Annotated in this window: 51 protein-coding genes (1 of these 51 running past the window's edge); 49 read left to right on the plus strand and 2 right to left on the minus strand. The window is 29.7% G+C overall.

All coding sequences use genetic code 11. The features are described from left to right. The 36 genes from VIM70_RS19070 to spoVAE form a co-directional block, all read left to right on the plus strand. Positions 1 to 371, plus strand: the 3' portion of a protein-coding gene (locus VIM70_RS19070) for a Gfo/Idh/MocA family oxidoreductase (RefSeq protein WP_331947368.1). 718 nt of this gene lie to the left of the window's left edge; 371 of the gene's 1,089 nt are visible here — the last part of the coding sequence; its start codon lies beyond the left edge, outside the window; it ends in the stop codon at positions 369 to 371. Positions 372 to 403: 32 nt separating this feature from the next. Further along, entirely contained in the window at positions 404 to 1,144 is a 741-nt protein-coding gene (locus VIM70_RS19075) for a DapH/DapD/GlmU-related protein (RefSeq protein ID WP_331947369.1), read from the plus strand. 12 nt (positions 1,145 to 1,156) lie between these two features. Further along, a complete protein-coding gene (locus VIM70_RS19080; RefSeq protein WP_331947370.1) occupies positions 1,157 to 2,149 on the plus strand; it encodes a GNAT family N-acetyltransferase in 993 nt (330 codons plus the stop codon). Positions 2,150 to 2,177: 28 nt separating this feature from the next. Continuing rightward, entirely contained in the window at positions 2,178 to 3,221 is a 1,044-nt protein-coding gene (neuB, locus tag VIM70_RS19085) for an N-acetylneuraminate synthase (protein ID WP_331947371.1), read from the plus strand. 90 nt (positions 3,222 to 3,311) lie between these two features. After that, positions 3,312 to 4,460 (plus strand): UDP-N-acetylglucosamine 2-epimerase, encoded by a 1,149-nt coding sequence (gene neuC, locus VIM70_RS19090; RefSeq protein WP_331947372.1) that lies wholly within the window; start codon positions 3,312 to 3,314, stop codon positions 4,458 to 4,460. A gap of 27 nt (positions 4,461 to 4,487) precedes the next feature. Beyond that, on the plus strand, positions 4,488 to 5,129 hold the full coding sequence (locus tag VIM70_RS19095; protein ID WP_331947373.1) for an acetyltransferase: 642 nt from the start codon (positions 4,488 to 4,490) through the stop codon (positions 5,127 to 5,129). Between the two features lie 4 nt (positions 5,130 to 5,133). Beyond that, entirely contained in the window at positions 5,134 to 6,189 is a 1,056-nt protein-coding gene (locus VIM70_RS19100) for a nucleotidyltransferase family protein (RefSeq protein ID WP_331947374.1), read from the plus strand. A 172-nt stretch (positions 6,190 to 6,361) separates the two neighbouring features. After that, the gene (locus VIM70_RS19105; protein WP_331947375.1) at positions 6,362 to 7,354 is read left to right on the plus strand and encodes a Gfo/Idh/MocA family protein; all 993 of its coding nucleotides are present in this window, start codon (positions 6,362 to 6,364) and stop codon (positions 7,352 to 7,354) included. Next, positions 7,351 to 8,289, plus strand: coding sequence for a Gfo/Idh/MocA family protein (locus VIM70_RS19110; RefSeq protein WP_331947376.1), 939 nt, complete (start codon positions 7,351 to 7,353; stop codon positions 8,287 to 8,289). Before VIM70_RS19105 ends, VIM70_RS19110 begins: the two co-directional genes overlap by 4 nt. Beyond that, positions 8,286 to 9,059, plus strand: coding sequence for an acylneuraminate cytidylyltransferase family protein (locus tag VIM70_RS19115; RefSeq protein ID WP_331947377.1), 774 nt, complete (start codon positions 8,286 to 8,288; stop codon positions 9,057 to 9,059). Before VIM70_RS19110 ends, VIM70_RS19115 begins: the two co-directional genes overlap by 4 nt. Positions 9,060 to 9,149: 90 nt before the next feature. Next, positions 9,150 to 10,142 carry an NAD-dependent 4,6-dehydratase LegB gene (locus VIM70_RS19120; protein WP_331947378.1) on the plus strand — a complete coding sequence of 331 codons (993 nt, stop codon included), beginning with the start codon at positions 9,150 to 9,152 and terminating at the stop codon, positions 10,140 to 10,142. A gap of 110 nt (positions 10,143 to 10,252) precedes the next feature. Beyond that, complete coding sequence (locus tag VIM70_RS19125) at positions 10,253 to 11,356, plus strand: LegC family aminotransferase (RefSeq protein ID WP_331947379.1); 1,104 nt, start codon at positions 10,253 to 10,255, stop codon at positions 11,354 to 11,356. A 103-nt stretch (positions 11,357 to 11,459) separates the two neighbouring features. After that, entirely contained in the window at positions 11,460 to 12,875 is a 1,416-nt protein-coding gene (locus VIM70_RS19130) for a lipopolysaccharide biosynthesis protein (RefSeq protein ID WP_331947380.1), read from the plus strand. 24 nt (positions 12,876 to 12,899) lie between these two features. Then, positions 12,900 to 14,627 carry a CDP-glycerol glycerophosphotransferase family protein gene (locus tag VIM70_RS19135; RefSeq protein WP_331947381.1) on the plus strand — a complete coding sequence of 576 codons (1,728 nt, stop codon included), beginning with the start codon at positions 12,900 to 12,902 and terminating at the stop codon, positions 14,625 to 14,627. A gap of 92 nt (positions 14,628 to 14,719) precedes the next feature. Then, positions 14,720 to 15,802, plus strand: coding sequence for a glycosyltransferase (locus VIM70_RS19140; RefSeq protein ID WP_331947382.1), 1,083 nt, complete (start codon positions 14,720 to 14,722; stop codon positions 15,800 to 15,802). Between the two features lie 82 nt (positions 15,803 to 15,884). Then, complete coding sequence (locus VIM70_RS19145; protein ID WP_331947383.1) at positions 15,885 to 17,360, plus strand: O-antigen ligase family protein; 1,476 nt, start codon at positions 15,885 to 15,887, stop codon at positions 17,358 to 17,360. Between the two features lie 27 nt (positions 17,361 to 17,387). Then, a complete protein-coding gene (locus VIM70_RS19150; RefSeq protein ID WP_331947384.1) occupies positions 17,388 to 18,722 on the plus strand; it encodes a glycosyltransferase in 1,335 nt (444 codons plus the stop codon). A 60-nt stretch (positions 18,723 to 18,782) separates the two neighbouring features. After that, positions 18,783 to 19,835 (plus strand): non-hydrolyzing UDP-N-acetylglucosamine 2-epimerase, encoded by a 1,053-nt coding sequence (wecB, locus tag VIM70_RS19155; protein WP_331947385.1) that lies wholly within the window; start codon positions 18,783 to 18,785, stop codon positions 19,833 to 19,835. Between the two features lie 13 nt (positions 19,836 to 19,848). After that, positions 19,849 to 21,066, plus strand: coding sequence for a glycosyltransferase family 4 protein (locus VIM70_RS19160; protein WP_331947386.1), 1,218 nt, complete (start codon positions 19,849 to 19,851; stop codon positions 21,064 to 21,066). 107 nt (positions 21,067 to 21,173) lie between these two features. Further along, positions 21,174 to 22,433: an O-antigen ligase family protein gene (locus VIM70_RS19165; protein ID WP_331947387.1), complete on the plus strand. Its 1,260-nt coding sequence runs from the start codon at positions 21,174 to 21,176 to the stop codon at positions 22,431 to 22,433. Positions 22,434 to 22,509: 76 nt separating this feature from the next. Further along, positions 22,510 to 23,166 carry a sugar transferase gene (locus VIM70_RS19170; RefSeq protein ID WP_331947388.1) on the plus strand — a complete coding sequence of 219 codons (657 nt, stop codon included), beginning with the start codon at positions 22,510 to 22,512 and terminating at the stop codon, positions 23,164 to 23,166. A 91-nt stretch (positions 23,167 to 23,257) separates the two neighbouring features. Beyond that, complete coding sequence (locus VIM70_RS19175) at positions 23,258 to 23,977, plus strand: WecB/TagA/CpsF family glycosyltransferase (RefSeq protein ID WP_331947389.1); 720 nt, start codon at positions 23,258 to 23,260, stop codon at positions 23,975 to 23,977. Between the two features lie 149 nt (positions 23,978 to 24,126). Beyond that, a complete protein-coding gene (locus tag VIM70_RS19180; protein WP_331947390.1) occupies positions 24,127 to 25,125 on the plus strand; it encodes a glycosyltransferase in 999 nt (332 codons plus the stop codon). A 24-nt stretch (positions 25,126 to 25,149) separates the two neighbouring features. Next, positions 25,150 to 26,703: a murein biosynthesis integral membrane protein MurJ gene (gene murJ / locus VIM70_RS19185; protein WP_331947391.1), complete on the plus strand. Its 1,554-nt coding sequence runs from the start codon at positions 25,150 to 25,152 to the stop codon at positions 26,701 to 26,703. Positions 26,704 to 26,755: 52 nt separating this feature from the next. After that, positions 26,756 to 27,307, plus strand: coding sequence for a nitroreductase family protein (locus tag VIM70_RS19190; RefSeq protein ID WP_331947392.1), 552 nt, complete (start codon positions 26,756 to 26,758; stop codon positions 27,305 to 27,307). A gap of 177 nt (positions 27,308 to 27,484) precedes the next feature. Beyond that, positions 27,485 to 28,345 carry a DMT family transporter gene (locus tag VIM70_RS19195; protein ID WP_331947393.1) on the plus strand — a complete coding sequence of 287 codons (861 nt, stop codon included), beginning with the start codon at positions 27,485 to 27,487 and terminating at the stop codon, positions 28,343 to 28,345. Between the two features lie 217 nt (positions 28,346 to 28,562). Then, on the plus strand, positions 28,563 to 29,198 hold the full coding sequence (locus VIM70_RS19200) for a cyclodeaminase/cyclohydrolase family protein (RefSeq protein ID WP_331947394.1): 636 nt from the start codon (positions 28,563 to 28,565) through the stop codon (positions 29,196 to 29,198). Between the two features lie 183 nt (positions 29,199 to 29,381). Continuing rightward, positions 29,382 to 31,139 (plus strand): Eco57I restriction-modification methylase domain-containing protein, encoded by a 1,758-nt coding sequence (locus VIM70_RS19205; protein ID WP_331947395.1) that lies wholly within the window; start codon positions 29,382 to 29,384, stop codon positions 31,137 to 31,139. Between the two features lie 188 nt (positions 31,140 to 31,327). Further along, positions 31,328 to 32,638, plus strand: coding sequence for an acetyl-CoA hydrolase/transferase family protein (locus VIM70_RS19210; protein ID WP_331947396.1), 1,311 nt, complete (start codon positions 31,328 to 31,330; stop codon positions 32,636 to 32,638). Between the two features lie 25 nt (positions 32,639 to 32,663). Next, complete coding sequence (locus tag VIM70_RS19215; protein WP_331947397.1) at positions 32,664 to 33,782, plus strand: 4-hydroxybutyrate dehydrogenase; 1,119 nt, start codon at positions 32,664 to 32,666, stop codon at positions 33,780 to 33,782. A 270-nt stretch (positions 33,783 to 34,052) separates the two neighbouring features. Continuing rightward, positions 34,053 to 34,388, plus strand: a complete 336-nt coding sequence (gene spoIIAA / locus VIM70_RS19220) for an anti-sigma F factor antagonist (protein WP_331947398.1) — start codon at positions 34,053 to 34,055, stop codon at positions 34,386 to 34,388. 13 nt (positions 34,389 to 34,401) lie between these two features. After that, complete coding sequence (spoIIAB, locus tag VIM70_RS19225; protein WP_331947399.1) at positions 34,402 to 34,830, plus strand: anti-sigma F factor; 429 nt, start codon at positions 34,402 to 34,404, stop codon at positions 34,828 to 34,830. Between the two features lie 10 nt (positions 34,831 to 34,840). Next, complete coding sequence (sigF, locus tag VIM70_RS19230) at positions 34,841 to 35,593, plus strand: RNA polymerase sporulation sigma factor SigF (protein ID WP_331947400.1); 753 nt, start codon at positions 34,841 to 34,843, stop codon at positions 35,591 to 35,593. A 199-nt stretch (positions 35,594 to 35,792) separates the two neighbouring features. Beyond that, positions 35,793 to 36,245 carry a stage V sporulation protein AC gene (gene spoVAC / locus VIM70_RS19235; RefSeq protein WP_331947401.1) on the plus strand — a complete coding sequence of 151 codons (453 nt, stop codon included), beginning with the start codon at positions 35,793 to 35,795 and terminating at the stop codon, positions 36,243 to 36,245. A 6-nt stretch (positions 36,246 to 36,251) separates the two neighbouring features. Next, entirely contained in the window at positions 36,252 to 37,268 is a 1,017-nt protein-coding gene (gene spoVAD / locus VIM70_RS19240; protein WP_331947402.1) for a stage V sporulation protein AD, read from the plus strand. After that, on the plus strand, positions 37,269 to 37,628 hold the full coding sequence (spoVAE, locus tag VIM70_RS19245) for a stage V sporulation protein AE (RefSeq protein ID WP_331947403.1): 360 nt from the start codon (positions 37,269 to 37,271) through the stop codon (positions 37,626 to 37,628). It abuts the gene before it with no gap. 57 nt (positions 37,629 to 37,685) lie between these two features. Here the strand turns inward: spoVAE and VIM70_RS19250 are convergent, their stop codons facing one another. Continuing rightward, on the minus strand, positions 37,686 to 40,091 hold the full coding sequence (locus tag VIM70_RS19250; RefSeq protein ID WP_331947404.1) for a transglycosylase domain-containing protein: 2,406 nt from the start codon (positions 40,089 to 40,091) through the stop codon (positions 37,686 to 37,688). A gap of 224 nt (positions 40,092 to 40,315) precedes the next feature. Between VIM70_RS19250 and yunB the strand changes: the two genes are divergently transcribed. Further along, positions 40,316 to 40,984 (plus strand): sporulation protein YunB, encoded by a 669-nt coding sequence (gene yunB, locus VIM70_RS19255; protein ID WP_331947405.1) that lies wholly within the window; start codon positions 40,316 to 40,318, stop codon positions 40,982 to 40,984. A gap of 47 nt (positions 40,985 to 41,031) precedes the next feature. On the opposite strand, the gene hpt is transcribed toward yunB, so the two are convergent. Continuing rightward, a complete protein-coding gene (gene hpt, locus VIM70_RS19260) occupies positions 41,032 to 41,556 on the minus strand; it encodes a hypoxanthine phosphoribosyltransferase (protein WP_331947406.1) in 525 nt (174 codons plus the stop codon). A 122-nt stretch (positions 41,557 to 41,678) separates the two neighbouring features. Here hpt and hflX point away from each other — a divergent pair, with 122 nt between their 5' ends. The 12 genes from hflX (at position 41,679) to VIM70_RS19320 (ending at position 52,864) form a co-directional block, all read left to right on the plus strand. Continuing rightward, the gene (gene hflX / locus VIM70_RS19265; protein WP_331947407.1) at positions 41,679 to 43,469 is read left to right on the plus strand and encodes a GTPase HflX; all 1,791 of its coding nucleotides are present in this window, start codon (positions 41,679 to 41,681) and stop codon (positions 43,467 to 43,469) included. Positions 43,470 to 43,618: 149 nt separating this feature from the next. Continuing rightward, positions 43,619 to 44,158 carry a hypothetical protein gene (locus VIM70_RS19270; RefSeq protein ID WP_331947408.1) on the plus strand — a complete coding sequence of 180 codons (540 nt, stop codon included), beginning with the start codon at positions 43,619 to 43,621 and terminating at the stop codon, positions 44,156 to 44,158. A gap of 246 nt (positions 44,159 to 44,404) precedes the next feature. After that, positions 44,405 to 45,301, plus strand: coding sequence for a nucleotidyltransferase domain-containing protein (locus VIM70_RS19275; RefSeq protein ID WP_331947409.1), 897 nt, complete (start codon positions 44,405 to 44,407; stop codon positions 45,299 to 45,301). 26 nt (positions 45,302 to 45,327) lie between these two features. Beyond that, positions 45,328 to 46,734 carry a PLP-dependent aminotransferase family protein gene (locus VIM70_RS19280; protein ID WP_331947410.1) on the plus strand — a complete coding sequence of 469 codons (1,407 nt, stop codon included), beginning with the start codon at positions 45,328 to 45,330 and terminating at the stop codon, positions 46,732 to 46,734. 31 nt (positions 46,735 to 46,765) lie between these two features. After that, positions 46,766 to 47,419 (plus strand): HEAT repeat domain-containing protein, encoded by a 654-nt coding sequence (locus VIM70_RS19285; protein WP_331947411.1) that lies wholly within the window; start codon positions 46,766 to 46,768, stop codon positions 47,417 to 47,419. 69 nt (positions 47,420 to 47,488) lie between these two features. Further along, a complete protein-coding gene (locus tag VIM70_RS19290) occupies positions 47,489 to 48,154 on the plus strand; it encodes a YigZ family protein (protein ID WP_331947412.1) in 666 nt (221 codons plus the stop codon). Positions 48,155 to 48,318: 164 nt separating this feature from the next. Continuing rightward, on the plus strand, positions 48,319 to 49,059 hold the full coding sequence (locus VIM70_RS19295) for a YebC/PmpR family DNA-binding transcriptional regulator (protein ID WP_331947413.1): 741 nt from the start codon (positions 48,319 to 48,321) through the stop codon (positions 49,057 to 49,059). A gap of 174 nt (positions 49,060 to 49,233) precedes the next feature. Further along, the gene (locus tag VIM70_RS19300; RefSeq protein WP_331947414.1) at positions 49,234 to 50,151 is read left to right on the plus strand and encodes a tyrosine-type recombinase/integrase; all 918 of its coding nucleotides are present in this window, start codon (positions 49,234 to 49,236) and stop codon (positions 50,149 to 50,151) included. Positions 50,152 to 50,447: 296 nt separating this feature from the next. Next, positions 50,448 to 50,600 (plus strand): aspartyl-phosphate phosphatase Spo0E family protein, encoded by a 153-nt coding sequence (locus VIM70_RS19305; RefSeq protein ID WP_331947415.1) that lies wholly within the window; start codon positions 50,448 to 50,450, stop codon positions 50,598 to 50,600. Positions 50,601 to 50,760: 160 nt separating this feature from the next. Then, complete coding sequence (locus tag VIM70_RS19310; protein WP_331947416.1) at positions 50,761 to 50,892, plus strand: cyclic lactone autoinducer peptide; 132 nt, start codon at positions 50,761 to 50,763, stop codon at positions 50,890 to 50,892. Positions 50,893 to 50,977: 85 nt separating this feature from the next. Next, complete coding sequence (locus VIM70_RS19315; protein WP_331947417.1) at positions 50,978 to 52,282, plus strand: sensor histidine kinase; 1,305 nt, start codon at positions 50,978 to 50,980, stop codon at positions 52,280 to 52,282. A 12-nt stretch (positions 52,283 to 52,294) separates the two neighbouring features. Beyond that, positions 52,295 to 52,864: an accessory gene regulator B family protein gene (locus VIM70_RS19320; RefSeq protein WP_331947418.1), complete on the plus strand. Its 570-nt coding sequence runs from the start codon at positions 52,295 to 52,297 to the stop codon at positions 52,862 to 52,864. Positions 52,865 to 53,149: the final 285 nt, after the last annotated feature.

The following is a 53,149-nucleotide window of genomic DNA, read 5'->3' on the forward strand; positions in this document are numbered from 1 at the left end:
AAGGTTCAGCTTGTGTATATCCTAAAAATTTAGAAGAAACATTAAGCATCTTTGGTGAAACGGGTACAGTTTCTATAGGAGGAATTGCAGTAAATTCAATAGAAACTTGGAGATTTGCAGATAATATGGATACTGAGGAAGAAATATTAAAAGAGCAAAAGGGAGACCCAGATTCAGTTTATGGCTTCGGACACACACCATTATTTAAAGATATGATAGATTCTATAAATATGGATAGGCAGCCGCTCATTAATGGAGAAGAAGGCAAAAAAGGCATGTCTATTATACTTGCAGCTTATAAATCAAGACTTACAGGGCTTCCAGTAAAATTCCCAATGGGAGATTTCTCAACTATGGAAATGAAGAAATAGATTTATATATTAGATGAAAAGGGGTTATTTTCATGAATTATGTTTCAGATAAAAGTAAATTGGGCAATAATGTAATGATAGGACATTTTGTAGTAATAGATGATGAGGTAGTGATAGGTGATAATTGTATTTTAGGGAATAATGTAGTTTTGCATACGGGAACTGTTATAGAGGATAATGTTCGCATAGATGACAATACTGTAATAGGAAAAGAGCCTATGAGATCAGTAAATAGTATATTTAAGAATGAAGAAAAACTGCTTCCAGCAAAAATAAGTGAAGGTTGTCTTATAGGGGCAGGTGTGATTATTTATTGTGGTTGCGTAATTGGAGAGAAAACACTTATTGCTGATACTGCTGTAGTAAGAGAAAATGTAACAATAGGTTCAAGAACAATTATTGGACGTGGAACAACTATTGAAAATTTCTGCACTGTCGGTTCTAATTGCAAAATACAAACCAATGTGTATATTACAGCTTATTCACAAGTTGAAAATTATGTATTTATTGCGCCTTGTGTTACAACATCTAATGATAATTATGCGGCCCGTTCTAAGGAAAGATTTGGTAAATTCAAAGGAGTAACTATAAAAAAAGGTGGTAGAATTGGAGCAGGAGCAGTTATCCTGCCTGGTAGAACTATATATGAGGATGCCTTTGTAGCTGCAGGCAGTGTAGTTACAAAAGACGTGGAACAAGGCATTATTGTAGTTGGTAATCCGGCTAAAGTAATGAGAAGTGTACCAGAGGACCAATTGCTTAAAAACCAATAAAAGGAAGTATAAATGGGAAAATTTAATTTTAGAAATTTAGAAAAAATTGAATATACAATATGGAATGAATTTGTAGACAAATCTCCACAAGGGAGCATATTCGCTAAAACATTTTGGCTTGATGCAGTAGGTTCAAAGTATAATATATTGGGGTGCTTTGATAAAGGTGATAGACTAATAGCTGGTATGCCTATAACAAAAAGTAAAAATGGATATATAACGATGCCAAAGCTCACCCAAACCTTGGGTATAATTTTTAGCGATTTCTCTCAGATGAAATATGTGAAAAAAATTTCTAAAGAAAAAGATATAATCATGGAATTTGTAGATAATATATCTGGATTGAAATTTTTTGATTGTGGATTTCACTATAATTTCACTAACTGGATGCCCTTCATGTGGAAGGGCTATAAGCAGCAAACCAGATACACTTATGTAATAGAAGGTATCCAAGATATTGAAAAGGTACGAGGTGAGTTTGCAGATAGTACTAAGTCAGTTATTACTAAGTCTATAGGTCTTAACTTAAAGGTTATTGATAGTTTGACTCTTACAGATATGTATAGTATGCTGAGTAAAACTTTTAAAAGACAAAATATGGCGGTTCCATTTGATTTTGATTGGTTTAGTAAATTTGACGAAATAATTAATAAAAACAATGCAAGAAAGATGTTTTTCACAGTGGATTCGCAAAACAATCTGCATGCTGCATTATATCTTGTGTATGATAAAAATGCAGCATATTATCTATTAGGTGGTGCAGATCCGGAATTTAGAAGTAGTGGAGCAATGTATTTAAATGTGTTTGAGGCAATAAAATATTCCGCCAGCTTCACAAATAAATTTGATTTTGAAGGTTCAGTAGTTCCGCAAATAGAGAGTATGTTTCGCTCCTTTGGGGCGCTTCAAAAACAATATTTTAGAATTAGTAAAAATAATTCAATTATATTAAACTTAAAAGAGGACATTAGAAAATATGGAAAGATAATACTTAAAAGGGGATAATTAAGACTTACAATAAAGGAGAATAAACATGTTTAAGATAGGCAGTAAGGTTATAGGTGATGGAAATTTAACCTTTATTATAGCGGAGGCTGGGGTTAATCATAATGGAGACATAGGTATAGCAAAACAGTTAATAGATAAAGCTTTATTTGCAGGGGTTGATGCCATAAAATTTCAAACCTTTAAGACTGAAAAATTAGTAACTGGATATGCAGATATGGCTGATTACCAAAAGACTAATATAGGCAAAGTGGGCTCTCAGTTTAATATGTTAAAGAAACTAGAACTAACGCAGGAAAACTTTATCGAACTGCAAAGATACTGCATAGAAAAGGACATTATGTTTTTATCTACACCTTTTGATTTTGAAAGCGCAGATTTTTTAGCGTCAATTGGTATGGTGGCTTTTAAAATTAGTTCAGGGGATTTAACCAATATTCCATTTCTAGAGCATATAGCAAGATTTAATAAACCTATAATCTTATCTTCTGGCATGGCAACCCTATCGGACATAGAACAAGCTTTAAATGCTATTAACCTTTTAGGCAATAATGAAGTGGCAGTTCTTCAATGTACTTCAAATTATCCAGCTAAATTACAAAATGTTAATTTAAAGGCCATGAACACTATTAAAAATGCTTTTCAGATTGTGTCTGGATATTCTGATCACACTGAGGGAATATCCGTGACTATAGCATCAGCTGCTATGGGAGCCAATATAATAGAAAAACATTTCACTTTAGACAAAAGTATGGAAGGACCAGATCATAAAGCTTCTCTAAATCCTGTAGAGTTAAAAGAAATGGTTAAAGCAATTAGAGACGTGGAAATGGCACTTGGAACTGGAATCAAAAGGTATAATCCTAGCGAAGTAAATACTATGAAGGCAGCGAGGAAAAGTATTGTAGCCTCAAGAGATATAAAAACAGGAGAGACTATAAACTTAGCGGACTTAGATTACAAAAGGCCAGGAACCGGACTCTCACCTAAACTATATAGAGATATTGTCGGTAAAAAAATTAATAGAGATATAAAGATGGATGAGCAAATAGCATTAAATATGATGGAATAAAAATTAGCTGAATTCTTTTACATTTACATAGAATATGAGAATAACAATTAATAATTGTTATTCTCACAGATTGCTACAAGGAGGATGGATATGAAAAGAAAAATAGCAGTAATAACAGGTACAAGAGCGGATTATGGCATATTTTATCATGTTCTTAAAGAAATTGAAAAACATGATGTTTTGGACCTTAAACTTATTGTTTGTGGAATGCATTTATGCCCTGAATTTGGAATGACTATAAATGAAATAGAAAAAGATGGATTTAGCATAGCAGATAATTTTGAAACCATATTAGCATCTGATACAGGAACAGCTATGGCAAAATCTATCGGACTTTCAATTATAAGTATGGCTCAAAGCTTTGAAAGAATAAAACCAGATATAGTATTAATACTAGGGGATAGAGGAGAGATGCTAGCAGCAGCAACAGCAGCTATACACATGAACATTCCTGTAGCTCATATTCATGGTGGAGAAGTTACTGGAACAGTAGATGAATCTGTAAGACACGCTATAACTAAACTTTCTCACATCCATTTTCCTGCAAATGAGGACAGCAAACAGAGAATTATTAAATTAGGTGAGGAAGAAAAAAATATTTTTGTAGTAGGCGCACCAGGCCTTGATTACATCAAAAAAACAAAGTATTTATCAAGAAGTGAAATGTTAAAGAGATTTGAATTAAAAGATGATAAGATATTTTTACTAACGCAGCATCCAGTAACTACAGAAAGGGACATGGTTGAATGGCAAATAAGAGAAACACTAGATGCGGTTGTGGAACTTGGATATCAGACTATAGTTTCATATCCAAATAGTGATAATGGTGGTCGTGAAATTATTAAGGTTATTGAGGAATATAGAGCTAAATATCCAATATTAAAGGTATTTAAAAATCTAACTCAAGTAGAGTACTTAAGTTTTCTAGAAGTAGCAGAAGTAATGATAGGAAATTCATCATCAGGTATAATTGAAGCACCAAGCTTTAAACTACCTGTAGTTAATATAGGATCAAGACAGGGCACCAGATTAAGAGCTTGTAATATAATAGACGTGCCTTATGGAAAAGAATCTGTAAAAGCTGGAATTCAAAAAGCAATAGGTGATGAAAACTTTAAGAATGGATTAGAGACTTGTACAAATCCTTATGGTGATGGTAATGCTAGTGGCAAAATAGCACAAATTTTAAGTGAGGTAAAGCTTGACCTTAAACTTATTCAAAAGAGAATTACTTATTAACTTAGAAGTCAAAGTTGAGGTGATATTATGGAGAAAATTGTACTTGTAGGTGCAGGTGGGCACTGCAAGGTCATTATAGATATTATAAAAAGTACTTATAAATATGATATTGTAGGTGTAACAGATAAAGCTTATGGTAATGAGAAGTTTGTATTAGATATTCCTATAATAGGCGATGACAGCATTTTAAAAGAATTATATAACAGTGGTGTTAAAAACGCATTTGTATGTGTTGGTGCACTACAAAATATTTCAATTAGGGATAAGATATATTACAATTTGGTAGCTATAGGATTTAATATACCAGTTCTTATACATAAATATGCAATAGTTTCACCTTATGCAAATATCGGCTTTGGAACTTGCGTGATGCCTGGTGCAATAGTTAATCCGGGTGTTATTATAGAAGAAAATTGTATAGTAAATACTGGTGCAGTGATAGAACATGATTGTAATGTGAAAAGAAACACTCATATTTCACCTAGAGCTTGCCTTGCAGGAGGGGTGAGTATCGGGTGCAACACCCATGTTGGTATGGGAAGTTCTATAATTCAAACAATACATATAGGAAACAATGTAATTATAGGGGCTGGAGCTGTTGTTATTGAAAATATATTAGATAATGTAGTTGCCGTGGGAGTTCCATCAAAAATTATAAAGCGCAGGTGATATTATGAAATTTTCAATTGATAATTATTGTATAGGAGTTAGTTCTACAATAAAAGAAGCAATGAAAGTTATAGATAAAAACTTAACTGGAGGAGCTCTAGTTGTAAATGAAAAAAATGAACTCGTGGGAACTATTACAGATGGTGATATAAGACGTGCTATGCTTAAGGACTTCAGCATTAATGATAGTATAGAGAATACATATGCTAAAAATTATAAATTTGTTACAGAGCAGCATAGTAAAAAGAAAGCAAAAGAATATATGCTTAAGAACAAGATAAGACAGGTACCTGTTATTGATAAAGATAAAAAGCTTATAGATTTATATTTTTTAGATGATATATTATCTTATGATGTAAAAGATAATTATGTTTTTATTTTAGCAGGAGGCCTAGGAACTAGATTGAGACCACTGACCGAAACAGTACCTAAACCTATGCTAACTGTTGGTGATAAACCAATATTGGAGCTTTTAATAGAACAATTTAAAGAATATGGTTTTAGAAACTTTATTATTTCAATTAATTATAAAGGAGAAATAATTGAGGAATACTTTGAAAACGGCGAAAAATTTGATGTTAACATTGAATACATTAGAGAAACTAAAAAACTAGGTACAGCAGGCTCAATTGCCTTAGCAAAAGAGAAATTAATAAAACCTTTCATTGTTATAAATGGAGATATATTAACAGGAATTGATTTTGAAAAATTTTTGAATCATCATATAGAAAATAACTTCAATATAACCGTAGGTGTTAGAAATTATGAAATGAATGTCCCGTATGGAGTAGTAGTTACTGATAATATGCTTATAGAGTCTTTGGAAGAAAAACCTACATATAACTTTCACATTAGTGGTGGAGTATATGTAGTAAATCCTGAAGTTATAAAATACATACAACAAGATGAAGTTTATAATATGACAGATTTAATAGAAGATGCAATTAGAAATAAATATAAGTCAGGTGTATACGAGATAACTGAGTATTGGAAGGATATAGGACAAATAGAGGACTATAGAAAGGCCAACACAGATATTCATGAATTTTTTAAATTATAAAAATAGATTATTTTATGGGTCTAACTCCCTACTTTTGAGCCTAATACTAACATAGGCTCAAAAAGTGTAGGGAGTTGGCGCTACGGCTTGACGAAAAAAAAAATATCGGATAAAATTATAAAGGCGAGATTAAAAGACAAAGAAATACATGAATTTCGAAAGGGATGTTAAATTGAAACTTTTAGTAATTGGATTAGGATCAATGGGCAAAAGACGAATTAGTTTACTTAAAAAGTATTTTGGACAAGAAGTAGACGTTATAGGTTTAGATATGCGTTTAGAAAGAAGAAAAGAAACAGAAAAATTATATGGTATAATAACTTATTCAAATTTAGAACAAGCAATAAATATTGAAAAACCAAATGGGGTTTTAATATGTACGTCACCTATATCTCATGCTGATTTAATATTAGATTGTTTAAATAAAAAGCTTAATGTATTTACAGAGATAAATTTACTTAAAGATAAGTATCACGAAATAATAGATGTAGCAGAAAAAAATAATTTGGAATTATTTCTTTCTTCAACTTTTATGTATAGAAAAGATATTGAATATATTCAAAAGGAAGTACAATCAAATTTTAAGAAGGTTCATTACAGATATCACGTGGGGCAATATTTACCAGATTGGCACCCTTGGGAAAACTATAAGGATTTTTTTGTTAGCAATAAGAAAACAAATGGATGTAGAGAGTTATTTGCAATAGAATTGCCGTGGATACTAAAAACTTTTGGAAATGTTAAAGAATTAAAAATTATAAAAGATAATTTGAGTACACTAGATCTAGATTATGCTGACAGTTACTTTGTTTTGTTAGAACATGAAAATGGTACTAAGGGTATACTAAATGTAGATATAGTTTGTAGAAAGCCTGTTAGAAGTCTTGAAATTTATTCTGAAGAAATGCATTTATTTTGGGAAGGTACACCTAATAGTTTAAATAAATATGATATTGAAAAAAAAGAAACCATACAAATAGAAACTTATAAAAGTATAGATAAAGATAATAGATATTCTGCAAGCATAATCGAAAATGCTTATATGGAAGAACTAGATGTATTTATTAAAAAACTTTTAGGAGAAAAAAACAATGAAAGATACACCTTTAAGGATGATCTATACACCTTAGGGTTAATTGATAAGATTGAAGGTTTAAGTGAATGAAAGTATGTTTTATAGGTTTAGGATCTATAGGAAAAAGACATCTTAAAAATATTGTAAAGATATTTGAAAAATATAATTTACCTTTGGAAATTCACGCTTTTAGAAAAACTAAAAAGCCACTAAGTGAAGATATTAAAAATCTTATTAATTATGAGCTTTTTAATGAGGCGGACCTTAGTAATGATTATGATATCACTTTTATAACTAATCCTAATAACCTCCATTATGATTCTATCAAACTTATGGAGAATAAAACAAAATCTATGTTTATTGAAAAACCTGTATTTGATAATAAAGAATATGACTTAAATAAATTGAATTTAAGTAAAGATGGTATATATTATGTAGCTGGACCATTAAAATTTTCTCGAGTGGTACAAAATCTTAAACAAATTCTTATGAATGAAAGAGTTTACAGCATAAAAGCAATTTGTTCAAGTTATCTTCCAGAATGGAGGAAGGGTGTAGACTATAGAAAGGTATATAGTGCCAAGAAAAGCGAAGGTGGAGGAGTTTGTATAGATTTAATACATGAATGGGACTATATAACTTATTTATTCGGTTTTCCAATAGAAGTATTTAATATAAATGGTAAGTATTCACATCTTGAAATTGATAGTGAAGATATTTCAGTATATATTGGAAAATATGAAGACAAATTAGTAGAAATCCATTTGGATTATTTTGGGAGAAAATCACGAAGAGAAATTGAGATATTTACAGAAACAGGCACTATAATTGGAGATTTTATAAAGAATTGTATTAGTTTTTCTGATGGCAGAGAGACAATTGATTTTACAAAAGAAAATAAAGATATGTATGTAGAAGAAATGAAATACTTTATTGAAAGTGTTATGACATCAGAAAAGGGACATAATGATATTAAGCATGCTTATAAAGTATTAAAATTAGCTACGGGGGAGATTATAATATGAATATTTTGATAACGGTTTGTGGTAGAGCAGGCTCCAAAGGGGTTAAAAATAAAAACATTAGAAAATTTTTAGGGTTTCCACTTATCAACTATACTATTGCTGCTGCAAATCTATTCAAAGAAGAAAATCCTAATTATAATATAGATATAAGTATTAATAGTGATAGCGAAGAACTCCTAAATATGTTTAATAAAAATAAAGATATCGTATGCGTTGAAAGACCAAAAGAAATGGCTCAGAGTAATTCACCTAAGGTACCGGTAATAAAATATTCTTTGAATTATGTGGAAGAAAAGTTAAACAAAATATATGATTATGTTATTGATTTGGACATTACATCGCCACTTAGAAAATCAGAGGATATTGAAAATGCATTAAATAAAGCCATTAACAATTTGCAAATGGATGTAGTATTTTCAGTAGTACCCTCAAGAAGAAATCCATATTTTAATATGGTAGAAGAACGTAATGGAAAAATAAAAAAAATATTGTCTAGTGATTTTGTTACAAGGCAGCAAGCACCACAAGTATATGATATGAATGCTTCAATTTACTGTTATAAGAGAAACAGTCTACTAAATATACTAAAAAATTCTCCTCTTGAAGGTAACTTTGATATTGTATTAATGAAAGATACAGCAGTTATAGATATAGACTCTGAAGAGGATTTTGAATTAATGGAAGTATTAGGAGAATATTTTTTTAAAGGTGAATTTAATGAATTATATAAGTATATTAACAATATTAAGGCACTCCCAGATAAAATGTAATTAAAAGTAGAAATTTTGGTTATACCACATGCCGTAGATTAATGGGGTATGACGTTTATACATAGAATAATAACAAAAGGAGTAGATGAGATGAATTGGCAAGGGAAAAAAGTTTTAATTACTGGTGCAGAAGGCTTTATAGGAAGTCATTTAACAGAAAGATTAGTGGAACTTGGAGCAGATGTTACTGCACTCGCTCAATATAATTCTTTTAATAACTGGGGATGGATTGATACTTTCGATAAGAAGGTTAAAGATAGTATTAAAGTTGTTACTGGAGATATAAGAGAATATGATGGAATGAAAAGAATTATAAAAGGTCAAGAAGTAGTGCTTCATCTTGCTGCACTTATTGCAATTCCTTATTCTTATTTATCACCTATGGCATATGTAAGAACAAATGTGGAAGGTACTACTAATGTTTTAGAAGCTTGTAGAGAATATGGCGTAGAAAAAATTGTACATACTTCGACGTCTGAAACCTATGGCACAGCACTTTATGTACCAATTGATGAAAAACACCCAATGCAAGGCCAATCTCCATATTCAGCATCAAAAATAGGCGCGGATAAGATGGCAGAAAGTTACTTTAAAAGCTTTAATATGCCTATAGCTACAATAAGACCATTTAACACTTATGGACCAAGACAATCTGCAAGGGCTGTAATTCCAACAATAATATCACAGATACTTGCAGGAAAAAAAGAAATCAAACTTGGAAGTTTAACTCCAACTAGAGACTTTAACTTTGTTAAAGACACTGCTGAAGCATTTATAAAAATAGCTGAAAGTGAAAAAACTATTGGTGAAGTTATAAATGCTGGCTCAAATTATGAGATAACTATAGGTGAAACAGTTAAAAAAATAATAAATATAATAGGTAAGGATGTAAAAATTATTTGTGATGATGAGAGATTAAGACCTACAAATAGTGAAGTTAATAGATTATGGGCGGATAATACTAAAATAAAAGCACTAACAGATTGGAAGCCTAATTACACCATAGATGACGGGCTAGAAGCAACAGTAGAATGGATAAGAAATAACATGCAGTATTTTAAAACAGACATATATAACGTTTAACAAACGAATAACGTTTAATAAACGAATAACGTTTAACAAACAAATAGTATTAAGAGAAAAATGATGTTTAGCAAAAGAATTGTGTATAAAAAAACTAGGAGGTTTTTATTATGATACCTTTATGTATACCAGAAATTAGAGGGAACGAGTTAAAATATGTAAAAGACTGTATAGATACTAATTGGGTATCTTCAGTAGGAAGTTATGTTAATTTATTTGAAGAAAGATTTAGTGAATATGTAGGTAGCAAAAGTGCTGTAGTAACAATGAATGGTACAGCAGCTCTTCAGTTAGCATTAATGACACTTGGGATAGGAGAAGGAGCTGAAGTTATAGTTCCATCATTAACATTTATATCTCCTGTTAACACTATAAAATACGTTGGGGCAGAACCCGTATTTGTAGATGTATGTAGAGATACATTTGTTATGGATGCAGAAAAAATAGAAGAATTAATAACACCTAAAACAAAGGCTATAATGCCAGTACATATTTATGGTCATCCTGTAGACATGGACAGAGTAATGGAAATAGCTAAAAAGCATAATTTATTTGTTATAGAAGATGCTACTGAATCACTAGGATCTACTTGCAATGGGAAAATGGCAGGAACTATAGGTGATATAGGTTGCTTTAGTTTTAATGGAAATAAGCTTATAACTACTGGAGCAGGTGGAATGCTTGTAACTAATAATTTAGAACATGGCGCAAGGGCAAAATTTTTATCTACTCAAACAAAAGTAGTTACTGAAAATAAAGCATTTTACCATTCAGAAATAGGATATAATTTCAGAATGCCAAATCTTTTGGCTGCATTTGGAGTAGCTCAACTTGAAAATATTAAAGATTATTTAAAAATTAAAAGAGAAAATGCAATGTATTACAATGAACTGTTAGGTAAGATTAAAGGAATTACATTACCAGCAGAAAGAGAGAATGTAGAAAATTGTTACTGGCTATACTCTATTCTAGTTGAAGATGAGTATGGTATAACAAGGGATAAACTTATAGAAAAATTAAATGAACAAAAAATAGAGGCAAGACCTTTCTTTATGCCTATACATGATATGCCTCCATACAAGAGTAGCAGACACGGGGATTTGAGTGTTACGAAGGAGCTTTACGAGAGGGGAATAAATCTTCCTAGTTCGGTTGGACTTAAAAAAGAGGATATTAAAATGGTATGTGAAATAATAAAAAATTCTAAGAAATAACGTTGTTATTTCTTGGTTTTTAATAATATTTAAGTGTCGACATCATTAGTAAGCTACTTTAGTGTGGTTTATGCTATATTCTAAAGTTGAATAGGAGATGGATATGAATATAGATTTTTTAAAAAAACTATACAAAAGTAAATTGGTGAAAAGTGGAATTTGGTTTACTATAGGAACTTTTTTTGTTCAAGGTATCTCGTTTATAACAATGCCTATTTTTACGCGTATGCTTGGGACTACCGGTTTTGGAATAGTTAATGTATATACTACATGGCTTTCCGTTTTTACGACTTTAATTACATTAGGGTTAGTGGCTACAGTTAATAATGCCAAAGTAGATTTTAATGAAAATTATAATGAGTTTGCATCCTCTATACTTTTTTTAGCCACCATATTTGCTTTTTTATGGCTTATATTTGGATTTGTTTTTAAAAAGCAAATAGGGGGTATTATCGGTTTAAATTCTATATTAGTTGTGTTCCTTATTATTCAAAGTTTTTTTGGCTTTATTGTGGATTTTTCTAATGCTAAATTAAATGCTGAATATAAATATAAGAAATATTTAATTATATCAATAAGTAATGCTATTTTAAACACAATTCTAGCTATAATCCTTATTTATAATTTTAAAACTAATAAGTATTATGGTAGGATTGATTCGTTACTTATTGTAGCTTTAATTTATGGTACGGTTCTGTACGTAATTGCTATGAAAAAAGGCAGAAAACTGATTAATTTTGAATATTGGAAATATGCGATAATTTTATCTATACCAGCAATTGTACATCTTTTATCAGGAGTGATTCTGCAGTCTGTGGATACAGTTATGATAAATAGTATGTTAGGGGCAAGTGCTTCAGGTATATATAGCTTTGCATATAAAATTGGGATGATAATGTACATTGTATGGCTTGCTTGCAATAAAGCTTGGGTCCCTTGGTTTTATGAGAATATGAAAGAAAAAAACTATGATGATATAAGATTAAAAATTAAATATTATATTATGATATTTTCTGTAATGGGATTTGTATTAATATTTATATCTCCTGAGATAGGCAAGCTAATGGGAACAAAAGATTTTTACCCAGGTCTTGATTATGTTCCATTAATTATGGTAGGATACTATTTTCAATTTTTATACAGTATCCCAGCTAATCTTGAGTTCTATACAAAAAATACAAAGCTACTTTCCTTGGGAACTCTTATTGCAGCTTCAACAAATGTTGTATTAAATTACTTCTTAATTCCAAGGTACGGTGCAGTTGCGGCTACATGGACTACAATAATAGCATATGTTTTATTGTTTTTATATCATTATTTTATATCCTTACGCATATTCGATGTAAGAATATATACTTTTAAACCTTTTGCATATGGTATAACATCCATTGTATTTAGCAGTGTAATATTTTTTCTAGTGAAAAACAATTTAATTTTAAGATATGGAATATTAGTAGCAATATTAATAATACTTGGTTATCAGATTAAAAAAGTTAGTAAAAGATTAATGCAAAAATAAGTCTAAAGGTTAGGATGGAATATAATGGTTAAACTAATATACACAGCGCAAAAAAAAGAATTAATAATGGATGGACGAGTTGTAGGTTTATTCGAATATATAGGGAAAATTGACGTAGAAAAGGGAGCTTTTGAATATTTAACCTATTTAGAAGGTCAAGTGGTAAACGGGTTAAAGTTAGAAGAATTGTATTTATATGATAATGTACCATTATATATTTTTAATAGACCTTCAATATACAGAAAATTAAATGGTTTCATGTTCTGTATAATGGTTATAAGAAACACATTAAATAAAATAAATGAAGAATTAACAATACAAACCGATGATGATTTTATGGAAAAGGTCTGCGATGAGGTGTTCAACCTTCAATGTGAGAAAATTTATATTGAAAAAAATATTAGAGCTATAAGTAAAGGAAAATTACTTAGAAGGTTTATAAGGGGCATAGGTAGCTATTGTAAATTTATTTTTAGAAATTCATTCTTAAATAATAAAAACCATAAAGAACCATTTTTGGTTATTTCGCATGCTTCAGATTTAAATCCAGTTAAAGGCAATCCCAAGGGCTATTACGATACTCAATTAGGAAAAGTTATTGATAAATTAAAAGAAACTTATAACATCTTAAACTTTCAACAGTTAAACAATAAATATATTATAGATAAGACCCTAAATTTTCATGAAAATTTTATACCATTTGAATTGGTTATTTTCTACAAAAGGTTTAAAGCTAAGAAAAATGTAAATAATAGTTTAGTAGTGGATAATTTAATTTATATTGATAAATTTGATTTTCATTTCAATGAACTAAATCTTAAAGATATTATGTTGAATTACGTAATGAAGGATTTAAGAGAAAGCTATTCTTCATATTTATATGAACTCATAGTGGCAGAGAAAATTATTAAAAAATTCAAAATCAAAAAATGTTTAGTAGTAGGAGAAGGAGATAGAGGACGTTGTTTTATAACTGCAGGTAATAGGCTTGAAATAAGTACTTATGCTGTGCAACATGGAATAATAAATGAAACCTCATCTACATATATAATTAATTCAAAGTATAAAGATATTATAATACCTAAACACACATTTGTATGGGGAGAAAAATATAAAGAATTATTGATATCTCATACAAATATATACAATAAAGAAAATATTAATGTAGTTGGGCAAGTAAGAACAGACCGATTAATTCAAGATGGGTTTTTGAAAAAGTCAAAAAGAATTGGGTCATTAAAAATATTTTATGCAACTCAACCTTTTAGGGATTTACTTGAGCCGGCCACGTTAATGCTATTTAAAGCATTGGATTTAATGAAGGATGATTTTGAATTAATTATAAAACTCCATCCTGCTGATTTAAGTTTTGATTTTTATGAAGAAATGGTGGAAAAATTTCAAATAAAGAATTGCAAAATTATAACAGATGGAGATTTGTACGAATTAATTAAATGGAGCGATCTGGTAATAAGTGTTCATTCAACAGTAGTTGTAGAAGCAGCACTTATGAATAAACCTTCCATATGTATATTGCTCTCTAAATACAATGATAATGGTGGATTTGTTAAAGATGGGGTATCATTTGGAGTTAAGGATGAAAATGAACTTTTAGATTATATGGTTAAAATAAATGCAGACGAAATGCCGCTTAATAACGATATTCAAAGCTATATCCATGAAAATTTCTATAAATTGGATGGGAAAGTAACAGAGCGCATAATAAATGTTATAGAAAAGTGTCCTGAGTAAATGTTAACAAACAATAATGAAAAAGAATTTATAGTTAATTAATTTTAAATAATTAAAATTAACATAAAGAGTAAAAGCACTGGGGGAAATTTATGGACAAAATTTGTTTTTTAGCAGATGCACATAGTATACATACTAGGAAATGGGTTCAATATTTTTCCAAGATCTACAATGAAATACATGTAATTTCAATGAGAGAAACGGACTATGTGTATGATAGAAATGTACATGTGCATGTGCTAAAAAGTAGCATCACAAATAAGTTAGGTTACTTTTTATTAATTAAAGAGGTCAAAAAATTAGTGAAACACATTAATCCAGATATATTGCATAGTCATTATGCTACTAGCTATGGAATGTATGGGAGAATGTGCAATTTTCATCCCTTTGTAATATCTGTCTGGGGTAGTGATGTGTACGAGTTTCCTAAAGGAAATAAAGTTAAAGAATTGCTACTTAAGTATATATTGAAAGGTGCGGACAAAGTTTGTTCTACAAGTTATAATATGGCTGAGGAAACAAAAAAATATTGCAACAAGGATATTATAATAACCCCATTTGGTGTAGATATTAATAAATTCAAATGTGATATACCTATATTAAGTAGCAACTTTATTACAATAGGCGTTATTAAGGGATTGGAAAAAGTATACGGTATAGATTATCTTATAGAGGGTTTTTCAAAGCTTATACACGAATATTGTGGAACAAAAGAATTAAGACTTTTAATTGTTGGAGATGGTACTCAAAGAGTGGAACTTCAATCATTAGTAAAAAAATTAGATATAAGTTCAAAAGTTACTTTTACAGGTAAAATAGATAATGAAAAAGTACCAGAATACATAAATAAGATGGATATAGTATGTCTACCTTCATTAAGTGAAAGTTTTGGGGTCTCGGCTGTTGAAGCCTGTGCTTGTGGGCGTCCAATAATTGCTACAGAGGTAGGCGGATTAAAAGAGATAATTTTTGATGATTATAATGGACTTATTATTAAGCAAAAAAGTAGTGAAGATATAAAGCTAAAACTTATTGAAATTATTGAAAATGAAGCACGGATGATAGAATTTTCAAAAAATGCAAGAAAATTAGTTCAGGAGAAATACAATTGGTTTGATAACGCAAAAATCATGAATAATATTTATATATCGTTAGTAAATGGTAAAAGAAAGTAATATTAGATTGAAAACTACAAGTGATGTTTCAAGTGGAGTAAATATAATTTAAAGCACGAGAAAACTATAATGGAGGATTAAAATGAAATTTGCACAAGAGATTAAAGATTACTATTATTATTTAAAAAAATATATTCACATAATTATAGGGTTATATGCGGTTATAGAAATAGGACTGTTTATAAAGATTGGTTTATCAAATGGGCTAATGTTTGTTTGTAGTATATTTGTAACATTATTTTTAATTTGTGGTTTAATTTTAATGTTTAAAGATTTCGTTACATCAAGTAAAATTTATGCTATTTCAATTCCCATAATACCTATGGTATTGTATATTATGAATAGGTTACATATAGCGGGTATAGGTGAAGTAGTATATATAGCTTATATTTCAATATATTTAATCACTATGATTCGTGAATATAAAAAAGGAAAATTGGATTTTTCAAGACTTAAGGTTAAATACACCAAACTGAGTATTCTCTATATTATTTTGTTAATATTAGCTGTGATATCATCTTTCAGAAGCATTTTTTTATTAGAAGCATTTAAACTAGTGTTAATTAGTATAGTTTCTATGATGATCTATAGCATAGGAATGCTTTGCTATAAGAAAAACAATAAAGAGTTTTATAAAGATATTTTGCTTTATTTATGTTTAGGTGTTACCTTATCATCAATACCAGATATAATAGTAACATTATATAACTTGATAGCACGTGGTAATAATCAGCATCTTTATGGGGTATTAGGTAGTAATTTTATGCTTGGATATACTATAATGACAATTCCTTTTATATTACTGTATGCAATGAATAAAGAGCTGTCAGGAAAATATAATAAAATGTATAAATTATTATTATTGATACAAATAATTAATTTTAGCTCTCAAAAATCAAGAGGTATTCTTTTAACACTAGCTATGTGCTTTATTATTCTTTTTATAATTGATATAAAGAATTGGAAAAAATATATATTGGTATCTATTGTTGTTTTTTCTTGTATGACCTTCAATGTTATGCATAGATGGGATGTGGAACAAACAACAGAAGATATAAAAATAACAGGTTTAAGTAGCCTAGTTAGTAGCAATTCTCAAATATTTGCAAGATTAATAGCGCAAACTAAAAATCGAAGACCTATATGGGCTTTAGCTTTAGGAATGATTAGGGACCATACGTATTTTGGTGTGGGGCCAGGACAATTTAAATATTACTATGTACAATATGGCGGAAATGTTAAAAAAATGTATATAGATGCCCACAATATAATACTTGATTTAATGACAGAATTCGGGGTAATATTTACTTTTACTTTTATGTTAGCTTGGATAGGCGGATTATTAAAGTCAATATTGGATCTTATTAAAAATAAAAAGAAAGATTTCAGGGAATTTAAGTGGCCAGGAATTATTGGGCTTTTATGTCTCTTTGTTTATGGAAATATTACGGGGCAATCTTTTGTTACCTCAAGAGATCCAATAAGTGCAGTGCCTGCTTTTGTTTTTACTGTAGTGATGATATTAATGATATATCCAGAAGGAAAATCTGCTAGATAAGAGTTGAAACAATGTGAGGGGTTAATAATGAAAAACATATTAATTATAGCTTATTTTTACCCACCGCTGGGTGGTGCAGGAGTTCAGAGGACCTTGAAATTTGCTAAGTTTTTAGAAAAATTTGGATACAACGTAAACGTGCTTACTGTAGATAATGAAAAAGGTACCATAAAGGATGAGTCTTTGAAACTTGAATCAACTGATGGTATAAAGGTATTTAGGGCAAAGCAAATAGAAAATTTTATTGTAAGTGCTATAGTTAATAGGAAAGTAACTGATGTTAAAATTGATAACAAAGAGAAAAACGTAAAAGAATCCTTTAAAATTACGCTGAAATCTAAAGTTAAGAAAAAAATAAAAAAATACTTATTAAATGTTTATAGAAATATGTACATACCTGATGATAAAATTTCATGGAAAAAGGATGCAGTGAAATTAGGACTTAAAATCATTAAAGAGGAAAAAATAGATATAATATATTCTACGTCGTCGCCATATACTGGCCATTTAATTGCTTTAGAATTAAAGCAAAAATCAAATGTACCTTGGATAGCTGATTTTCGTGACCAATGGGTTGCTAATCCCTTCGTAGATTACTCAACCTATGCTATGAGTAAAAATGAGAAGATGGAGAAGGCAGTTATTGAAAAGGCGGATGCAGTAATATCTGTGAGCAAACCTATAATAGAAGATTTTATTGATAGATATAAGAATCAAGAAACTGATAAGTTTAAAGTTATTACTAATGGATATGATGAAGAAGATTTTGATAATTTTAATATGGATTTGGAAACGTCAAAATATATAATAACTCATAACGGAACTTTATATGGAAAGCGATCACCAAAAAATTTCTTAATAGCCATAGATAGGCTAATAGAAGATAAAAAAATAAGACAGATGGAACTAACTATTAGATTTGTTGGGCAAATAGGCAAGGATGCCCAAGAAGATATAAGATTTTTCATAGCTAAATATGATAATATAATTGAATTTATTTCATATTTACCACATAAAGAAAGTTTGAAAAAATTAGAATATTCTTCAGCAACACTTCTAATTATAGAAGCTGGTGTGGGTAGTGAAGGAATATATACAGGGAAATTATTTGAATATATAAGAAGTGGAAGAAACGTAATAGGAATTGTACCTCCTGGTGTTGCCAATGATTTAATTCTTGATACCAACATTGGATTTTGTTGTCATCCTGAAAAGGTAGATGAGATTTACGATGCTATATATAAATCTTATAGTATTTGGAAAGGTACACAGAAAAAATTAGATATTAATTGGGAAAAAGTTAAAAAATATAACAGAGAAAACTTAACTAGAGAACTAATGGGTATTATAGAAAGCTTATAGGAAGGAAGTGAACATTCTGATTTTTATTAAGAGAAACTTTAATAAAAGCCAGAAGTATATATGAAAATATTAACAGTAGTAGGAGCAAGACCACAGTTTATAAAAGCAGCAGCAGTATCAAATATCATTAGGAAAGAGCATGAAGAGATTTTAGTTCATACAGGTCAACATTATGATGAAAATATGTCAAAGGTTTTTTTTGAAGAACTTAAAATACCTAAACCTGATTATAATTTAGGAATTGGTTCAGGTGGACACGGCAAGCAAACGGGTGCTATGTTAATACAGTTAGAGGAACTTTATTTAAAGGAAAAACCAGATATGGTTTTGGTTTATGGGGATACGAACTCAACTTTCGCTGGAGCAGTTTGTGCAAGTAAATTGCTTATTCCAGTAGCACATATAGAAGCGGGACTTAGAAGCTTTAACATGAATATGCCTGAGGAGCAAAACAGAATATTAACAGATCATATTTCAAAATATCTTTTTGTACCTACAACTTCAGCTGTTAAAAATTTAAGTGCTGAGGGTATCACGAGTGGTGTTTATAATGTAGGAGATGTAATGTATGATGCAACTCTTAATTTCACTCATATTTCAAAAGAAAAATCTAAAATTATGGAAGAACTTAAATTATCAGAGGGAGAATTTATCCTAGCAACTATACATAGAGCAGAAAATACTAATGATATAAATAGATTAAGAAACATTATTGAAGCATTAAATGAAAGTGGACAAAAAATAGTATTGCCACTACATCCAAGAACTAAGAAGTATATGGATGATTATGGTTTAGTCTTTAAAAATAATATAAAGATAATAGAGCCAGTTGGGTATTTAGATATGATAAGTTTAGAAATGCACTGTAAAAAAATTGTTACTGATAGTGGTGGTGTTCAGAAGGAAGCTTTCTTTATGAATAAACCTTGTATTACTATGAGAGATGAAACAGAATGGGTAGAAACAGTGGAAAATGGCTGGAACATTATTGTTGGAACAGATAAAGCTAAGATATTAGATGGTATAGTTAACTTTAAACCAAATAAGGCTCAGCAAGATATTTTTGGAGACGGTCATGCAGCAGAGAAAATTTTAAAAATTATAAACAAATAATAGAGGTGAAAACATGCGTATTTTATTTTTAACTCAATATTGCCCCCCAGAGGTTGGGGCTCCTCAAAATAGAATTTTTGAGTTTGCTAAAAAATTAAAGGAATTTGGTCATGAAGTTACAATATTAACAGCATTACCAAATTACCCAATAGGGGAAATTTTTGATGAATATAAAGGCAAAGGGGTAGTAATAGAGGAGATTGAGGGCATAAAGATAGTTAGAACTAGTATTTATGCTACAAAGTCTAAGAGTTTTACTAAAAGATTAAGAAATTATTTATCCTTTACTTTTTCCTCCGTATTTCAAGGAGCTAAACATATAGAGAAACAAGATGTAATAATAACAGAATCTCCACCAATATTTCTTGGTTTTTCTGGGTATGTATTATCTAAGCTTAAAAAAGCTAAATATATTTTTAATATATCTGATTTATGGCCAGAATCAGCTATAAAATTGGGGGTACTTCATAATAAATTATTCATAAAGATGGCTGTATGGTTAGAAGAATTTTGTTATAGACGTGCAGCAGCTGTTACTTGCCAAACCCAAGGAATAGTTGATGATATAGTAGGAAGAGGTTTTGATAAAAATAAAGTACATCTTTTAACAAATGGAGTAGATACAGATTTATTTAAAAAAGAAAATAGAGATGAAGACTTTAGGAATGAGATTGGAATAGAAAATAAATTTGCATTATGTTATGCTGGTATTCATGGCCTTGCACAAGGACTACAGGTTATAATAAATGCAGCTGAGATAGTAAAGGATGAAGAAAATATTCAATTTGTTTTCGTGGGTGATGGTCCTGAAAAACAAGACCTAATAAATATGGTAAAAGAAAAAGATTTAAAAAATGTTACATTTTTACCACTTCAGCCAAAGACAAATATGCCTAAAATAGTGGCGTCTATGGATGCTGCAATAATTCCCCTAAAGAAGTTAGAACTATTTAAAGGTGCTCTACCTTCAAAAATGTTTGAAACATTAGCTTCAGAAATCCCTATAATTTTACCAGTACAGGGCGAAGCTGCAAAACTAATAAATAATGCAAATGCAGGAATTGTAGTAGAACCAGAAAATCCAAAAGAAATTGCAGAAGCGGTGTTAAAGTTATATAATGATATAGAACTTAGAAATAAGTTAGGTGAAAATGGAAGAGCCTATGTCATGGAAAATTATGCTAGAGAAAATATAACAAGAAAATTGGAGAAAATATTGACGAATTTATAAAAATCATAATGAATAATAAGTCCCTCACTTACAAATAGAAGTATTTTTGCAAGTGAGGGACAGATTTTGTATAAATAATATTATTAGAATATAAAGAGGTGTAAAAGATGAAAGCAAAGTATAGTATTTTATATTATTTGATGTGTGCTTATATAGTAATAATGCCTCTGATTCAGGAAGGAACAAATATAAAAGGAATACCTGTTTCAGATATTTTACTAGGGATAATTATCATCTGGTATTTTACAAATTTAGTTCTTAAGAAAGCTACTAGAGAAAGGTTTATATACGGGATTAAAGATCTCTTTAGTAATGTATTAAGTATTTATATAATGATATTATTAGGTATAATGTTATTATCTACATTTTATGCATTAGAAAAGAATTTAGCGTTAAGTGAAAGTGCCAGGTTCTTAACTTATGTATTTATATTTTTTATAATTAAATATGAATTTAATACAAAAAAATTAGTAAAGAATCTATTGGGATGTTATATATTCACTGCAGGAGTACTAAGCGTTTTTGGCATAATTCAATATTTTACAAAAATCGGATTAGATAAAAAATTTGTAGAACACTATGCTTCAGGATATAGTGTGGTTAAGATTGCTACGACTATGTTTAATCCCAATGCCTATTCCGCTTTTCTTATTCTAATTATATTTCCAGTAGTAATGCTTACAATATATGAGAAAAATAAAAAAATTAAGAGCATCTATGGGATAATATCAATTTTATTATTTGTAAATATAATTATGACTTATTCTAGGAGTGCACAATTAGGAGTCTGTATAGGCGCAGTGATTTTATGTGTAATTTACAGCTATAAGTTAATTATAGCTTTTGGTGGGATAGGGGTATTAACTTTATTTATGCCATCAGTTTTTGATAGGGTTCGGGATTTAACAAATGCTTCACAAAATGCCTCTAGATTTAAATTGTGGAAAACGGCAATAATGATGATTAAAGACCATCCGATTTTAGGTGTTGGTAATGGTAACTATATTAGTCGATATGATGAATATGTTAACAAGTACAAAGGTTTAAGCTATAATGCTTACACAAGATATCCTGCACATAACTCTTATTTAAAAGTTGAAAGCGAATTGGGCATAATAGGAATTGTATCTTTTTTAGCAATTTTAGTAACATCACTTTTTAGAGTGAAAAAACTGTTTACTACAACAGATGATAAATTTATAAAAGCTTTTTATATGGGAGCATTTGCATCAATGATTGCGTTTTATTTTATGAATATATTTGATAATTTATTTTTTGTACCTATGGCTACAACATATTTTTGGTTTTTAATAGCAACAGCTGAAAGTTTGTTAAACTCATCATTAAGGGATTCAAACATAAAATAATAAAACATATAAGTTTTTAAGGAATTTAGAAATGATAAAAATATCTAAATATTCATTGGAAAGTAGGAGTTGAAAGATGAAGAATAGCAAGATGATTACTATTGATAAGAAAACACACATTGATGATAAAAAGCTGCAATTTGCACTTAAGAGATTAATGGATATTATATTATCTTTAATTGGTATAATTATATTATTGCCTGTATATTTAATTATAATTATAGCTATTAAATTAGAGTCAAAAGGAGCAACAGTATTTAAGCAAATAAGGGTAGGTAAAGATGGAGAAAATTTTACTATTTATAAGTTTAGAACTATGATAATTCAAGCAGAAAGTAAAAGAACACTTAATATAGATCCAAACGATTTGGAAAACTTCGTATTTCAAAGTAAGTCAGATAGTAGAATAACAAAGGTAGGTAGTTTTTTAAGAAAGAGTAGTTTAGATGAAATCCCACAATTTTTTAATGTTCTTTTTGGACAAATGAGCCTTGTAGGTCCTAGACCTGAAATACCTGATGTAGTGAAGTATTATCCTAAAAGCTATCATCAAAGACTTTTAGTTTTACCAGGAATTACTGGACTTGCACAAATTAGTGGAAGAGGAGAAATTGAATTAGGAAAAACAGTTGCTTATGATCTGAATTACATTAAGGATTTTTCAGTTATTTTAGACATTAAAATTATGTTTTTAACTGTGGTATCTGTATTTAAAAAAGAAGGGGCTTATTAAGAAATCTCTACAATTGCTAATATAACCACTTATTATATTTAGTATAATTTCATTAGGGATCTATAAAATGTAGGTTATTTGGAGGGGTTTTATGAAAACAAAAATTTTAGATTATGAAATTTTTAATGATAATATAGAAGAATTATTTAAAAATATAAATGAATTGGAAAAGGTGCATATTATTTCAGGAAATCCAGAGGTTCTTCTTAATGGACTACAAAATAATGTATTGTTAGAGAATTTCACTAGTGAAAATTCAATTATTATTCCTGATGGAGTTGGTACCGTGATATGCTCTAAAATTATAGGGCAACCTGTGAGACAAAAAATTGCAGGTATAGAAGTCATGGATAATATAGTGAAAAAATGTGAAAAAGAAAATTCGGGAATATATTTGCTGGGTTCCACAAAGCAAACAGTGGATATGTGCAATATTAATTTACGAACTAAATATCGTAAACTAAATATCTTTGGGAGTCATGATGGATATTTCGATCTGGATAATTGCGAAGAAATACTAAGGCAAATAGAAAAAGTTAATCCAAAAGTATTATTTGTTGCAATGGGATGCCCAAGGCAAGAAATATTTATAGCAAAATATATGGACAGACTCCCTTGTAGCATATTTATGGGTGTTGGCGGAAGTTTCGATATTATAGCAGGTAATGTAAAACGTGCACCTAAATGGATGATAAATATAGGAATGGAATGGCTTTACAGAGTTGTAAAAGAACCATTTAGAATTAAAAGATTATCATCGATACCAAGATTTATTTTAATTGTATTAAAAGATAAGTATAAGAACAAATAATTAGGTATTAGGCGCAAAGAAAAGTATAGGAGGGGATCCATATTAAAGTTCTGCATATCATATCCGGCAACGATAATGGTGGGGGTGGAAACCACGTATTAAACATATGTGATAAAAGCAATAAATACTTTGAAAATATAATTGGTTGTTTGGGAGAAGGTCCACTATACTTAAAAGCTAGAGATATGGATGTTAGTTATAAACTATTTAACACGAAGCTTAATAATATGGAACTCGTGAATTATATAAATGACAATTCAATAAATATAGTAAGCTTCCATGGAGCAAAACCATTCTTAATGCATTTAATTTTAAAAAACAAATTCAAAGTACCTACAGTCGCTGTAGTTCACAGTGATTTTAGATATGATTTTATTAATAATAAATTAAAATATTTAATTTTTACTCCGCTTAGTATAAAAGGTCTAAAGAGCTTTAGCAGTTATATTTGTGTATCAAATAACTTAAAGAAGTTATTAGAAGAAAAAAAAATTAATGGAAGTAAAAATGTTGTAAATAACGGTATAGATATAAAAAAAGTTAGAAGTGGGATCTCAGCAGAAAATATAAGAAATAGTTTCAAATTTGGCCAGAAGGACTTTATATTTGTTATGGTTGCAAGATTACATCCTATAAAAAATCACAGACAAGTTATACTGGCCTTCAGCAAACTAACGCTTGAATTTCAGGATGTAAAATTAATTTTAGTTGGTGATGGGCAGTTGCGACCAAATTTGGAAAAACTAATATTGGAATTAAAACTACAAAACAATATAATAATGGTTGGGAATGTGTCTAATCCTATAGACTATATAAGCAGTTCTAATGTTAGCGTTTTAGCTTCATTAAGCGAGGGCGGAGCACCACCTTTAACGGTCTTAGAGTCAGGAATAGTCAAGAAATCTTTGATTTATACCGAAGTTGGAGATTTAGAATGTATACTGGATAAAAATAGTGGATATAAAATAAAGAATAAAGAAAGTGAAAATATTTATAAAACTATGAAAGAAGTTTATTTAGATAGGATAAATTTAAATATAAAAGGTGAAAATTTATATAACATTGTAGTGAATAGATTTACCATAGAAAAGTTTTGGGAAAATTATTTTCAAATATATAAAAATATATTAAAAAAAACTAATTTTTAAATTCACAAGAAGATGGAGTGTACCATGAAAGAAAACAAAGTTTTAAAAAGTTCAATGATTGTAATGTTATTTGTAATACTTGGAAAGGTGTTAGCTATAATAAGAGATAGTTTAATGTTTTCTAAATTTGGGGCTACTCATTCAGCAGATATATATGTATGGTGTTTTGGCGTGGTTTTTCTTTTTACAAGTCTAGGCTATGGTCTTAGCACAACAATAATACCTATTCTTACAGATTATATTGAGACAAAAGAATTAGATGAGAGAAATAGTTTTGTAAATAACGTAACTAATACTTCTATGATTATAACCGTAATTATCACGGGTATTGGAATATTATTTTCTTATTATATAGTGTTTTATTTTGCGAATAACTTGGCTAAGGACCCAATTATATTTAATCAAACTGTGAAGATACTCAGAATAATGTTCTTATCAGTTCTATTTTTGACACTTCAGGGCGTTGTGGCAGGAGCGTTACAAGCTCACAAAGAATTTTCTATTCCGGCTGCCATGGCAGCGGCAGCAAACTTAATATACGTAATTTATCTAAGTTTATTTGTAGATAAATTTGGGCTTACAGGGTTTGCAATTACAACGGTTCTAGCATTTTTTGTACAGTTCATAATTAATGTCCCAAAGTTTAAGAAACTAGGATATAGGTATAAATTTGAAGTTGATTTTAAGAATAAAGACATGATAAAAATGTTTTTGCTCATGATACCAATAATAATAAGTACTGCAACCATGCAATTTAATTTGTTTATTAATAGATCATTTGCTATGAGCTTATATGAAGGAGCGACTTCAATTCTTGAATGTGCAAATAAAGTAACGCTACTTACATATGAAGTTTTTGCAGTTGCTGTTTCAATGATAATATACCCAATATTGTCTACATTCATTGCTCAAAATAATCATGAGGAATATAAAAAATCCTTAGTTAAATCAATTAATATTATAAATTTAGTTATGATACCAGCAGCACTAGCAATAGTGATATTGAGAGAGCCTTTAATCAGCGTATTATATTTTAGAGGTAAATTTACCTTAAGTGATGTGAAGTTAGTTTCTGAGGCCTTATTGCTCTATTCTCCAACAATGCTCGCTTATGGAGTTAGAGACGTATTAAACAGAGCTTTTTACTCTGCAAAAGATACTAAAACACCAATGGTATATAGTATCGTTGGGGTTGCAATAAATATTATTTTTAGTGCTATTTTATTTAGGTATATGTCAGTGCCAGGTTTAACATTATCTTCATCAATTTCATCTGTAGTTATCACCTTATTATTACTAAGACGGATGAATAAAAAATTTAAGGGAATCAATTTTAACTCTATGCTTAAAACCTTGGTGAAAATATCTATAGCTGCAATTATTATGGGAGTAGTAATATATTTTATCAAAAAAATATTTATAATTAACTTAACATTGGCGTTTACTGTTAATTTAATGATTTTGTTTGTATGTTCAATTGTAGGAATAATATTATATTTTGCTGCCACATACATTTTGAAAATCGAAGAATGCGTTTATATATGGAATATATTTAAAAATAAATTTATAAAAAAATAACTACATTATTTATATAACAATTACACATACTAAAATTAAAGGAGTGTGTTATATGGAATTTTATGATGTTGTTGAAAATAGAAAAGGTATAAAAAAATTTAAAGATACCCCAATAAACCCTGAAAAATTAGCTAGAATGATTAATGCAGCTATGATGTCACCTTCATGGAAAAATAATAGTGGTTATAAGTTTATTTTAGTTGATGAAAAAAAGGAGCTCGAACAAATTTCTAAAGCTATAATGAATAATGATAATTTAGCATCGCAGTCAATATTAGATGCGCCTATGACTGCAGTTGTTGTGGCTGACCCTAATGCTTCTGGAGAAGTAGAAAACAGAGAATACTATTTAGTAGATAGTGCAATAGCCATGGAGCATTTTGTTCTATCAGCTACAAATGAGGGTTATGGAACTTGTTGGATTGGAGCAATTAATGAAGATGTTATTAAAAAAACTTTATCCATACCACAAAATTACAAAGTAGTTGCTATGACTCCTATTGGAGAAATTACAGAAAGTAAACAACATAACGAAAAGAAAAATGTAAAAGATTTTGTATTTTCAAATACTTGGGATAATGCCTATGTTGAAAATAGTAAATAAATTCTGTTTTGAATTATTTTAATATAAAACTCTATGATCTGTATATACAGACATAGAGTTTTTGTTTTATTTAGGTCCATTTAAATAAATAAGATGAAAAATTAACATAAAGATGGTACAATTTTAGTGTTATTCAATTATTTTTTACCTTAGGCACATTAAATAAGGGGGGTTACTATGGAAAAAACAAAGGGTTTTTTATATATTGTTTTATCTGCTTGTTCTTTTGGCATTATGCCAATACTCGCAAAATTGTCATATAGAGGAGGCTCAAACACATATACCACACTATTTTTCAGGTTTTTCTTTGCAGCAATTATGCTTTTGTATTATTTAAAATCTAAGGGGATATCACTAAAATTGAGTAAAAAGCAATTATATTTAGTATTAATTATAGGTGTATTTGGATTCACACTTACATCAATTAGTTTATTTACGTCATATAACTACATAAGCATTGGAATGGCTAGTATGATTTTCTATACATATCCTGCTATTGTTACTTTATTGTCATATGTGTTATATAAAGAAAAAGTTCACGGGAGACAAATTATATCTTTGATTATTTCATTAATAGGTATTTATATACTAATTGACAGAGGAAGTGTTAATTTTAATTTAAAAGGTATAGTACTTGCAGGAATAGCTGCATTAATGTATTCATTATATGTGCTGGGTGCATCTAATAAAGAATTTAAAACTATTAACAGCTATGTTTTAACTTTTTATATATCATGTGCATCTGCTATTGTAATGTTTATTGCAGCAAACACATCAAACAATTTTAAAATTCATATTTCTTTTTATGCTCTTGTGGCGATTTTATTATTAGCATTCATATCAACTGTAGTGGCTTTAATGGCTTTTCTAGAAGGCGTTAGAATAATAGGACCCTCTAAAGCTTCAATTTTTAGTACTATTGAACCTATAGTTGCATTAACTCTTGGAACATTAATTTTAGGGGAGCCTATTTCATCTAGAATTGTAATTGGAAGTATAATGATTATAATGTCAGTTGTGATATTAACAAAAGAATAATTAGGCTTTTAAATTTTTGTATATCTACGTGTTTTTAAGATGCATAACAGAATTGTAATAGTATAAAAATACATTAACGAGTTAAATAGCGATGCTTGATTGACAATGAAGATCTAATGATTAATAATAAAATAAGTAGTAATATTTTATTATTAATCATATATAATTTTTATGGTATGTACATAACATATTAAATTCTGAGGAAGGAGAATACAACATGTTAGATCAAAAAACTGTTGAAAAATTTATTGATGAGTTAGGTTCTAGCTCACCTACGCCTGGAGGTGGAAGTGTTGCTGCACTTGTAGCATCACTTGCTAGTGCATTAGGTTCTATGGTGTTTAATTTAACTGTAAATAAGAAGGTTTACAATGAGTGCAGTGATGAAGATAAAATGCTTGTTGATAAAAGCTTAGTTCTATGTGTTAAACATCAAGGAAAATTTTTAGATCTAATGAATAAAGATACAGAGTCATTTTTAACTTTGATGGCAGCTTTTAAACTTCCAAAGGAAAGTAGTGACGAAAAGGTTGTAAGAAGCGAAAAAATTAAGCAAGGGTATAAGGGGGCATTAGAAGTTCCTTTGAGTGTTGCAGAAGAAGCATATAAAGTTTATGAATATGTTGAAACAGCAGCTAAGTTAGGTAACAAAAATATAATTTCTGATGCTGGTGTATCAGCTTTAATGCTTCAAGCATCTATTGAAAGTGCAATTTTAAATGTAAAAATAAATCTTTCTGGTATCAAAGATGAAACGTATATAGAGAAAATAAATTTGCGATGTACGCAATTAGTGAAACAGGGAAGAGCAAGGCGAGATGAAATATTATCTGTTGTTATTGAAAGTTTGTAAGGATTATTTGTGAGAGTGTATAGAAAATAAATCAAGAGGTTCATAGTTCATCATAATATGCATTTATAATATAATCTAAGGGGTCTATAATCTAAATAAAAACTATGTGTAGCTATAACTTATAAATTTGTATGGGAGAAATTAATTAAGGTTAGTTGTAGTTACATAGCTGGGAGAAAATAAATGCTTGATTTGTTGAAACAAAAAATATGTGAACTACATAATATTATTTTAAGTCCAATAGATGATATGTTCAAAATAATTGCTCTAAAAAATTATAAAAAGGAAATGGAATCATCGCAAAAAAAAAGCTTTGGTGAAGTTTATTATGAGTTTATAAAAAACAATAAAGAAAAAGGAACAGTGTATACTCCAGAGCCTATAACCTCTTATATGATTAGTAACACTATAAAGGTGGAGCAGATAATAAAAAATCCTTATATAAAAATTGTGGATCCTTCTTGTGGAACAGGGAATATATTAATTTGCTGTTTCAAGTATCTTAGAAATTTATATAAGGATAATTTAAAATTAATAAATGAGAAAAATGGGTTAAATATAGATATTAAAAATATTGATAACCATATAATAACAAATAATTTGTATGGTTTTGATATTGATGATATAGCAATTAAAATTCTTATTATCGATTTATTTGATTTAAGTCAAGGGAGCATACTCAGTAATATTTTTAATAAGGATTTTTTATTATATGAAAATGAACAAAAATATGACATCTTTATAGGTAATCCACCCTATGTAGGTAAAAAAGCTATTGATAATGAATATGCAGCTTATCTGAAAATCAGGTACAAAGAGGTGTATAGGGATAAAGGTGATCTATCTTATTGTTTTTTTAAAAAAGCGCTAGAAGACTTGATAGATGGTGGAAAGTTGACTTTTATTACATCAAGATACTTTTTAGAATCACCAAGTGGAAAAGATTTGAGGAAAGTTTTAAAAAAACTTTGCAACATAGACAAAATTATTGATTTTTATGGAATAAGACCGTTTAAAAATGTAGGTATAGATCCTTTAATTATGTTTATAACAAATTATGTAAGTGAAGATAATGATATTGAAATCATAAAACCAATAAACGTTAAAGATAAAAGCAAAAAAGAATTTTATAACAGCGTCTTTCTTGAAAATGGTAGGGTATTCAAAGATTTTCTCCTCAATAAGAATAGATTAAGTGACGATGGGTGGATTTTAATAAATGAAAAAGAGCAAAATATAATAAAAAAAATAGAGCAAAAAAAATCCACGCTACTTGATAATATATGTAATAGTTATCAGGGGGTAATTACTGGTTGTGACAAAGCTTTTGTGGTGAGTAGTGAGATTACACTGAAAGAAAACATTGAAAAAGATATCGTAAAACCATGGATAAAGAGTAGTTATATAGAAAAAAATATGGTATCAAGAAAAGATAGTTACATAATATATTCAGATTTAATTTGTGATCCACAGGAGTATCCGCGTGCTATAGCTTATATAAAGCTTCAGAAGGGAAAATTAATAAAAAGAAGAGAATGTCAAAAAGGTATTAGGAAATGGTTTGAACTTCAATGGGGCAGAAATCAAACAATATTTGAAAGTGAAAAGATAGTTTTCCCATTTAAGGCAAGTAGTAATAGATTCGCTCTTGACAAAGGAAGTTATTTTAGTGCAGATGTATACGCATTAATTTTAAAAGAAAATGTCCCTTTTACTTATGATTATTTATTATATTTATTAAATAGTAAGATTTATGAATTTTATTTTAAGACATTTGCCAAAAAACTAGGTGAAGATGCTTACGAATATTATCCTAATAATTTAATGAAATTATGCATACCAAGTATTATGGATGATTATAAGGATGGAGACGAAAATTATTTATACGATTTCTTTCAGTTTAGTGAAGAAGAAAAAAATATTATACTTGAGGGAGTATAGTAGTTAAATATATAAACAAGGAATTTTTATGATGCAGTTGATATTGTTTTATGTGTAAGTGCAAGTGCTTGTACAAGTTTTAAAAGAATTATGAAGCTAATTATGAAAAAGTATGTATAATTAGTGTTAGGATGATAGTAAAAAAAATAATGTTTAAGCAAAAATAAAAAAATTAGGGAGTGATATCAATGAATTTAAATGAAATCTATAAATCAAAGATTATTTCGCTAGAGCAAGCTGCGACAAAGATAAAGTCTGGAGATAGAGTAGTAACAGGACATGCTTGTAGTGAGCCCGTAGACATTATAGATGCAATAATAAAGAATAAAGATGCTTATGAAAATGTTGAGGTCGTTCACATGGTTCCTATGGGTAAAGCTGAGTATACTAAAATTGGAATGGAAAAGAATTTCAAACATAATGCACTATTTGTAGGGGGAACTACTAGAGAAGCAGTTTCATCAGGACGAGCAGATTTTACTCCTTGTTTTTTTTATAAGATACCAGAATTATTTATTAAAGGTTATCTACCTGTAGACGTTGCAATTGTACAAGTTTCACAACCGGATGAGCATGGATATTGTAGTTTTGGTACAAATGTTGATTACACAAAGACCGCAACGCAGTGTGCAAAAGTAGTGATTGCAGAAGTAAATAAAAATATGCCAAGAACTTTTGGAGACTCTTTTATACATATTTCTGAAATAGATTATATTGTAGAAGTAGATCATAAAATTATAGAACTTAATCCACCTAAAATTGGAGATATAGAAAAAGCTATTGGCGAGTATTGTGCATCTTTAGTTGAAGATGGTTCTACACTTCAACTTGGAATCGGAGCTATTCCAGATGCAGTACTTTTATTTTTAAAGGATAAAAAAGATTTAGGAATTCATTCCGAGATGATTTCAGATGGAGTTGTGGAACTCGTTGAAGCGGGTGTAATTACAGGTAAGTCTAAAACACTTCATAATAGAAAGATAGTTGTTACATTTTTGATGGGAACAAAAAGGCTTTATGATTTTGTGGATAATAATCCGATGGTTGAAATGTATTCTGTAGATTATGTAAATGATCCAATAATAATTGCGAAGAACAATAAAATGGTTTGTATAAATTCTGCTATTCAAGTAGATTTAATGGGCCAGGTTAATGCAGAAACTATAGGATTAACTCAGTTTAGTGGAACTGGTGGTCAAGTTGACTTTATCAGAGGTGCAGCACTCGCAAAGGATGGAAAAGCTATCATTGCTATGCCTTCTACCGCAAGTCATGGAAAGATTTCTAGAATTACGCCTTTACTAGATGCAGGATCAGCGGTGACAACTCTTAGGAATGAAGTACAATATATAGTTACTGAATATGGTATTGCGAATTTAAAAGGTAAAACATTAAAAGACAGAGCAAGGGCACTTATAAATATTGCCCATCCAGATTTTAGACCCATACTAATAGAAGAATGGGAAAAAAGATTTAAATGTGATTTTATCACAAAATAAATATAATTACACAAAGGAGTGCATCATGAAAAATTTTCAATTAATTCCTCAAATTTACTCTTTTGATAATTTTAAAGACTTTGTTGAAGAGTTTAAAGTTGGTGATGGTGACTTAGTACTTACACATAAATTTATTTATGAGCCCTTCATGAAAGAACTTAATATAAAGTCAGAATTTATTTTTCAAGAAGAATACGGGTTTGGTGAGCCAACAGATGAGATGATTAACAAAATTATTTCAGATATTCCAAACAAAAAAATAAATAGAATTATAGGTATTGGTGGAGGAACAGTTATAGATATTGCTAAGTTAATGATTTTTAAAGATGTAGTTGATTGTTTAGATTTATTTGAAAAAAGAATTCCTCTTATAAGAGATAAGAGTCTAATAATTGTGCCTACAACTTGTGGGACCGGAAGTGAAGTAACTAATATTTCAATTGCAGAAATTAAATCTAAACATACGAAGATGGGCCTTGCTAGTGATGAATTATTTGCAAATCAGGCTGTACTTATTCCAGAACTTATGAAAGGGTTACCATTTAAATTTTTTGTTGCTAGTTCTATAGATGCATTAATTCATGCAATTGAAGCTTTTGTTTCTCCAAAATCGAATGCATACACCGAGTTGTTTTCAATTAGAGCTATAGAGATGATTATTAAAGGCTACATTGAAATTATAGAAAAAGGTGAAGAGCAACGATTAGCTTTACTAAAGAAATTTTCAACTGCTAGTAATTACGCAGGAATTGCATTTGTAAATGCTGGAGTTGGAGCAGTTCATGCTATGTCATATCCACTAGGTGGGGTTTATCATGTAGCACATGGTGAAGCAAACTATCATTTGTTTACTGAGGTATTTAAAATGTATAATAAAAAGAACCCAAGTGGAAAGATAAAGGAGATAAATAGCATTTTAACAAATATATTAAACCTTAGTGATGGTGAGGATGTTTACAAAGAGATTGAAAATGTCTTAAATAAATTATTAATGAAAAGGCCATTAAAAGAATTTGGCATGAAGTTAGAAGAAATAGAATTATTTACTGATAGTGTTATAGAAAAACAACAAAGATTATTAGTAAATAATTACGTTCAATTATCAAGAGAAGAGATGATTGAGATATACAAAAATTTATATTAGCTTATTGAGATGTTATAATAAATAGAAGCGAGATAATTAGGAATCTAATTATCTCGCTTCTATTTATTATAGAGCAATAGATTAAAATAATTAAAATTGTTTATCTATATTACATTAAAAGGTATAAAAATGGTTATAATATAAAAAAATGAAAAAATATTACAAAAAAAGAAGGAAAATCATGTAAGTTGTAGAATATAGAAAAAGGATATATTATTTAGAAAATACAGAAAAAATATTTTGATTTCAAATGATTCGGGGGGGAAGAAGATGCATTTAAATTTTGAAAATAGGGAAGATAAATTGATAGTTTACATGGTTGGAGAACTTGACCATCATAGTGCAGAAGAAGTAAGGAATATTATAGACGATAGACTAGAGCGAGATAGCTACAATAAATTAATAATGGACTTCGATGATGTAACATTCATGGACAGTTCTGGTATCGGGGTGGTTATTGGAAGATACAAAAAGTTACATATGAGAAATGGGAAAGTATGTGTGACTAACATTAAATCTTCAGTAAAAAGAGTATTTGAATTGTCAGGAATGTTTAAAATTATCATGTTATATGATGATGTTGAGCAAGCTGTAAACAACATTTAGTGGGGGGATTAGTATGGGTTACAATAAAATTAAAATTGAATTCTTAAGTAAATCACAGAATGAAGGTTTTGCACGTGTTGCAGTAGCAGCATTTGCTTCACAATTAGATCCTACAATTGAAGAAATTACCGATGTTAAAACAGCGGTATCAGAAGCTGTAACCAATGCAATTATTCATGGATACGAAAGCGAAGAAGAAATGATCACTATAGAAGCTATTATAAATGGAACGGAGTTAACTGTAATAGTTTGCGACGCAGGAAAAGGAATTGACAACCTAGAACTCGCTTTGCAACCCTTATATACTTCTCGCCCAGACTTAGAGAGGTCAGGAATGGGGTTTACTGTTATGGAAACTTTTATGGACAGCTTAGAAGTAAAGTCTGATAAAGGTAGGGGAACAAGTATAATAATGAAAAAAATATTTAATCCTTTAAGTTAGGTGGAATATTATGGACCAGAAAATAATAAGAAAAAATAATTATAATTATGAAGATAACATGCAGCTAATCCAAATGGCAAGAAATGGAGAACCGGGTGCACTTGACACATTAGTAGAAATGAACTTACCATTAGTTGCATCGATAAGTAAAAAATTTCTTAATAGAGGATATGAGTATGATGATATCTTCCAAATTGGTTGTATTGGCTTAGTAAAAGCTATTAATAATTTTGATACTAAATATAATGTCAAATTCTCAACATATGCTGTGCCTATGATAATGGGAGAAATCAAAAGATTTCTTAGAGATGATGGAATTATAAAAGTAAGTAGAAGCGTTAAAAATACTGCACGGCAGTTACATTATGATAAAGATACGTTAACAAAGCAACTGGGTAGGGATCCAACCATTGATGAACTATCGGACTTTAGCAAAATAGAAAAAGAGGATATAGTATATGCATTAGAATCTGCTAGCAATATGTTGTATTTATTTGATACAATTCACCAAGATGATGGTGCCCCTGTGCTATTAATAGATAAGTTAAGTGAAAAATACGAAGAAGATAATCAAGTTTTAGATAAAATTGCCCTTAAAGAGGCACTTAGAAAACTTGATGCAAAATCAAGACAAATAATTATGCTAAGATATTTTAAAGATAATACACAAATTCAGGTTGCGAAAATGATGGGAATAAGTCAAGTACAGGTATCGAGAATAGAAAAAAAAGTTTTGAAAATAATGAAGGAAAAGTTGAGCTAATAAAATAAGTGGATAAGATGAAATATATATAAGCAACTTTCAATGTCTAATCTTGAAGAGCTTATATAAAAATTCATCTTATTTTTTTGACTAAAAATCTTATATTCGTAAATACTAACATAAAGAATTAGCGTATTATATGTGCGCATAACAATATAATAAATGATTCCAATCTTAAAAATGACAAGGAGGGCATTTCATGAAGGTAGAGGAAAAAACTATAATAAAAAAATTCGATAAACTGAATTCTAATAACATCCCTAAACCTAAATTAGCACTACACTGTTTTAATGCCTTTTGGGTAGGAGGATTAATATGTGTAATAGGGCAATTTATAAGTGATATCTTTTCTCAAATGGGCATTCCTAAAGATGAGCTAGGCACTTATGTTTCTATAGTAATGGTGTTTTTAGGAGCTGTGCTTACTGGAATTGGTGTATATGATAAAATAGGTGATTTTGCAGGAGCAGGTTCTGTTGTTCCAATTACGGGATTTGCAAATTCAATTGTTTCACCAGCAATGGAATTTAAAAAAGAGGGCTTTGTTTTTGGTGTAGCGGCTAAGATGTTTACTATTGCAGGCCCGGTTTTAGTATATGGTATAGGTTCATCTGTAATTGTGGGGATTTTATATTACTTTTTAAGGTGGTGATTAAAAATGGGTAGAAGAATCGGTCTTCAAACTGTAGAAATTGAAAGTAAACCTAGAATTATAGGTACATATAATATAGTTGGACCTAAGGAAGGCATGGGACCATTAAAAGAGTATTTTGACAGAATTTTAGAGGATGATCTTAATGGAACTGAAAGTTTCGAAAAAGCTGAAACTAGTCTTTTATATACTGCAATATCAGAGAGTATAAAAAAAGCAAAACTAAAAGAGACGGATATAAATTATTTACTGGCGGGAGATTTACTAAATCAGCTATCTTCCTCATGTTTTGCAGCTAGAGATTTAAATATACCGTTCATAGGTCTTTATGGAGCTTGTTCAACTATGGCAGAGTCTTTAAGTGTGGGTTCGATGATAATGGAAGGAGGCATGGCTAATTACATTGTAGCCGCTACTTCATCACATTTCTCATCGGCTGAGCGTCAATTTAGATTGCCACTGGAAATGGGAAGCCAAAGGCCTCCAACAGCTCAATGGACAGTTACAGGTGCAGGTGCAATGGTATTGGCAAAAAAAGGAAACTTTCCATATGTTACTTATGTTACAACTGGAAAAGTTAAAGACTATGGAATAACTGATGTAAATAATATGGGAGTTGCAATGGCACCAGCAGCTGTAGATACTATTAAACAACATTTTATGGATACTGGTAGAAAACCTTCAGATTATGATGTGATTGCTACTGGAGACTTAGGAATTATAGGAAGAGAATTTACAGAAAAATTGATGTTAGAATATAAGTACGATATGAAAGGTCATTATATTGACTGCGGTGAGAAAATTTTTGATGCACAGAGTCAAGGGACTAATGCGGGTGGTAGTGGTTGTGGATGTTCTGCAGTAGTTGCAACAGGATACCTACTTAAAAATATGCTAAAAGGAAAATTCAAAAGGATACTTCTAGTTTCCACTGGGGCACTTCTAAGCTCAACTTCATCACTGCAAGGAGAAACAATACCGGGAATCGCACACGCTGTTTCAATAGAGTTTGGGGGTGAGTAAATGAATAATTACATTATGGCTTTTATAGTTGGAGGGATAATTTGTGTAATAGGGCAAATACTTATGGATACTACTAAATTAACTCCAGCTAGAATATTAGTTGTATTTGTAACCGCCGGTGTTATATTAGGTGCATTAAATATATATGATGTGGTTATGGAATATGGAAAAGCAGGTGGAAGTATTCCTTTGCCTGGTTTTGGATACAGTTTAGTAAAAAGTGTAATGAAGGAAGTAGATGAAGTTGGCCTTATAGGAGCATTTACTGGAGGTATAAAAGGAACTGCTGGTGGCATTACTGCTTCAATCTTTTTCGGATATATTATGGCTTTAATATTTAATCCTAAAAGTAAAGGGTGATAAAAAAATATGCTAACAAAATAAAGTATTTTGATAGCATATTTTTATTTTGTATTATCAGTTATGACCTTTATTACCGTTAGTTGGATCAACAGCTGGTGGGTCAACAACTGTTGGATCGGTGAGCGTCGGATCAGTAAGTGTTGGATCAGTAAATGTCGGAGGCAGTATAATTGGAGGAAGTACAGTTTGTTTTGAAAATGTATCAACTGCTGTTGGTAATACAAAAGCAGAGTCTTTTAATAATGAATTAGTCGGTGCATAAACTCTTTTTATAAAAACCCTTGTCTCAATTTTCCCAGGTGGCGTAAATTTTGATGCAAGAACATAACTACCATCTGGGGCAAGGGTTACTTTACCAAGAACATGTATGCTATCAGTAGTTGTAGGTTGAGTTCCATCAATAAATAGTTCTGAGTAAACCCTATCCCGTCGTGGGTCTGCAAAAGTTAAGGCAGAAGGTATATCACCTGAATCTTTTGATACAGACAAAGTGGATATGCCAGAAGGCATTTCTACGTTCTTTACTGGAAGGGATGCATGAGCTTTTTTCATAATTCCACCCCAAAGCGTTGCAGCATCATTACTACCCATATTCACTGTAGTAGCTTTATCAGTTCCAATCCAAACAGCAGCAGAGTAATATGGAGTTAAACCAACAAACCATAAATCTTTTGCATCAGAAGAAGTACCAGTTTTACCACGAACAGGCATGTCACCAAAAACAGCTCCTGGTCCAGTACCACCAGGGCTTACAGGTCCCTTTAATAAATCATACATTATATAAGCACTTTGAGGAGATAGAACAGGTGTTGTTTCAAATTTTGTTTCAAGCAATACTTTACCAGTCCTATCAACTACTTTAGTGTATAATCTTGGAGTAGTACGCATTCCGTTGTTACCAAAAACGCCATATGCCGCAGCCATAGTGAGAGGATTAGTTCCATTTGATTCTCCACCATTTAATTGGCCAAGAGCCATAGCAGCCGGACTAAGCTTATCTGTGTTATCTAGCTGTAATCCAAATTTTTCGCCATAAGAGGCTCCAGTCTTAAGACCAATCATATTCTCAATTTTCACAGCCGCAATGTTAACTGAATATTTCAAACAGTCTCTTAGTGTTAGGTACCCCTTATATTCATTAGGTGCATTTTTTGGATTATATCCAGGTTCAGGAATAGGTGAATCTTCAATTACTGTAGAAGCCGTAGCTATTTTTGAATCAATAGCAGGGCCATATACAGTTAGTGGCTTAATGCTTGAGCCAGGAGCCCTTAAGAAAGGAGCTGACGTAGATAACGTGGCTCTGTTCCAAGAATCAGGGACTTTCGTACTACGTCCACCTACAATAGTTTTAACTTCACCAGTATGATAATCAATAACAACAGAGGCAGCTTGTATGTCACCTTGTACTGAATTATCAATAAGTCTTTGTGTGGCATCTTGCATATTTCTATCCATAGTTGTATAAATTTTTACTCCATCATACATAAGCATTGATTTTGCTTCTGTTTTACTAATATTATATTGTTTCATTAAATCGTTAGTAACCTGAAGTATTACAGGTCTAGAGAAATACTCATAGTTCATTATATTTTCATTTGTTGGTGGAAAACTAAATCTTAAATCTTCAGCCATAGCAACATCTAATTGTTTCTTGTTTATTTTATTATACTTAAGCATATTATCAAGAACAGCTTTGGTTCTATTTGATTCAAATACTGCTTTATTTTTATATGCTTTAGATGCCAAACTATAAGAAACACTGGGATTCTGAGCAGCACTAGCTATAAATGCAGTTTGTTTTAAGGTTAAATCTTGAATAGATTTATTAAAATATTGCCTAGATGCAGCTTCTACACCATGAGCATTCCCTCCTAGATAAATAGTGTTCATATAAGTCTCTAAAATCTGAGACTTGGTTAAAACCTTCTCTATTTGAAGCGATAAGGCCATTTCTTGAACTTTTCTTTTTATAGAAGTCCTGTTATTCAAAGAATCTTCTAAAAATACTCTATATTTAACCAATTGTTGGGTTATAGTTGAAGCACCCTGAAGACTTCCACCACTTCCTTTAAATTTTATTTTTATATCATTAAATATAGCACCAAATAGTCTTTGTAAGTCAATGCCAGGGTGGGTATAAAATCTAGTATCTTCAATACTTATAAATGCATCCTGAAGGTTTTTTGGAACTTTACTAATGGGTACATTAATTCTTCTTTCTGAATTTGCATATTCATCCATAGGTTTTCCGGAATTGTCTACCAATACTGTTATCTCATCTAATTTTAAAAATTCATTAATATCTAAACTAGGAGCGGTCTTAACCATAGCTAGTACGACTCCTCCAATAGCTACAGTGGCTACTAAGGCTATAATTGCAATAGTCAAAAAAATGGTTTTAAAAATTTTCTTTCCATTTCCTTTATTCTTTTTTTGAGTAGCTTTTCCTTTTTCCATTTAGTATCCTCCTTGTATTTCTATAAAGCAGACAAGAATTGTAAAATGTTACATTGCCTTCTAGAAATTCACATTGTTTAACTATAATTAGCTTTTAATATTATACCATAAAATTGTGGTATTTATTAAATTGTGATTAATATAAAATATTGAGTTTGAAAAGGCATTTAATTCTTTACCTTAAAGCAGTTACATATAATTAAATAAATCCTTAGTTGGAGGTAATGAATATTAATAATAAAATTAAAATAAAAATATTAATAATTACAGGCATAATCATGATGAATTTTACAATATTTACATACATTTTCGATAAAACCGTGATGCCAACCGTAATGGCGGTGGCGGATGCGGAAATGAGGGCTAAAGCTACGGAGATTGTTAATAGAGCAATTATAAATGAATATTCCGACCAATTTAACTATGACCAGGTTATAAGAGTGGATAAAGATTCGCAGGGGAATATTGTAATGTTAAAAGCAGATACTCTAAAAATGAATAAAATAGCTTGCGATGTTGCTTTAGAATCGCAAAAGGAACTGATGAAATTGGGGGAGGTGGGTATTAAGGTTCCACTAGGTTATATAACAAGAAATAATATTTTATCTTATTACGGGCCTAAGATAACAATAAGAATGCAACCTATTGGTAGTATAGAAACTAAATATTCTTCTGAGTTTGAAAGTGCAGGAATAAATCAAACGAGGCATAAAATTTATGTTAAAGTAAAAACTACGGTGAGAGTAATTATTCCACTAAAAAGTAATGATATCGTGGTAACTAATGAAGTTCCAATTGCTGAAACCATTATAGTGGGAAAAACACCTAATACTGCAGTTCAATTAGATTTAAATGGTACAGGGTTTAAAATGGGTAATATCAGTGGTGATTAGAAGAGGTATAATAAAAATAAAGTACGCCCAGGCGTACTTTATTTTTATTAATCTTCCCAATTAAATACATATGGTACATTTCTATAGTAGTCTCCATAATTTAACCCATATCCAACTACAAAAACATCTGGAATTTCAAAGCAGCAATAATCAGGTATTATATCAACTTTTCGTCGATCAAGTTTATTTAAGAGTACACAAGATTTTACACTAGATGCTCCTAAAGATCTAACACGCGACATAATGAAATCCATAGTCATTCCAGTATCAACAATATCATCCACTATCAATACATCAAAACCTTCAATATTGTCGGGAATGTCATTTACAACATTTATTGATCCACTTGAATTTTCATCATCACCATAACTTGAAGTTGTCATAAAACCTATTTTTGTAGGAAGTGTGATCTCACGAACAAGGTCTGCAGTATATATAAAACTACCTCTAAGTAATGAAAGTACATATAATTTTTTCCCACTATAGTCTTTTGAAATTTCAGCACCAAGTTGTTTAATTCGCTGATCAATTTGTTCTTTAGATATAAGAATATTTCTTTTTTTGTTATCCAATGTTAATCACTCCTTGTATATATATTTACAATGATGTCACTATGGTATAAAATTATATGAAGGTTGTCAAGTATAAGAATAAGAAAACTTGTTAAAATATTAATAGAATGGAGTGATGTTCGATGATATATGGAAATATCGATGGAGTTAAAAATTCGATTTTAGATAAATTGGAAAAGGCATGCGAAATAAGGATTTCTAAAGATTGTATTTTGTCTGTTGAATTGGTAGATATACTAGTTGAAGTAACGCAAATTTTAGGTAGGGAAGTCAGTGCTGCAATAGATAGAAAAGGCAAAATAATTAGTATGGCAATTGGTGATAGTAGTACAGTAGATCTGCCTTTAATTGATATACGAGAGGGTCGTTTATCAGGGGTTAAAATAGTACATACACATCCAAATGGCAATTCTAGATTATCTGCCCTAGATATGTCAGCCCTAGTAAAATTAAAGCTAGATTGTATTGTGGCTATTGGAGTTACCGCTGAAAGAGAAAAATTGAGATATAACATAGGTTTTTGCGAAATAGATAATAGTATATTAATAGAAGATGAAGTAGGTCCAATAAACATAAATGAGGTAATGGAATATAACATTTTAGACAAAGTTAAATATGTCGAAAGATTAATGAAGACAAGTGAAATTGTTGAAGATGATATAGAAAGAGCTATTTTAGTGGGGATAGAAAGTGAAGAGGACTTATTAGAACTTACAGAACTCGCAAGGGCATGTAATGTAGAAACTGTAGATACAATACTGCAAAACAGACATAAAATAGATGCAGCTTTATATATAGGCAGCGGTAAAGCAGAAGAAATTGCAGTTTTAAGGCAAGCGTTAAGGGCGAATATAGTTATTTTTGATGATGAATTATCAGGTTCTCAAGTTAGAAATTTGGAGGAAGTGCTTGGATGTAAGGTAATAGATAGAACTACACTAATTTTAGAGATATTTGCTAGGCGGGCAAGAACTAGAGAAGCAAAAATTCAAGTTGAACTTGCACAATTAAAATATAGATTACCACGATTAATAGGACTTGGAACAATGTTATCAAGAACTGGTGCTGGAATTGGAACAAGAGGCCCTGGGGAGAAAAAGTTAGAAATAGATAAAAGACGAATAAGAGAAGGTATTTTTGATTTAAATAAAGAATTAGAAAAAATAAGAACTACAAGAAATGTTCAAAGAGAAAAGAGAAGTCGCGAAAGCATTTCAAAAGTATCTTTAGTTGGGTATACTAATTCTGGCAAATCAACACTTAGAAATGCATTGTGCGAAGTAGCAGCATTAAAAAGTGTAACACAAAAAGATAAAGTGTTTGAAGCAGATATGCTTTTTGCAACACTAGACGTAACAACAAGAGCTCTTTTATTACCAGATAATAGAGTGGCTGCAGTAACGGATACCGTAGGTTTTATAAGGAAACTTCCCCATGACTTAGTAGAAGCATTTAAATCAACTCTAGAAGAGGTGGTATATTCAGATTTGTTGCTACATGTTGTGGATGCGTCAGCTGACACTGCAGAATTACAAATAGTAGCTGTAGATGGAGTTCTAACGGAATTAAATGCAATTAATAAGCCAATGATATTAGTTTTAAATAAAATAGATATAGCCTCACAAGAAAATATTTTGAAAATTAAAGAAAAATATAAAAATTTAAAGTGTATCGAAATATCAGCTAAAAATGGTACAAATTTGGAAGAACTATTGAAAGAGACATGCAGGGAGCTTCCATATACGCTTAAAAAGTTTAAAGTACTTATACCATACACTGACCAGTCAATGGTGGCATATTTGCATAGAGGTTCAAAGGTTGATTCAGAAGAATATAATGAAGAAGGAACACTTATGTCAGTACAAGGTGACGATGAAGTTTATAACAAGTGTGAAAAATATATTTTAGTGTAACTCATACCTTTATTAATTTTAACATTACACTCTACAAGAGTAATTTTATTAGTTTTTGTGATAAAATCCGTTAAAAGTGTAATAAAACCTATAGTAAGTTTATATAATTAAATATTAGATATATCATTATCGTAGGATTAGGAGTAGATATGGGAGAGGAAAAATCGAATTCAGATAATGGAAATAGAATAAATAAAACAACAAATCAACAAGATGAAGTAAACAATTATGTAAAAAAAATTATAAATGATATGAATGAGGAATATAAGAATACTAATGAGAATGAATCTATGCAGCAGCAATTGTATAATTCCACTAGTGCCACTGGAACATCTGCTACTACTGATATATGCGATAATTTTGATATCAGATCATTGGCAGATAAGGTTACAAATATAAACATTTTAAGATTTGAATTAGATAGGTTACCGCTGGATTTTAAAGCAAGAGCTTATTTTGAAAATGATGTAAAACCATTAACGGATACTTTAACAGTTCTATCATTTGCAGCTCATAATTATTCATTTACTGCGAACAATTTGGCAGGTACAAATTTTGGCAGTAGTTCAAAAATAAAAGATGCGATAGATTTAGTTGAGGAAGTTGATGAGATTTCTGAAGATTTAATGAAGGTGTTGAGATGCAAAGTTGAGAATATGCTCAAACTTGCAAAGTATGATTGTAAATGATTTTTTATGATGATAAGGAGAATGGGTTTATGTAATACTAAACTTGATTCTCTTTATTTTGTTCTCTAGGAACGAAATGCTTGTAATAAAGAAAAATGTAGTGCTATAATGAAGGATAAAGGAATAACGCAAGAATTTTATGATAGAAATAATGTTAATAAAATATTCATTTAGAAAATTTGCATTTTAAGACACTAAAACACATTAGAAATTAATAAGCTATATAAACTTAAGGGAGGGAAAGGAATGACAAAAACTATTGTGCAATATCAAAAGGCTTTTAACAGTGTATTAGATAGACTAAAAATTGATGATACTGTTTTGTCGGTTATGGTTTTCGGGAGTATGGTAACAGGCGATTTGTGGGAAGAATCCGATATTGATTTTTTCGTAATTGTAAATGTGAATTTTGATAAAATAAGGGACATATATGCCGAAGAGAAGGGTATTCCAGTTCATATTAAACTTATGGGTAAAGAAAAGTTTATACAAATTTATTCTGATAATTTAAAGGGTGGATTTATACATAGAATTTTCTCATCTTCTAGGTTATTATTTTCAAAAGATATGGATATAACAGTGAGGTATGATGGTGGTAGGTTTTTCCCTGATGTTGATAGAGAACGATGGGGAATGTATTTTTTAGGTAAGCTCTTAAAAGATATTGGAGTATGTAAAAAATATTTGTCAAGCAATGGGATATATACAGCATATAGTACTGCTATAAGATGCATAGAGAAGTATTCAAGACTATTTGTTAACTCATCAGGTTATATGATTAGTAAAGATGTTATGACTATGGCCCTTAATTTAAACGAAAGTTTTAAACAATGCGTTGATAAATTGTTTTTTGACAAATCAAACACTGTGGAAACAATTAAGGAAACTATGACATTTTTAGAGCAAAGTATAAATTCGAGTATTAAGAGTAATTGTGCCTTGCTTTTAAACTATATGAGAGGAAAAGACAAGTTTTTAAGTGCAGAGGAAATTATGGCAGATGATTTGTTTAAGGATTTTGATATTGATATGGAAGAATTGCTTAATAAATTATGGGAAAGAGATATTATTAAAAAGGAAACTAGAGATTTTAAAATAGACAAGGAAAAAGTTTTGTTTAAACAAAATGTTTATTACGTCTAATATTTCTGAAATGAATGGGTGAAAATATGGTTAAATATGAAATCAAATTTACAAGAGAAATTCCTAAGTATATGGAAATATCAAAACATATTAAAAATTTGATTGATGAAAATAGCGTGGATGACGGCGAAAAGTTACCTTCAATAAGAAAATTATCAAAAATATTGATGGTTAATGATGTTACAGTAGTTAGCGCCTATAAAAAGCTTGAAGCTGAGGGATATGCATACCAAAAGATGGGTAGTGGAACTTATGCTAAAAGAAGAGATACAAACATAAGGTTTAAAAAGGAATATTCTAATACCTTGAAAAAAATTTCTGGGCAAGATTTTAAAAAATATGTAGATTTTACAGGGGAGATTACAAGCAGTGAATTTTTTCCTGTAACTGTATTTAAAGATGTTTTAAATGAGGTATTAGATAGAGATGGAACAGAGGCTTTTGCCTACAAGGAATCTTTGGGATATGAGGGACTTAGAAATAGTATAAGTAGTTTTTTTTGGGATAATAAGGTAAGCTCAGAAGACATATTGATTCTGTCGGGTGCACAGCAGGGTATTGATATAGTGTCTAAATCTATAATAAATGTTCATGATAATGTTGTTGTAGAAAAGCCAACCTATGGTGGTGCGTTATCGGTTTTTAAATGGAGAAGGGCTAACATATTTGAAGTTGATATGTTGGAAGATGGAGTGGATTTACTCCAATTAGAAGAGATACTTAAAAAGAATAGAATAAAATGCTTTTATGCCATGAGTTATTTTCAAAATCCTACAGGAGCCACCTATAGTTTGGAGAAAAAGCTAAGGATATTAGAACTCGCAGAGTTACATGATTTTTTTATTGTTGAAGATGATTATTTGTCTGAACTAATATATGATAATAAGTTATATAAGAGTTTTAAAAGCTTAGATATAAATGATCGGGTTATTTATATAAAGAGTTTTTCAAAGATATTTCTTCCAGGAATAAGACTTGGATATATGATACCGCCAGAGGAGTGCAAAGAGCTAATCCAAAATTCGAAGATTAATACCGATATATCAACTTCCAGTCTCATGCAACGTGCTCTTGATTTATACATAAATAAAGATCTTTGGAAAGAACACATAAGCCGCCTTAACATGGCATATAAAGACAAATATAACTTTATGATAAATTGTATAGAAAAATATTTAGGTGATAAGGTTACTTATTATACTCCTGGAGGGGGAATTCATTTTTATTTTAAAATAGCTGACAATTTGAAAAGTACTTCCATGGAATTGTTTTATAGGTGTAAAAATATGAAAGTTCTATTGACACCGGGCGTTTTATTTTATAAAAATGCTATAGAAGGAAATGATTATTTTAGATTAAGTTTTTCGGAAATAAAAAAGCCTGAAATAGAACAAGGAATTAAAATTATCTCAGAGTTATTAAGTGAAAAATAGATAAATATTTGCAAATTAAGGAGAGAAACTTTTGAAAAAAGGATTAATGGTCATTGACTGGTTATGCATTAGTAAGTATTCTCAAGAGGAAATATCTTATTTCTTGTTTTTGGAAGGTAAAACTATGGAAGCCATATGTAAAATTAGAAATTTAGATAATGCCATTGTACAAAAACATATAATTGATGGTAAAATAAAATATAGATTTTTGGTGCAAAGCAATGATACAGATGAACTTTTTAAGAAAATTGTTAAAGCAGGAAAAGAGGATAAAATCTGTTTCCTGAATTCACTTGAAGAGAATAATAAAAATAAATTAACAACGTTAATAAAAACTAATTATGTGGAGATGCATCCTAAAGATAAAGAGGCTGCAGTTTGGATAATAGGAGAATTAAAGGAAAAGTCTTGTTTAGATATTTTAATTAAAGCTTCAGTTCATAAATATATAAATGTACGCAGAATGGCAGTTTCAGCAATGGGAAAAATAGGAGATATAAGATCTGAAGGGGCATTACTTAGAGCCCTTGGGGATGAGAATCCACAAGTGATAAGTTATGCAATAAAATCTCTAAGCATAATAAAAAGTGAAAAAGCTATTTCAAAAATAAAGTACATATGCACAAGCACTGACAAAAAATATATAATTGATGCTGCACAGAGGTTTTTATTACTTATGGAGTAAACATAGATAAAATTAGAGGGTAACCTTAAATTTTATCTCGAACATTTAGTGATGGGTGGGAGAATTGAAATGAGTTACTTTACAATAAAAGATGAATCAATCGCTGAATTTAAGGAGAAAAAATCTATTTTTATTGGGCAGATTAAAAGAGTTGAAAGTGAAGATGAGGCAAAGAAATTCGTTAATTATGTTAAAAATAAACATAAACAAGCAAGGCATAATGTTTATTCCTATATAATTGGAGAAAATAAGGACATACAAAGGTATAGTGATGATGGAGAACCTAAAGGAACCGGAGGTATTCCTATGCTAGAAGTTTTAAAAAAGAGTGATATTACAGATGTAGTTGTGGTAGTTACCAGATATTTTGGAGGAATTCTTCTAGGTACTGGAGGTCTTGCAAGAGCATATTCTAAAGGTGCGTCGCTGGCTGTTCAAGAGGCGGGTGTGGTGGAAAAGGTTAAAGGTATCTCGCTTACAATACTAATTGAGTATGATCTATTGGGGAAGCTGCAACATTTATGTACTAAAGATAACTTTCATATAGAACATATAGAGTATACTGACAAAGTTAATATTAAAATATTGTGTCAGTTTTGTAATCTAGAAAAATTAAAGTCACAAATAACCGAAGTTACCTCAGGAAAAGCTTTGTTTTACGAAGAAAAGGCGAAAATGTACTTCAAATTGGAACATAGATTGTATGATAGTGAAATTATAGACTCTGTACTTTAACAAGTAATAGTATACATACTTTTCTTTTTATTTGAAAAATACTTTATTTGTATGATATAATAAAAGTGTAATGTACTTAAGACTAATTCATAGAAATATTGGTAGTTATTAGAAGTGGTCAGAAATATTTCACATACAAAATAGTTAGTTGGGGGGGAGTTCAAATGTCGGGACATTCAAAATGGCATAATATACAACAGAAAAAAGGTAAGATTGATGTTATAAGAGGTAAAGTTTTCACGAAATTAGGTAAAGAAATAATAATGGCTGCTAAAAATGGTGGATCTAGCTTGGAAATTAATGCTCATCTTAGAGATGTAGTTGCTAAAGCAAAATCTAATAATATGCCATTAGAAACAATAAACAGGGCAATTAAAAAAGGTGCTGGAGAGCTTGAAGGTGTAAACTACGAAGAAATAGTTTATGAAGGTTATGGGGCAGAAGGCGTTGCTGTAGTAGTTGTTACGCTTACAGATAAAAAGAATAGAAGCGTTGCTACTGTAAGGCATGCTTTTGACAGACACCATGGGAATATGGGAGCAGCTGGATGCGTAAGCTGGATGTTTGCTAAAAAAGGACAAATCATCATAGAAAGAACTGAAGTTATGGATGAAGACGAAATTATGATGCTAGCTTTAGAGGCAGGTGCAGAGGATTTTAACGCAGAAGAAGAAATGTTTGAAATTATTACATCTGTAGAAACCTTTGGACAAGTAAGAGAAGTGTTAGAAGCAGCAGGTTTTGAATTTGCGTCAGCTGAGATTACAATGATACCTGATAACATGATACCTATTAGCCTAGAAGGTGCAGGTAAGGTACACAGGCTTGTAGAAATGCTTGAAGACAATGAGGATGTTCAAGATGTTTATCATAATGCAGAGTACCCTGAGGAATTTGAGGGATAGAGTATATTGCTTGAAGTAAGCGATTGCAGAGCAATCCAAACTGTGATGACATACGTGAAAAACCGCAATTATGGTTTATGTTGATGGTATACGTTGCTTATTGATTTTATTGGGTTATGATAAACATATAATCACTTTTTATATAATTAATAAATTATATAGGGAGTGATTTTTTTGTTATTAACAGATGTATTAAGGGAGTTTATCTTTGAAATTCAAATTAAAAATTACAGCATAAGGACTCAGAAATCGTATAAAAATAGTAATGTTTTGTTCCAAAATTACATAAAAGAAAAGTATAATATTTTGGAATTAGAGGAGATAAATTATCTCCATATTAAAGAATATGTAAAATTTCAACATCAAAAAGGAAGAAAACCAACTTATATAAATTCAATACTAAAAACTTTAAGGTCATTTTTTGAATATTGTACCAAGGAATCGTATATTAACGTTAACCCTTGTAAAAAAGTTAGTTGGCAAAGAGAGGGTAAGGTTGTTATAGAGGCTTTCAATGACAGTGAGGTAATTAAAATGCTTCAAGCTTACAATTATTCAAATTATTTAAATGCTAGGAATAAAACTATAATGGCTACTTTATTTGATACTGGTATCAGAAACCTTGAATTATGTTCCCTAACAAGATTAGATGTTAGAGAAACAATTATAAGAATATTAGGAAAAGGAAACAAGGAACGGTATGTATCTATTTCACCAATGTTAAAGAAAATAATGATTAAGTATGAGAGAATAAGAGATTTCTATTTTACAGATAAAATTATAAATGATAATAATTATTTTTTATCTAATAATTGCAGACCGCTAACTGTGGAAGCTATTGAAAGAGTGGTTAAAATAGCAGGAGAGAAGGCTGAAATAAGAAAAGAAATAAGGTGCAGTCCTCATACAGCAAGACATTATTTTGCACAGGCTCAATTACGCAACGGATTGGACGTCTACTCACTCTCAAGACTTTTAGGACATGAAAATATTTCTATAACTAAGCGATATTTACAATCTATTCAAGACGAAGAAATTTTAGAATTGTCTATAAAAACAAGTCCATTAATGAACTTAAAGGGTAAGAAATAATTCATTAAATAAAAAAAAGGATATAAAGATAAAAGATACATAATCTGCATGTATCTTTTTTTATTTTTAAATAGTAAAATATTTAAGCCTTTAGTAGATTGAAGCAAATAGTTGTAAGTGAATTTTGTTTAAAATTTAAGAATCCACGGATGATACTTGAAGGATATATTGGAGATTTATAATTTTTTTAAAATTAAATATAGTGAAATTTAGAAATATATGTTGCAAATGTGTTTATGATGTAATAATATTATTATTATTATCGAATTACAAATTTTATGAAAAGAGTAAATATTATGGATGAAAAGATTGAATTGCTTAGAAAAAGATTAGAAAACTTAATATCAGAAAGCGATAGACTTATTAATGACGAAGTTATTAAATTAAGCCAAGAATTGGACAAGTATATTTCTCAATATTATTCGGGTAAAGTCGATGTCAAATTATAATATCTAATTTTTAAATAGTTAATTTGGTCAAATTATATATTTTTGTAAATATATATTATAATGTGAAGGAATATGGAAAGTTATGTAGAATATTAACTTATGAAGACATAGCTTATTTTAATAAGCTTGACATTAAATTTAGGAGAAGGGAGGGTTAAAATTGAAAAGATTTATTCGTAAAACTATGAATATGATAGGCTGTTTAGCATTATTTGTTGGAGTACTAGCTATTGTTCCAGCATCACTAATTAGTACACATCAGCCTAAATGTCCAGATGAATTTTTAGGTTAAAATTGTTGGCTCTTTTGGGAAGGAATGTTGAACTTTAATAACTATAATCCAGAAGAGTTAATACTTTATTGAGGAGAAGATGAAAATGACTAGAGAAATAATACTTGATATGTTGGAAGCACTAATATTATTAGGAGTTTTTAGCTCTCTAACTAATCAGAAAAAGTATATATTTACCAATAAAACAAAATCAGGGTTGTTTTGTATAATGTACGTATTTTTAACTTGTTTGAGCACATTTTATGTGAATAATTTGTATCATACACTTACAAATATAGTAGTATCTATTTTGCTTTTAACATTTATTACAAAAATAAGTCTTTATTTTTCGACTATCATATTTTCCCTATTTTTTACAATAATATTTACTACGGAAACTTTAGTTCAGTTCCTTGAAATGTTTATACTTAAAGTGGAGTTAAATCAAATTTTGACAGTTAATAAATACTTATTTATCTTGTCCGTTGGGTGTAAATTTCTACAGATAGTTGTGGTTATATTACTTTTGAAATTTAATGTATATTTTAAGGATAAATTGCTTAATAAAGAAAAATCTCTTTTTTCTGAATTTTTAATACAAATTGGAATTTTTAATTTATTTATATATATTTTAGTCTTTAGTGTTTTAGATGTTAAGAATAGCAAAATATATAATATGCTAATTTATAGTATATTTTTTGTTTTTTCAATAATTGCATTTTTATACTTAAAAGAAAGAGAAAAAATAATAAATATAAACAACAAATACAAAGTTCAAGAGCATCAAATTACAAATATGGAAGAAATAATTAATATTATTAGACAAGAAAAACATGATTATGCTAACCATATAAATGTTATACAAGCATTGTGTTGCTTGAACAAGCCCAATACCGTTGAACGAATAAATGAATATGTATTAAAACTTTCAGACATAATTCATTCATCATTTATATATTTAGATACGGGGAATGATTATATAGATGGTTTGCTATCAATAAAAAATAATTATGCAACTAAAAATAAAATAGAGTTTAAGGTAATAATTGAGGAGTCTTTTAGTTCGTTAAAAATTAGAGAAGATGAATTGATAAGTATTATTAGTAATATTATAGATAATGCATTTGAAGCATTCAAATTAAAACCATTTACTGAAAATAAGAAAATATCTATCACTACTTCTTTAGAGGATAGCAAGTTTTCTATTGAAATAGAAGATAATGGAGAGGGTATTCCTGAAGAAATAAAAAACAGAATCTTCGAAAAAGGGTTTTCTACAAAAACTAAGCAAAAAGGTGAACATGGGTATGGGTTATATATTACTAAACAATTAGTCGAGAATAATGATGGGAGCATAACTGTAGAACGTGCTTCGGGAAAAACTAAATTCTTAGTTAAATTTGTAATATAAAAGGATAGACGAATGAATAAATTAATCAGTTGTATTGTAAAAAAGATTTCGAAAACAAATCCTCAATTTACGGACTTAGAACTAAAAAAAATGGAATATGGATTACTTTGTTTCTTTGATGAAGTTACAAAAATTATTCCGTATTATATTATATTCTACTTATTTTCACTTCAACAATATTATGTAGTTGTTTTTGTGTTTTTCTGTCCAATAAGATTATTTTCAGGTGGATTCCATGCAAAAACTTATTGGGGATGCTTTTTTATTAGCTTTATAATTTTCTGGGTAATAATTATTATTGGTAAATATATATCGATAAATACCATTACCTCAATAATAGTATTAATTATTTCTGTTTTACTTGTGTGTAGTTTTTCCCCTGTAGATAATATCAATAAGAGAATAAAAAGTAAAGAACGAAGAACGAAGCTCAAAAGCTTTTCAGTAACCATAATTTTTTTGTTGAGTGGGTTGTGTTATCTGATACCGGGTAGATTTTTTGCTACGGCAGTACTATCTATTCTTATAGCTGTAATAATGATGATGATGGGCTACTTAAATAATGGATTAATTAAAAAATGAATATTAAACTAACAGCATCAATATAAGATATAGTGTATAAAGCTATATCTTTTTCTTTTATGTAATTACATGACAGTTTATGCAAATTATGAAGCAATATAAAGTAAGCGATGGAACAAACACCGCCATGTAAATTAACTTCCCAATTGATATACTTTAATAAAGTAATCGATGGGAGGTTTTATTTTGAGATCCACAACTAAAGACCAGCTTCTCTGGGAGCAAAGAATTTATGAAAGAACTAAAAGCGGAATGTCAGTTTCAGAATGGTGTAAAAACAATGAA

This window comes from Clostridium sp. (assembly GCF_036569345.1).
In the GTDB taxonomy this organism is placed as follows: domain Bacteria; phylum Bacillota; class Clostridia; order Clostridiales; family Clostridiaceae; genus Clostridium_AD.

Excerpts from the sequence above, each read along its gene's own strand:
- VIM70_RS19320 (WP_331947418.1), top strand. The coding sequence starts at position 52,295 with ATGAATAAATTAATCAGTTGTATTGTAAAAAAGATTTCGAAAACAAAT.
- murJ (WP_331947391.1), top strand. The coding sequence starts at position 25,150 with ATGAAAGAAAACAAAGTTTTAAAAAGTTCAATGATTGTAATGTTATTT.
- neuC (WP_331947372.1), top strand. The coding sequence starts at position 3,312 with ATGAAAAGAAAAATAGCAGTAATAACAGGTACAAGAGCGGATTATGGC.
- VIM70_RS19210 (WP_331947396.1), top strand. The coding sequence starts at position 31,328 with ATGAATTTAAATGAAATCTATAAATCAAAGATTATTTCGCTAGAGCAA.
- VIM70_RS19165 (WP_331947387.1), top strand. The coding sequence starts at position 21,174 with ATGAAAGCAAAGTATAGTATTTTATATTATTTGATGTGTGCTTATATA.
- VIM70_RS19145 (WP_331947383.1), top strand. The coding sequence starts at position 15,885 with ATGAAATTTGCACAAGAGATTAAAGATTACTATTATTATTTAAAAAAA.
- VIM70_RS19135 (WP_331947381.1), top strand. The coding sequence starts at position 12,900 with ATGGTTAAACTAATATACACAGCGCAAAAAAAAGAATTAATAATGGAT.
- VIM70_RS19195 (WP_331947393.1), top strand. The coding sequence starts at position 27,485 with ATGGAAAAAACAAAGGGTTTTTTATATATTGTTTTATCTGCTTGTTCT.
- VIM70_RS19280 (WP_331947410.1), top strand. The coding sequence starts at position 45,328 with ATGGTTAAATATGAAATCAAATTTACAAGAGAAATTCCTAAGTATATG.
- hflX (WP_331947407.1), top strand. The coding sequence starts at position 41,679 with ATGATATATGGAAATATCGATGGAGTTAAAAATTCGATTTTAGATAAA.
- VIM70_RS19110 (WP_331947376.1), top strand. The coding sequence starts at position 7,351 with ATGAAAGTATGTTTTATAGGTTTAGGATCTATAGGAAAAAGACATCTT.
- VIM70_RS19275 (WP_331947409.1), top strand. The coding sequence starts at position 44,405 with ATGACAAAAACTATTGTGCAATATCAAAAGGCTTTTAACAGTGTATTA.
- VIM70_RS19315 (WP_331947417.1), top strand. The coding sequence starts at position 50,978 with ATGACTAGAGAAATAATACTTGATATGTTGGAAGCACTAATATTATTA.
- yunB (WP_331947405.1), top strand. The coding sequence starts at position 40,316 with ATGAATATTAATAATAAAATTAAAATAAAAATATTAATAATTACAGGC.
- neuB (WP_331947371.1), top strand. The coding sequence starts at position 2,178 with ATGTTTAAGATAGGCAGTAAGGTTATAGGTGATGGAAATTTAACCTTT.
- VIM70_RS19150 (WP_331947384.1), top strand. The coding sequence starts at position 17,388 with ATGAAAAACATATTAATTATAGCTTATTTTTACCCACCGCTGGGTGGT.
- VIM70_RS19080 (WP_331947370.1), top strand. The coding sequence starts at position 1,157 with ATGGGAAAATTTAATTTTAGAAATTTAGAAAAAATTGAATATACAATA.
- VIM70_RS19205 (WP_331947395.1), top strand. The coding sequence starts at position 29,382 with ATGCTTGATTTGTTGAAACAAAAAATATGTGAACTACATAATATTATT.
- spoIIAA (WP_331947398.1), top strand. The coding sequence starts at position 34,053 with ATGCATTTAAATTTTGAAAATAGGGAAGATAAATTGATAGTTTACATG.
- VIM70_RS19140 (WP_331947382.1), top strand. The coding sequence starts at position 14,720 with ATGGACAAAATTTGTTTTTTAGCAGATGCACATAGTATACATACTAGG.
- VIM70_RS19125 (WP_331947379.1), top strand. The coding sequence starts at position 10,253 with ATGATACCTTTATGTATACCAGAAATTAGAGGGAACGAGTTAAAATAT.
- spoVAC (WP_331947401.1), top strand. The coding sequence starts at position 35,793 with ATGAAGGTAGAGGAAAAAACTATAATAAAAAAATTCGATAAACTGAAT.
- VIM70_RS19215 (WP_331947397.1), top strand. The coding sequence starts at position 32,664 with ATGAAAAATTTTCAATTAATTCCTCAAATTTACTCTTTTGATAATTTT.
- VIM70_RS19250 (WP_331947404.1), bottom strand. The coding sequence starts at position 40,091 with ATGGAAAAAGGAAAAGCTACTCAAAAAAAGAATAAAGGAAATGGAAAG.
- VIM70_RS19295 (WP_331947413.1), top strand. The coding sequence starts at position 48,319 with ATGTCGGGACATTCAAAATGGCATAATATACAACAGAAAAAAGGTAAG.
- VIM70_RS19095 (WP_331947373.1), top strand. The coding sequence starts at position 4,488 with ATGGAGAAAATTGTACTTGTAGGTGCAGGTGGGCACTGCAAGGTCATT.
- VIM70_RS19200 (WP_331947394.1), top strand. The coding sequence starts at position 28,563 with ATGTTAGATCAAAAAACTGTTGAAAAATTTATTGATGAGTTAGGTTCT.
- spoIIAB (WP_331947399.1), top strand. The coding sequence starts at position 34,402 with ATGGGTTACAATAAAATTAAAATTGAATTCTTAAGTAAATCACAGAAT.
- VIM70_RS19115 (WP_331947377.1), top strand. The coding sequence starts at position 8,286 with ATGAATATTTTGATAACGGTTTGTGGTAGAGCAGGCTCCAAAGGGGTT.
- spoVAE (WP_331947403.1), top strand. The coding sequence starts at position 37,269 with ATGAATAATTACATTATGGCTTTTATAGTTGGAGGGATAATTTGTGTA.
- VIM70_RS19100 (WP_331947374.1), top strand. The coding sequence starts at position 5,134 with ATGAAATTTTCAATTGATAATTATTGTATAGGAGTTAGTTCTACAATA.
- sigF (WP_331947400.1), top strand. The coding sequence starts at position 34,841 with ATGGACCAGAAAATAATAAGAAAAAATAATTATAATTATGAAGATAAC.
- VIM70_RS19170 (WP_331947388.1), top strand. The coding sequence starts at position 22,510 with ATGAAGAATAGCAAGATGATTACTATTGATAAGAAAACACACATTGAT.
- VIM70_RS19130 (WP_331947380.1), top strand. The coding sequence starts at position 11,460 with ATGAATATAGATTTTTTAAAAAAACTATACAAAAGTAAATTGGTGAAA.
- VIM70_RS19120 (WP_331947378.1), top strand. The coding sequence starts at position 9,150 with ATGAATTGGCAAGGGAAAAAAGTTTTAATTACTGGTGCAGAAGGCTTT.
- VIM70_RS19160 (WP_331947386.1), top strand. The coding sequence starts at position 19,849 with ATGCGTATTTTATTTTTAACTCAATATTGCCCCCCAGAGGTTGGGGCT.
- VIM70_RS19190 (WP_331947392.1), top strand. The coding sequence starts at position 26,756 with ATGGAATTTTATGATGTTGTTGAAAATAGAAAAGGTATAAAAAAATTT.
- VIM70_RS19175 (WP_331947389.1), top strand. The coding sequence starts at position 23,258 with ATGAAAACAAAAATTTTAGATTATGAAATTTTTAATGATAATATAGAA.
- wecB (WP_331947385.1), top strand. The coding sequence starts at position 18,783 with ATGAAAATATTAACAGTAGTAGGAGCAAGACCACAGTTTATAAAAGCA.
- VIM70_RS19270 (WP_331947408.1), top strand. The coding sequence starts at position 43,619 with ATGGGAGAGGAAAAATCGAATTCAGATAATGGAAATAGAATAAATAAA.
- VIM70_RS19290 (WP_331947412.1), top strand. The coding sequence starts at position 47,489 with ATGAGTTACTTTACAATAAAAGATGAATCAATCGCTGAATTTAAGGAG.
- VIM70_RS19075 (WP_331947369.1), top strand. The coding sequence starts at position 404 with ATGAATTATGTTTCAGATAAAAGTAAATTGGGCAATAATGTAATGATA.
- VIM70_RS19305 (WP_331947415.1), top strand. The coding sequence starts at position 50,448 with ATGGATGAAAAGATTGAATTGCTTAGAAAAAGATTAGAAAACTTAATA.
- spoVAD (WP_331947402.1), top strand. The coding sequence starts at position 36,252 with ATGGGTAGAAGAATCGGTCTTCAAACTGTAGAAATTGAAAGTAAACCT.